At 35.6% G+C, this 57671-nt stretch carries 52 protein-coding genes, 1 riboswitch and 1 other annotated feature (2 of these 54 running past the window's edge); of the genes, 12 read left to right on the top strand and 40 right to left on the bottom strand.

All coding sequences use genetic code 11. The features are described from left to right. Window positions 1-160, bottom strand: partial view of a hypothetical protein gene (locus tag G7Y65_RS03665; protein ID WP_165206895.1) — the 5' end (the start) only. Its footprint begins 224 nt before the window's first position; only the first 160 of its 384 coding nucleotides appear in the window; it begins with the start codon at window positions 158-160; its stop codon lies off the left edge, out of view. Further along, complete coding sequence (locus G7Y65_RS03660; protein ID WP_165206915.1) at window positions 153-1481, bottom strand: Y-family DNA polymerase; 1329 nt, start codon at window positions 1479-1481, stop codon at window positions 153-155. Before G7Y65_RS03660 ends, G7Y65_RS03665 begins: the two co-directional genes overlap by 8 nt. Before the next feature lie 175 nt (window positions 1482-1656). Between G7Y65_RS03660 and G7Y65_RS03655 the strand changes: the two genes are divergently transcribed. Beyond that, window positions 1657-2208: a DNA-3-methyladenine glycosylase I gene (locus G7Y65_RS03655; RefSeq protein ID WP_042493982.1), complete on the top strand. Its 552-nt coding sequence runs from the start codon at window positions 1657-1659 to the stop codon at window positions 2206-2208. 73 nt (window positions 2209-2281) lie between these two features. On the opposite strand, the gene G7Y65_RS03650 is transcribed toward G7Y65_RS03655, so the two are convergent. Together G7Y65_RS03650 and G7Y65_RS03645 are read right to left on the bottom strand one after the other, a co-directional pair. After that, entirely contained in the window at window positions 2282-2443 is a 162-nt protein-coding gene (locus G7Y65_RS03650) for a hypothetical protein (RefSeq protein ID WP_165206913.1), read from the bottom strand. A gap of 21 nt (window positions 2444-2464) precedes the next feature. Beyond that, window positions 2465-3553 (bottom strand): glycerol dehydrogenase, encoded by a 1089-nt coding sequence (locus G7Y65_RS03645; RefSeq protein ID WP_165206977.1) that lies wholly within the window; start codon window positions 3551-3553, stop codon window positions 2465-2467. Between the two features lie 181 nt (window positions 3554-3734). On the opposite strand from G7Y65_RS03645, the gene G7Y65_RS03640 reads away from it, so the two are divergent. Then, window positions 3735-4322, top strand: a complete 588-nt coding sequence (locus G7Y65_RS03640; RefSeq protein ID WP_165314636.1) for a histidine phosphatase family protein — start codon at window positions 3735-3737, stop codon at window positions 4320-4322. 27 nt (window positions 4323-4349) lie between these two features. Next, the gene (gene yaaA, locus G7Y65_RS03635) at window positions 4350-5090 is read left to right on the top strand and encodes a peroxide stress protein YaaA (protein WP_141926748.1); all 741 of its coding nucleotides are present in this window, start codon (window positions 4350-4352) and stop codon (window positions 5088-5090) included. Between the two features lie 117 nt (window positions 5091-5207). Here yaaA and G7Y65_RS03630 read toward each other — a convergent pair whose 3' ends face one another. Continuing rightward, entirely contained in the window at window positions 5208-5939 is a 732-nt protein-coding gene (locus G7Y65_RS03630; protein WP_165314634.1) for a hypothetical protein, read from the bottom strand. 242 nt (window positions 5940-6181) lie between these two features. Here G7Y65_RS03630 and G7Y65_RS09295 point away from each other — a divergent pair, with 242 nt between their 5' ends. Together G7Y65_RS09295 and G7Y65_RS03625 are read left to right on the top strand one after the other, a co-directional pair. Then, complete coding sequence (locus G7Y65_RS09295) at window positions 6182-6334, top strand: hypothetical protein (protein WP_240006077.1); 153 nt, start codon at window positions 6182-6184, stop codon at window positions 6332-6334. Continuing rightward, window positions 6270-7043: a DUF975 family protein gene (locus G7Y65_RS03625; protein WP_240006076.1), complete on the top strand. Its 774-nt coding sequence runs from the start codon at window positions 6270-6272 to the stop codon at window positions 7041-7043. The genes G7Y65_RS09295 and G7Y65_RS03625 overlap by 65 nt, the downstream gene beginning before the upstream one ends. 98 nt (window positions 7044-7141) lie before the next feature. Here G7Y65_RS03625 and G7Y65_RS03620 read toward each other — a convergent pair whose 3' ends face one another. Further along, the gene (locus G7Y65_RS03620; protein WP_141926744.1) at window positions 7142-7774 is read right to left on the bottom strand and encodes an HAD-IIB family hydrolase; all 633 of its coding nucleotides are present in this window, start codon (window positions 7772-7774) and stop codon (window positions 7142-7144) included. Window positions 7775-7989: 215 nt separating this feature from the next. Here G7Y65_RS03620 and G7Y65_RS03615 point away from each other — a divergent pair, with 215 nt between their 5' ends. After that, a complete protein-coding gene (locus G7Y65_RS03615) occupies window positions 7990-8403 on the top strand; it encodes an Hsp20/alpha crystallin family protein (protein WP_141926743.1) in 414 nt (137 codons plus the stop codon). A 91-nt stretch (window positions 8404-8494) separates the two neighbouring features. Here G7Y65_RS03615 and G7Y65_RS03610 read toward each other — a convergent pair whose 3' ends face one another. The 3 genes from G7Y65_RS03610 to G7Y65_RS03600 form a co-directional block, all read right to left on the bottom strand. Continuing rightward, on the bottom strand, window positions 8495-10225 hold the full coding sequence (locus tag G7Y65_RS03610; RefSeq protein ID WP_141926742.1) for an ABC transporter permease/substrate binding protein: 1731 nt from the start codon (window positions 10223-10225) through the stop codon (window positions 8495-8497). A 161-nt stretch (window positions 10226-10386) separates the two neighbouring features. Continuing rightward, a complete protein-coding gene (locus G7Y65_RS03605; protein ID WP_137600539.1) occupies window positions 10387-11214 on the bottom strand; it encodes a MetQ/NlpA family ABC transporter substrate-binding protein in 828 nt (275 codons plus the stop codon). Between the two features lie 69 nt (window positions 11215-11283). After that, window positions 11284-11536 (bottom strand) — a binding site (T-box leader). A 96-nt stretch (window positions 11537-11632) separates the two neighbouring features. Continuing rightward, window positions 11633-12301 (bottom strand): 2,3-bisphosphoglycerate-dependent phosphoglycerate mutase, encoded by a 669-nt coding sequence (locus G7Y65_RS03600; protein ID WP_137600540.1) that lies wholly within the window; start codon window positions 12299-12301, stop codon window positions 11633-11635. Window positions 12302-12531: 230 nt separating this feature from the next. On the opposite strand from G7Y65_RS03600, the gene G7Y65_RS03595 reads away from it, so the two are divergent. Next, on the top strand, window positions 12532-14478 hold the full coding sequence (locus G7Y65_RS03595; RefSeq protein ID WP_165314631.1) for an alpha/beta hydrolase: 1947 nt from the start codon (window positions 12532-12534) through the stop codon (window positions 14476-14478). Between the two features lie 177 nt (window positions 14479-14655). Next, window positions 14656-15432, top strand: a complete 777-nt coding sequence (locus G7Y65_RS03590; protein WP_137600542.1) for a 2-keto-4-pentenoate hydratase — start codon at window positions 14656-14658, stop codon at window positions 15430-15432. 80 nt (window positions 15433-15512) lie between these two features. Here the strand turns inward: G7Y65_RS03590 and G7Y65_RS03585 are convergent, their stop codons facing one another. From G7Y65_RS03585 to G7Y65_RS03555, 7 genes are all read right to left on the bottom strand, one after another. Then, window positions 15513-16847 (bottom strand): threonine/serine exporter family protein, encoded by a 1335-nt coding sequence (locus tag G7Y65_RS03585; protein ID WP_165314630.1) that lies wholly within the window; start codon window positions 16845-16847, stop codon window positions 15513-15515. Between the two features lie 80 nt (window positions 16848-16927). After that, window positions 16928-17773, bottom strand: a complete 846-nt coding sequence (locus G7Y65_RS03580; RefSeq protein ID WP_165314628.1) for a metallophosphoesterase family protein — start codon at window positions 17771-17773, stop codon at window positions 16928-16930. Between the two features lie 16 nt (window positions 17774-17789). Further along, complete coding sequence (locus tag G7Y65_RS03575; RefSeq protein ID WP_165314627.1) at window positions 17790-19640, bottom strand: acyltransferase family protein; 1851 nt, start codon at window positions 19638-19640, stop codon at window positions 17790-17792. Then, window positions 19630-20004 (bottom strand): MORN repeat-containing protein, encoded by a 375-nt coding sequence (locus G7Y65_RS03570; protein WP_042493952.1) that lies wholly within the window; start codon window positions 20002-20004, stop codon window positions 19630-19632. Before G7Y65_RS03570 ends, G7Y65_RS03575 begins: the two co-directional genes overlap by 11 nt. A 192-nt stretch (window positions 20005-20196) precedes the next feature. Then, window positions 20197-21879, bottom strand: a complete 1683-nt coding sequence (gene dld / locus G7Y65_RS03565; protein ID WP_137600547.1) for a D-lactate dehydrogenase — start codon at window positions 21877-21879, stop codon at window positions 20197-20199. A gap of 176 nt (window positions 21880-22055) precedes the next feature. After that, a complete protein-coding gene (locus G7Y65_RS03560; RefSeq protein WP_042493948.1) occupies window positions 22056-23021 on the bottom strand; it encodes a D-2-hydroxyacid dehydrogenase in 966 nt (321 codons plus the stop codon). 137 nt (window positions 23022-23158) lie between these two features. After that, on the bottom strand, window positions 23159-24238 hold the full coding sequence (locus G7Y65_RS03555; RefSeq protein ID WP_150189795.1) for a YdcF family protein: 1080 nt from the start codon (window positions 24236-24238) through the stop codon (window positions 23159-23161). Between the two features lie 164 nt (window positions 24239-24402). Here G7Y65_RS03555 and G7Y65_RS03550 point away from each other — a divergent pair, with 164 nt between their 5' ends. Continuing rightward, window positions 24403-25053, top strand: coding sequence for a hypothetical protein (locus G7Y65_RS03550; RefSeq protein WP_052348442.1), 651 nt, complete (start codon window positions 24403-24405; stop codon window positions 25051-25053). 80 nt (window positions 25054-25133) lie between these two features. Here the strand turns inward: G7Y65_RS03550 and G7Y65_RS03545 are convergent, their stop codons facing one another. From G7Y65_RS03545 to G7Y65_RS03535, 3 genes are all read right to left on the bottom strand, one after another. Continuing rightward, entirely contained in the window at window positions 25134-26078 is a 945-nt protein-coding gene (locus tag G7Y65_RS03545; protein ID WP_042493946.1) for a Dyp-type peroxidase, read from the bottom strand. Window positions 26079-26182: 104 nt separating this feature from the next. Beyond that, entirely contained in the window at window positions 26183-28399 is a 2217-nt protein-coding gene (locus G7Y65_RS03540; protein ID WP_150189796.1) for an alpha-galactosidase, read from the bottom strand. Window positions 28400-28584: 185 nt separating this feature from the next. Further along, entirely contained in the window at window positions 28585-28854 is a 270-nt protein-coding gene (locus G7Y65_RS03535) for a hypothetical protein (RefSeq protein WP_042493942.1), read from the bottom strand. 255 nt (window positions 28855-29109) lie between these two features. Here G7Y65_RS03535 and lepA point away from each other — a divergent pair, with 255 nt between their 5' ends. Next, window positions 29110-30891, top strand: a complete 1782-nt coding sequence (gene lepA / locus G7Y65_RS03530; protein ID WP_150189797.1) for a translation elongation factor 4 — start codon at window positions 29110-29112, stop codon at window positions 30889-30891. A 55-nt stretch (window positions 30892-30946) separates the two neighbouring features. Here the strand turns inward: lepA and G7Y65_RS03525 are convergent, their stop codons facing one another. From G7Y65_RS03525 to G7Y65_RS03495, 7 genes are all read right to left on the bottom strand, one after another. Beyond that, a complete protein-coding gene (locus G7Y65_RS03525) occupies window positions 30947-31447 on the bottom strand; it encodes a QueT transporter family protein (RefSeq protein WP_150189798.1) in 501 nt (166 codons plus the stop codon). Between the two features lie 5 nt (window positions 31448-31452). After that, window positions 31453-31498: riboswitch (PreQ1 riboswitch) on the bottom strand. 155 nt (window positions 31499-31653) lie between these two features. Beyond that, window positions 31654-32985 carry a dihydrolipoyl dehydrogenase family protein gene (locus G7Y65_RS03520; protein WP_150189799.1) on the bottom strand — a complete coding sequence of 444 codons (1332 nt, stop codon included), beginning with the start codon at window positions 32983-32985 and terminating at the stop codon, window positions 31654-31656. A gap of 129 nt (window positions 32986-33114) precedes the next feature. Beyond that, the gene (locus G7Y65_RS03515) at window positions 33115-33687 is read right to left on the bottom strand and encodes a TetR/AcrR family transcriptional regulator (RefSeq protein ID WP_150189800.1); all 573 of its coding nucleotides are present in this window, start codon (window positions 33685-33687) and stop codon (window positions 33115-33117) included. 143 nt (window positions 33688-33830) lie between these two features. Beyond that, window positions 33831-35336: a UDP-glucose--hexose-1-phosphate uridylyltransferase gene (locus G7Y65_RS03510; RefSeq protein ID WP_042493932.1), complete on the bottom strand. Its 1506-nt coding sequence runs from the start codon at window positions 35334-35336 to the stop codon at window positions 33831-33833. 15 nt (window positions 35337-35351) lie between these two features. Further along, entirely contained in the window at window positions 35352-36518 is a 1167-nt protein-coding gene (locus G7Y65_RS03505; protein ID WP_042493929.1) for a galactokinase, read from the bottom strand. Window positions 36519-36542: 24 nt separating this feature from the next. After that, complete coding sequence (locus G7Y65_RS03500) at window positions 36543-37964, bottom strand: glycoside-pentoside-hexuronide (GPH):cation symporter (RefSeq protein ID WP_137600551.1); 1422 nt, start codon at window positions 37962-37964, stop codon at window positions 36543-36545. A gap of 143 nt (window positions 37965-38107) precedes the next feature. Beyond that, complete coding sequence (locus G7Y65_RS03495; RefSeq protein WP_042493927.1) at window positions 38108-38923, bottom strand: AraC family transcriptional regulator; 816 nt, start codon at window positions 38921-38923, stop codon at window positions 38108-38110. Between the two features lie 195 nt (window positions 38924-39118). Between G7Y65_RS03495 and G7Y65_RS03490 the strand changes: the two genes are divergently transcribed. After that, window positions 39119-39775, top strand: coding sequence for an NAD(P)H-binding protein (locus tag G7Y65_RS03490; RefSeq protein ID WP_042493925.1), 657 nt, complete (start codon window positions 39119-39121; stop codon window positions 39773-39775). A gap of 40 nt (window positions 39776-39815) precedes the next feature. Here G7Y65_RS03490 and G7Y65_RS03485 read toward each other — a convergent pair whose 3' ends face one another. Together G7Y65_RS03485 and G7Y65_RS03480 are read right to left on the bottom strand one after the other, a co-directional pair. Then, entirely contained in the window at window positions 39816-40925 is a 1110-nt protein-coding gene (locus tag G7Y65_RS03485) for an SLC13 family permease (protein WP_150189802.1), read from the bottom strand. 202 nt (window positions 40926-41127) lie between these two features. Beyond that, window positions 41128-44061, bottom strand: coding sequence for a lectin-like domain-containing protein (locus G7Y65_RS03480; RefSeq protein ID WP_165314626.1), 2934 nt, complete (start codon window positions 44059-44061; stop codon window positions 41128-41130). A gap of 310 nt (window positions 44062-44371) precedes the next feature. On the opposite strand from G7Y65_RS03480, the gene G7Y65_RS03475 reads away from it, so the two are divergent. Then, window positions 44372-45820 (top strand): helix-turn-helix domain-containing protein, encoded by a 1449-nt coding sequence (locus G7Y65_RS03475; protein ID WP_165314625.1) that lies wholly within the window; start codon window positions 44372-44374, stop codon window positions 45818-45820. Between the two features lie 65 nt (window positions 45821-45885). On the opposite strand, the gene G7Y65_RS03470 is transcribed toward G7Y65_RS03475, so the two are convergent. From G7Y65_RS03470 to G7Y65_RS03415, 12 genes are all read right to left on the bottom strand, one after another. Continuing rightward, on the bottom strand, window positions 45886-47085 hold the full coding sequence (locus tag G7Y65_RS03470; RefSeq protein ID WP_137600554.1) for an SAM-dependent methyltransferase: 1200 nt from the start codon (window positions 47083-47085) through the stop codon (window positions 45886-45888). A 136-nt stretch (window positions 47086-47221) separates the two neighbouring features. Then, the gene (rpsN, locus tag G7Y65_RS03465) at window positions 47222-47491 is read right to left on the bottom strand and encodes a 30S ribosomal protein S14 (protein ID WP_042493910.1); all 270 of its coding nucleotides are present in this window, start codon (window positions 47489-47491) and stop codon (window positions 47222-47224) included. Between the two features lie 2 nt (window positions 47492-47493). Then, the gene (gene rpmG, locus G7Y65_RS03460; RefSeq protein WP_002827335.1) at window positions 47494-47643 is read right to left on the bottom strand and encodes a 50S ribosomal protein L33; all 150 of its coding nucleotides are present in this window, start codon (window positions 47641-47643) and stop codon (window positions 47494-47496) included. 184 nt (window positions 47644-47827) lie between these two features. Further along, on the bottom strand, window positions 47828-48463 hold the full coding sequence (locus G7Y65_RS03455) for a hypothetical protein (protein WP_141926725.1): 636 nt from the start codon (window positions 48461-48463) through the stop codon (window positions 47828-47830). A 136-nt stretch (window positions 48464-48599) separates the two neighbouring features. Next, entirely contained in the window at window positions 48600-52037 is a 3438-nt protein-coding gene (locus G7Y65_RS03450) for a pyruvate carboxylase (RefSeq protein WP_165314623.1), read from the bottom strand. Between the two features lie 159 nt (window positions 52038-52196). Beyond that, window positions 52197-52370: a hypothetical protein gene (locus G7Y65_RS03445; RefSeq protein ID WP_165314621.1), complete on the bottom strand. Its 174-nt coding sequence runs from the start codon at window positions 52368-52370 to the stop codon at window positions 52197-52199. A gap of 63 nt (window positions 52371-52433) precedes the next feature. Continuing rightward, complete coding sequence (gene pepT, locus G7Y65_RS03440; protein ID WP_042493902.1) at window positions 52434-53666, bottom strand: peptidase T; 1233 nt, start codon at window positions 53664-53666, stop codon at window positions 52434-52436. A 15-nt stretch (window positions 53667-53681) separates the two neighbouring features. Then, window positions 53682-54479, bottom strand: coding sequence for a Nif3-like dinuclear metal center hexameric protein (locus G7Y65_RS03435; protein ID WP_165314619.1), 798 nt, complete (start codon window positions 54477-54479; stop codon window positions 53682-53684). Continuing rightward, on the bottom strand, window positions 54466-55167 hold the full coding sequence (locus G7Y65_RS03430; RefSeq protein WP_042493897.1) for a tRNA (adenine(22)-N(1))-methyltransferase: 702 nt from the start codon (window positions 55165-55167) through the stop codon (window positions 54466-54468). The genes G7Y65_RS03435 and G7Y65_RS03430 overlap by 14 nt, the downstream gene beginning before the upstream one ends. Window positions 55168-55314: 147 nt before the next feature. Beyond that, window positions 55315-56595 (bottom strand): tetratricopeptide repeat protein, encoded by a 1281-nt coding sequence (locus tag G7Y65_RS03425; protein ID WP_165314615.1) that lies wholly within the window; start codon window positions 56593-56595, stop codon window positions 55315-55317. A 25-nt stretch (window positions 56596-56620) separates the two neighbouring features. Then, window positions 56621-56761: a hypothetical protein gene (locus G7Y65_RS03420; protein ID WP_165207084.1), complete on the bottom strand. Its 141-nt coding sequence runs from the start codon at window positions 56759-56761 to the stop codon at window positions 56621-56623. Between the two features lie 21 nt (window positions 56762-56782). Beyond that, window positions 56783-57671 carry the 3' portion of a hypothetical protein gene (locus G7Y65_RS03415; RefSeq protein ID WP_042493893.1) on the bottom strand. The gene runs 815 nt beyond the window's last position, so the window shows 889 of its 1704 coding nt (coding positions 816-1704); its start codon lies beyond the right edge, outside the window — the gene reads right to left on this strand; its stop codon occupies window positions 56783-56785.

Genomic DNA, 57671 nt, shown 5'->3' with positions numbered 1-57671 from the left:
TCACGTTATCCAGCCGATTTTTAGAGTATTTACCAACGTCCTCTGTATGATCACTAAGAAAATAGCCTTGCCATTTAACCATACCTCTATCTTGGTAATCATTTTGAAAAAAATGAGCTGCATTTATCAACTGATAATTTAATTTATCTTGATTATCCATAGGTATTACCGCCATTATGACCACCAACTAAACCTGCACGTTGTATCATTGTACCGCCAGCGCTTAACGAAGACAGTTTGACTAAGCTTGTGACACCAAATTTTTTTCTAATATCATCAACGACCTGATCAATTTTAGCAGCATTAATTTGTTGTACAACTGGCGTTAATAAATCTAATTGCTCATAACCTGCTGGTTGTAATTTACCAACAGATACACCTAAGTTACGTACGTTGCCATCCGTATAATGTTCATCAAATAAATCAATTAAAGCGTTATGAATAACATGCGATAAATTTGATGGTTCAATTTTCATTTGGACATTAAAACCAGGCATCTGTTTTTGTTCACTTGTTGCATAAGCATAACCAACAAATAATGATACCGTACCAGCTGCTAATTGCTTGGCGCGTAATCGTGCAGCAACTTGTTCACCAATTTCACGAATAACAACTTTAATTTCAGGGATATCATTATAGTCACGTGGTAACACTTGACTATTAGAAATATTTCCTGCTTTAACTTTATGTTTACAACTAACAATGCTACGATCTACTCCCCAAGCTAAAGCAAACAGTTCTTCACCACGAACACCCATTTTTTGTTTAAGATAATATGGACTTGCCATAGCTAAATCATACATTGAAAAGATACCCAACCGATTTAACTTTTTGGCTGTTTTACTGCCAATACTCCAAACGGTATCTAACTTTGTAATGGGCCATAAATGTTCTGGTAAATTCTCAAAATGCCATTCTCCAATGAAATCACAATCGTGTTTCGCCTGAATATCTAAGGCAATTTTAGCCATTGTAAGTGTATCGCCAATACCAACTGTCAAATATAATCCTAGTTCTTTTTTTACTTTTAACTGAATAATATGTGCTAATTTCTTTAATGTTAAATCCTTACCATAAATAAATTTTAAATATTCCCAAGAATCTGTCACGTCAAGAATACTTTCATCAATGGAATATAAATGGAGATCCTCTTCAGCAACAAATTGACGAAAAATATCATTAACTTTTTTATTTACAGCAATATAACGATTCATTCGTGGCTGAATAATAATCAACCGAGAATCTTTTGGAACATCACGTTGACGCATGACATTTTTAATACCCAATTCTTTTTTTGCACGAGGGGAAACAGCTAATACAAGTCCCCCATTAGTGTTTGCCTGTTGACTCATAACTACTAATAATGAAGTTAAGGGGTTTAAGCCACGATCGGCACTTTCTACACTTGCGTAAAAGCTTTTTGAATCAATCACCATAACTTTTCTTCTCATTTCATGACAAGTTACGTCTGAAAAATTCATAACTCTCCTCCAATCCATTAAATAAGTTTAACTGTACAAAATTAGTTTAAACCTAACTAACGGATTAATCAATAAAATTTTACGGCTAGTATATTTATCGTTATTTGCGGTAAAATTTTAATAAGTACAAACACTTTCCCTTTAATTTCAGCACGATGATAAGGAGCAAACAATTATGAAACAACGCTGTAATTGGGCACAAAATGGTAATCAATTATTAAAAGATTATCATGATACTGAATGGGGTGTCCCAACAACAACAAGTCAACAACTTTTTGAGTTGTTGACCCTAGAAGCATTTCAAAGCGGTCTAAGCTGGCAACTTATTTTAAATAAACGAGAAAATTTTAAACAGGCATTTGATAACTTTGATTTTGAAAAAATAGCCCACTATGATAATGACAAAATCATAAGTTTAATGCACAATAGCGGTATTATTCGTAATAAACGTAAAATAATAGCCACCATTAATAATGCTAAAATTATGCAAACGAAATTCCCTAATAATCAATTTAGTGAATATGTTTGGTCCTTTACAGGTAATCATACAATCATCCATCACTATGCATCATCTGAATCAATTCCCAAATATGATCAACTAGCACTGATTGTAAGTAAGCAGCTAAAAAAAGCCGGCTTCGCCTATGCTGGTCCTGTTACCACTTACTCATTTCTTCAAGCAGCAGGTATTATAAACGATCATCAAATAAATTGCTTTAAAAAATAATCTGCCCATAATAAAAGACGTCCGACATACAAAGTGTTGGACGCCTTTTATTATGTTTAAAGGCAAATAAAGCTTACCATTCATCATGCTTAATCATCGCTGCTAAATCAGCTTGCGTTACTTTTTGCCTAGGCAATGATTTTGCAACTCTTTTAAATTCTCTATTTAATTTATCTCGTTCCGTTGAATTTTCATTAGACACTAATATTTCACGTTGCTTATTTGAATCAGTCATAACGTCTCCTTTTATAATTAATTATTTTCGAGACTTAACATAACTATCAACTGCTATAATAACATTTGCAACATCTTCAGCTGTGATTTCAAATGGCATTTGATGAATTGTCTCAGAAGGAATAGTGGCTTGCTTACCAACATTTAAGAAATCTTCATAAGTAGCATCTTCTAGATGTAAATCTGCCAAAGTAGTTGGCAAACCAAGTGATTGATTAAAATCAATATATTTATTCAATGTCTCAGTTGGTACATTGTTCAACATTAACTCACATAAATACCCATAAGCAACTTTCTCGCCGTGCATCATGGTTTCACTTTCACCAGACAATACTGTGAAGCCATTGTAAATCGCATGTGCAGCAGCCAGTCCAGAACTTTCAAAACCAATACCACTTAACAATGTATTGGCTTCAACAACTGTTTCCAAAGCCGGTGTCACAACATGTGCTTCAGCTGCTGCTACAGCCTCGTGAGCATGGGCAAACAAATTGTCTTCACATGTTTGTGCAATTGCTAATGAGGCTAAAGTTGGTGCTTGACCCAGCATTGATTTATTATGCCCCTTGGCAACATCTTGTGCTTCAATATTTGTTGCCATAGCATCTCCAATACCTGCAATTAGGTTTCTGACTGGGGCATTAGCAATAACTTTTGTATCGACCAACACGATGTCTGGATTTTTATCATAGAAAGCATAATTTGTAAATTGTCCTTCTGGTGTGTATAACACTGACAAAGCTGAACATGGCGCATCAGTCGATGCCACTGTTGGTAAAATAGCCACTGGCACTGCTAATTTATCAGCAATATTTTTTGCTGTATCGAGCGTCTTACCACCACCTAAACCAATAATAAAATCGTTATCGGCATGCTTACCAATTTCAACCACACGCATAATTTCTTCTTCAGAAGCTTCACCACCAAAATTAACATGCGTTACTATAAAATTACTTGATAATGTTTGATTTAATGTTTCACCCACAATTTCCCAGACAATATCATCACAAAGCAATAGCGGTTGCTTTCCTAAATTTTCAAAATATTCCTTTGGATGACTGAATACATCATTACCTTGTACATAATGTGCTGGACTTGAAAATGCTTTAATCATAATTTCCCCCAAATAACCATATTGTGAATCATTTCACTATATATAGTTTAACAATATCTGAATTAGATAGCTACTGATATGCTTACTAACATTTAGAATCAAAATACTCTTAAAATTGTGAATATTCAAATATTATTAGATAATAGATATGACATAATAAAGAGAGGAATAGCTTAATATGAAAGAACTTTATCTAATGCGCCACGGTCAAACATTATTCAACCAATTGCACCGTATTCAAGGAGCTAGTGACTCACCACTTACACCACAAGGTATCACAGATGCTCAAGAAGTTGGCCATTATTTTGAACAAATTAATCTAACTTTTGACCATGCTTATGCTTCGACACAAGAACGAGCAAGTGACACGCTCGAAAATATTACAGATCAACCTTATACAAGATTAAAAGGATTAAAAGAATGGCATTTTGGCGTTTTTGAAGGTCAAAGTGAACAACTTAATCCACAAAATGATCCAATTCGTCATTCTTATGGTGATTTTTTTGTCCCATTTGGTGGTGAATCGGATATTCAAGTGCAACAAAGAATGAATCAGACACTAACAGAAATAATGGAAAAACCCGATCATAAACGCGTTTTAGCCGTTAGTCATGGTGACGCTTGCTTTGTTTTTCTAAAAAAATGGTTGCCGTTTGAAGAAATCCAAAAACAAGTTCCTAATTTTCATAATTGCTGCATTTTAAAATTTGCCTATTCAAATAAAGAATTTAAGTTTATTGAAGCAATTAACGTAAAACAGATTTAATCCACTGATTAACGGAGATTAATTAACATGCAAATTATTATTTCACCTGCTAAAAAAATGACGATTGATCAAGACAATTTTACACCGATTAATACGCCATGTTACTTAGAACAATCCTTAATAATTCAACAAAAACTATTGTCACTTTCTTATGATGAGCTCAAAAAATTATGGCAAACTAGTGATAAATTAACAACTGAAAACTATAATCAACTTCATCACACAAATTCAAATACCGCATTAACACCTGCAATATTCAGTTATACTGGTATTCAGTATCAATATATGGCACCAAATGTTTTAAGTGAACAAGCATTATCTTATCTTCAAAATCATTTATGGATTTTATCTGCTTTTTACGGTGTATTACGCCCATTTGACGGTATTGTACCTTATCGTCTAGAGATGAAATCACGGTTAAAAATTAACGATAGTCGCAATCTTTATGAATTCTGGGGAGACACATTATACCAAATGATTCATAATCATGAACCGATTATTAATTTAGCATCTAAAGAATATGCACAATCGATACGCCCTTTTTTACAGCCTGAAGACGAATTTATTGATATTATATTTGCACACATTGTAGCCGGGAAACTAAAAGTTAAAGCTACTGATGCTAAAATGGCTCGTGGTGAAATGGTGCGTTTTATTGTTGAAAATCAACTGACAACGATTGATAAACTGAAACAATTTAAAACAGCCGTATATTCTTTTGATGCATCACAATCAACTGATCATAAATTAGTTTTTATCTATCATTAAAACTGATTAACTAAACAAAAGTCTAAGAACTCATTTAAGCAATAGTTCTTAGACTTTTTAATCTCTCACGGCTGATTCACCTATCAATAATAAAGTGCCACAATTACTTGTGATTCATTATTTAACAATAGCATACTCATCGATAGTCTTATTAGTGACGTCTTTTAATACCAGCCAGCTGTTAGTACCACCAAAATAAAGGAAAAGGCCAACTTCATTAACACTCTTTAAAATAATGTCTTCTGTCGTGGTAAATTTTTCGACTTTACTTGCTTGTTCTTGACGTAACTGTGTTCCCATACGAGCATCTAACCCAATAGAACCATCTTTATTTAGCGGATATTTTGTGCGTAAAGTAGCTCCTTTAACAATACGCATCTCGTTACGCTTCTGCCAGAAAATAGTTGCTTTGCTATCAAATGCATCCACCATAAAAGCAACATCAGCTATCGACTTTTTCCAACGATGTTGCGTTTTTTTAAAGGTTTTTGTTTTAGGAATTAATGGATACATAAATTGATCCAGAATCAACATGATTTCTTCTACATAACCAATGAGATTTTGATTATCACCAACTGGGGTAAGTTTCTTATTACTTATTATTTCCTGAATATTTTCTAATAACTCATTTTGATTAATATTTTTAGGTGGCAATAGTTGAATGATTGTCCCATGATCAGCAGGTTGTAAACTAGCAGACTGAAGCTTTCTGTTTTTAAAGTTTAGATAAAGCCCTGACACCGCTTGATTATATTTAAAATTGTGATGAATATAGAGTTCACCCTGTTTATTGTGAAATACTAGCTTAACAACATCTGTCGTAACCGTCATTTCAGCTTCAATTTGCATAAGATTCTCCTTACCGACTTAGCGAAGTGCCATATTATCCTTTTATTTAAAAATTTTTAACGCAGTAATTCTTATAATATGTTATAGCATACAGTATCTTGTCCCCATCCGCTACATTAAGCAATTATTACCAATTGTCTTTTGTATGAAATTTAAATATAAACCGTGTCAAATGCAATCATACTTTGTCTATGTTACCCTAGTAAGATAATGAAATTTATATTATTAAGGAGATAATCATTATGAATCAAGCTTACAATCGTAAAGCTGTACGAAAAAAAAATAAAGCAACAGGCCAAAAAATCTTTGCACAAAGATTTATGGGGAAACATTGGTTTAATGGTTCCCTGGATGATAATCATGTATATCATATTCATCTATTCTTATCTGACTGAAAGGCAAAAAGAGACCGCCGGGCAATCGCTTTTTGCTGCATTATTTAGTCTGATTTTCGCAATTATTACGGCTTACACCATTTATGTTGCTGAGTATCAAGCATTGAAACAAATGCGCAATGAAACCACTTCTGCGAAACCAATAGATTCATGGTTTAAAACATATTTTTCTAAAAAATGGCAAAAAACTATCTGGTTAAGTATCTGGATGACATTTCTATTCTTAGTTGGCTGGGCATTATTGGTAGGAATTGGTGAAATAGGTATTGAAGCATCTGGTCTTGCGATGCTTTTATCACTTGTCATTAATTCAAGTATTCCCACAATCCTTATAGTTATCTTCATAATTAGCTTTATTATGTTTATCTTATTTGGCATCATTTACATCATGAAGCAATATAAGTACATTTTCATTCCTTTCATTAGTTTAGATAATTCTTCAATGAAAGGCTTCAAACTAGTTGCCAAATCACGTGACTTAACAAAAGGTCACCGTTGGGAAATTTTTGTGATGCACCTTAGTTTCTTTTGGTGGTTTTTGTTAATCGTTATCACTTTAGGATTAGCTAGCTGCTATGTTATGCCTTATATCTATTTAACATTAGCTGGTTATTATGACTTGATAAATAAAGACGTACAAGCAGCAGAAATAACTCATAAACCTGAACCTATCCAGGCAGTTATCCTACAACCCCATTCAACATATTAGCTATGCAAAAGGGCCTCATAATCGTTAGCTTTTTATGTCTAACAATTATGGGGCCCTTTACAACCAAATATGGTAGATTGACGTTTTTTCTATATCATTTATTCTTTTTCAAAGACCAACTTTTGTAGTGCATTAGCAATACCATCTTCATCATTCGAATTAGTCACATAGTTAGCATGTTCTTTTGCTGCTGCCGATCCATTTCCCATGGCAACCGCATGCACGCCAGCTTCAGCTTGATCTAAGGTCGTTTTTTCACCAACAAACGCAGCTTTAACGATTGTAAAATCATTTGCTAATTCGTCAGGCTTTCTAATTAAAATACCAGCATCGTTTTCCCAAGCCTGAATAACTGCAATTCGACTAACGTCATGATTACTTGTATAAACTTCCCCATCCTGATCTAAGACATAGTACTGAATATGTTGTTTATTAGCATAAGCATCAATATGACGATATTCTTCATTAGATAACCCTTTTTGCGACAAAATATCCCCTGCTAATGATTCAATAACACTACCATTATATGTAATCGCATATTGATCAGATCCACCAATACCTAATTCGTCTAAAAATGATTGAATTCCTCTTAGTGGCCGTCCTGAACATAAAACCACCTTCACCCCGTTATTTAAGATGGTTTGTAATACATTCTTTGTGCTCGCTAAAATATGACCCTGTGAATTCAACAATGTGTCATCTACATCCAGTGCAACAAGCCTAATTGTCATTAAGTTTTCCCCCACTATATTTTACATTATCAACTAAATCGCTTAGGTAATTAGTATCAACAGCTACTATTATAACATGCCTTACTAAAATTTATCTTTTTTCAAAATACCCCTTGAAAATTTAAATTTTAGCTACTACAATAAAAATAGAGGTTAGGTTAAAGCTATCTAACCTTAACGTTTATAAAGATTAAACTAGTTTGGAGGTTATTATTATGGCAAATGAGTTATCAAATCAATTCAATGGTATGTTTCACGATTGGAACCATTTCTTCAATGATTTTAATCATTTAACACCATTTACTCAACAGTTAAAGAGTGATGTTGTGGCTTCAGACAAGCATTATAAAGTATCAGTTGATGTTCCTGGAATTAATAAAGATGATATTAATTTAAGCTATCAGGGTGATACGTTAACAATTTCTGCTACAAAACAGGCTTCTAAAACTGATACGGATGAAAATGGTAATATATTAACTCGTGAGCGTTCTGAAGGACACATTCAACGTAGCTACTACTTACCTGGCGTTGATTTCAATAAAATTAACGCTAAAATATCAGATGGTGTTTTGCAAGTAACCCTACCAAAATCTGAAACGTCGAATAATCATCGGATTTCAATTGATTAATTTAATTATTTAAACTCAGCATAACTTAAAAGCTCAAAAAGACCTGGTGGCTACTATTATCTCAGTAACGACCAGGTCTTTTTTATGCTAATTATTTAAACCAACTATCTACTTGTGATTGGTGATTCTTAATCCACTTGTTAGCAGCTTTTTTAGGTGACATACCATTATCCATATCAAGCATAACACTAGACATATCTTCCTTAGTCCAGTGGAATTTATCTAGTGCTTTATAGGCATCTGGTTTATCTTCCTTCAATCCTTGACGAGCAATTGTATTAATTGCTTCTTCACTACCCATCGTTTTCTTAGGATCCTTTAAATATTTCAAATCATATTTTTGGAACATCCAATGTGGCTGCCAACCAGTCACAATAATTTCTTGTTTAGCTTTAATTGCCTTTCCCAAAGCAACTGTCATTGCACCAGTTGATGATTCAGAAAGTTGCCATCCTTTTTTATCTAAACCATATGCTTTAATAGTATCCTTTGCCAGCTTTGAAATACCAGCTCCAGGTTCAATACCCGTAATTTGCTTACCTGCTTGGTCTTGCAAATCTTCGATACTATTAACATTAGTCATATACGTTGGTACAGTCAAACCATTTGTAGCACCCTTTAAATTAGGTCCTAACATATCTAATTGGTCTTTATACTTTTTGTATTGTGCTGCATGGGTGGTTGGTAACCAAGCCGAAACAGAGACATCTGATTCGCCATTCGCAACCGACTGCCATACAATCGCATTATCTAATGACGTCATCTCAACATCATAACCATGTTGGCGTAACGCTTGTGCCAAAACATTACTTGAAGCAACTTCAGAATCCCATTGCGTATACGCAATCTTGACCGTTTCCTTTTGCGAACTAGCTGACGTAAATGTCGTCACAAAACCAGTTCCCACCATAACAATAAGTGTTGCTAATATGGTCCAAAGTTTCCAATGATGTTTAGGTGTTGCTACTTTTGGTTTAGACGTTTGATTAATTTTTTGTGTTAATCGATCCATAATGATAGCTAAGACGACTAATGAAATACCATTAATAAATCCCTTACCAACATCTGCACCTTGCACGGCTGATAGAATACCACGTCCAAGACCAGGTGCTCCAATCATTGAAGCTACCACAACCATTGATAACGCAAGCATCAGCGTTTGATTAATACCAGAAAAAATAGTGCCCTTTGCTAGTGGTAATTCCAGTTTAAACAACTTTTGCCAACCTGTTGACCCAAACGATTCAGCTGCTTCTACTAAATCGGTTGGCACTTGCTTAATACCTAAACATGCCATACGAACTGTTGGTGGCAACGCAAAGATAACTGAAGCAAATACACCAGGTACAACACCAATACCAAAGAACGCTACTGCTGGTATCAAGTACACAAAGGCCGGCATTGTCTGCATAAAGTCCAAAATTGGTTGAATAATTTTATTAACTGTCTCATTCTTAGACATCCAAATTCCCAATGGGACCCCAATTATCACTGATAATAGGCTGGCCATAATAACCAACGTGAACGTATTCATCAAATCAGACCATAAACCTTGGTTTGCAATAATTAATAGTCCAATTAATGTAAACAAAGGAAAACCCCATTTTTTATGCGACAAGACGCTCACAATCAATGTCATCCCAACAATAAATAGCCAAATTGGAATTGCCGTTAATATATCTGTCATGTTATTCATAACGGCATTACCACTATTTTGAATAACATCAAAAAAACCACTCAAATGATTAGTTAACCAATTGACACCACTATCAACCCATGAGTCCAGGGGGATTTTGGTGAATAAATTTGCTAAAACAAACATTTTATATCTCCTCCTTAACTTGTTTGATTATCATATAATATTTATAATTTTTAAACTGACAACCCCATTATAAACATAAAGTTGTCAGTTAAGTCAAACGCTAATGATCTAGCCAAGCGTATAAAAAAGTCTTGTGCACTTAAAACACAAGACTTAAAACGTTATTTTAGATTCCAAGCTGCATATTGTGAATTATCAAATAATTCTTTGATATCTGCTTTAGTTTCTTTTGTTTGGTAAGCTTTCACAATTTGCTTATATACTTTTTTATTAGCTTTATCTTTTGGTGCCGCAATTAAGTTAATGTATGGCGCAATGTTCTTCTTCAGATTTTGTTCAACTAAAATATCTTTATCCTTTAAATTAGCATCATGAGCAAAATTTCCATTAATAACACCAGCGTCTGCCGTCTGCAATGCTGAAACTGCTTGACCAGCATCCACTTCTTTAATGTCTAATTTTTTGGGATTTGAAGTAATATCCTTAACGGTTGGATCAGTTACCTTCTTGTTATATTTAATTAATTTAGCTTGTACTAAAACATCTAATGCACGTGCTTCGTTAGTTGCATCGTTTGGCACAACAATGCTAGCACCTTGTTTAATATCATCGACTTTATCTACCTTTAGTGAATACATCCGCATTGGCACAACAACTGTTTTACCAATTGACTTTAATTTATTGCCTAATTTTTTATTCTGATCATCAAAAAATATTTTTGTTTGAAAGGCGTTTAAATCTAAACTACCGTCTGCCAATGCTTGATTTGGCTTAACATAATCGTTGAATTCCTTCAACTTAATTTTAATGCCATGCTCCTTTTGCGTCCGTTTACCAATGCGCTCCCATAATTCACGTGACGTATCACCAACAACCCCGACTGTAACAGTTTTAGTTGTAGCAGCATTAGCCGTTACAACTGGCAACCCTGCTGAAGTAACCAATAGTGCAATTGCTGATACTACCCCAAATTTAATCCCATTTTTCATAACGATTTCTCCTCTAATTATTATTAAATTGCTAAAAAAATCCCGTTGTATGACACTATACATGTCATACAACGGGACGATTAATTATCGTGTTACCACCCGAGTTCTGTTCAATAATTACCTGAACACTCAATTAAGTACGCGCAAAAATACGGTAATACTCTAGCGCAATAACGGGCGCACCCGGAAATAACTTATTTACATAAACTCGCTATTTCACTCACTCTAAGGCCATTTTCACCATCCCCATTGATTGCATTCCACCAAACCGCAATTCTCTGAACAATTAAAGATTGATTACTTACCTCGTCATCGTTGTTTATATTATATTTGCCGTTAAATGAAAAGTCAATAAGTTTATTAGAAAAAACTTATTTAATCACAAGTAACCAACAACCATGCAATAAAACACAATTTATTATAGTATTTGCTTATCTACTACTCGTAGTTGTTCATCTAGCGTATAAATAATGGGCTTACCATTTGGAATCTTAATTTGTTCAAGTTCATCATCAGGTACATGTTCTAAATATTTAATTAATACCCGAAGACTACTACCATGTGCAACAATAAACTCATTACGTCCAAGTTGAAGTTTAGGTGCTATGCTAGTATGCCAATATGGTAATAGGCGTTGTTGCGTCATCGCAAGACTCTCTGCTAATGGTATTGCAACTCCAATTCGATCATAAGCCTGTTGATGTTCTTGTTTGATTAAAGTTGGTGGTACATCCATAAATCCTCGACGCCAACGTTCAACTTGTTTACGGCCATATTGTTGTCGCGCCGCATCTTTATCTAAACCAGCTAATGCACCATAATGACGTTCGTTTAACCGCCATGTTTTAAAAATTGGTACCCAGTTGATATTTAAAACATCACAAACAATCAAGGCTGTCATAATCGTGCGCTTTAACATTGATGTATGAACATCATCAATTTGAATAGCCGTTTGCTTTAATGTTAGTCCGGCTTCATAGGCCTGCCTTTGTCCCTTATGTGTTAAAGGTGCATCTGTCCACCCCGTAAAAGTATTTTGCATATTAGCAGTACTTTCCCCATGACGCATTAAAATTAATTTAACCATTAGCACTCCTCCATCTATCTTTAACCATCCCCATATTTATATACCCTACAATAACAAACATTCGTGACTCAAATATATAATATTCGGTATCTTCACATAAAATATATTATTTTTTATAAAATTCTCCCAATATCCTTGTTAATTTAAGAATTTTTTTGAAAAATGCGTTATTTTAGTTAGATGACTTACTGTTAAGTAATAAAAAATTAAAGGAGACTCTAAAACCTTTTATGGTATCAACAGTTAAACAAACAAAAAATACTAGAATTCTTTGGGCTGACTATGCCAAGTGTTTCGGCATTATTGCCGTTGTTGCAGGTCATGCAATCAACGATGTTGCAGGCCAAGGTCTTGACATTGCCTATAATGCCATTTATTGGTGGCATATGCCACTATTTTTTATGATTGGTGGGTTTTTTCTTAAGAAAATAAATTTTAATATTAAAGGTTGGCGCTATTTATTAGGTCACAAAATCAAGCCCTTATTAATTGCTTATCTGTTAAATGGTTCAATCTTAATTATTCTGAGCCACTTTTTTAGACAACAATCTTGGGATTACACATTCGCTTATTTTGGACGTCTAATCTATGGTGGTAGTACTTTAAATAATTATTTGAGTGTCTTTTGGTATATGACAACCTATATGCTAGCCATTTTTATGACAACCATCTTGTTATCAGCAATTAAATCAATTTGGTGGCAATTTTTAATTGCGGGTGGTTTATTTATGTTAGGTATAGCTTTTCAAGATATCACATTCTTTGGGCATACTGATTTCCCGTGGAATGCTCAAATATCATTGTTAGCTGTCTTTTGGATGTTATTGGGACATTACCTCTTCAAAGTCTTTCCAAAAATAAAGTGGTCTTATAAAATCACCTATGCCATTGTTGCAAGTCTCTTTTTTATTGGCCTTATCTACCTATATGCGCAAGATAAACTTAATTTTGTGCTCTGGTTGAAATCTTCTAATATTCAAAGTGGTTTCCAAGCACTCATTATTCCACCAATCTTATGTTTACTTGTTTTTATTATCTGTGAAGGACTTGAACATCTAGGAGAATTTGCTCCCTTAATATTTATTGGTAAGCATACTGATACTATCATGTTCTATCATCGTGCTGCTTTTGATATAACAACTTTAATGGTTTTTACAAATAATTGGTATTTTAGAATCATTATTGGATTAGCTGCCCCAATTTTATTAGCCCTAATTTTACAAAAGATTAAAGGCACCCCCAATTATATGAAGTTGCAACAATATCTAAGTATTCACCAACAACAATATCTAAAGATAGGTATGCCAATAGTAGCTAGTTTAATGTTAATTAGTTTAGCAGGCGTGGTTTACCTTTATCATCAAACAAATCAAATTGTTAAGCATTACACAATATCAAGCACCCCAACTATCTATATGCATGGTTGGGCAAGTAGTATTCGTTCTGAACAGGGATTAGTGAAAACAGCAACTGAACAACAAATTGCGACTGAAGAAATGATTATTCATGTTGATCATCATAATCAACTTCAAATACAAGGTCACTTAACTGGTCAAAAAAATAACCCCATTATTTTAGTCCAATTTGATAATAATCAAGTTGGTGAGGTTCGTTATGCACAAGGACTATATCGTATTGTAAAATACTTACAACAAAAATATAATATTACTGAATTTAATGCCGTTGGTCATTCAATGGGTGCTTATGCTTGGGTTTATTATGGGATGCATTGGGGAGCTAACCTACAGCTACCACAAGTCAATAAGATGGCACTTCTTGCCGGTCCTTATAATGGTATTTTAAATAAAGGGCACCGTAACCAACCAACAAGTGGTAGATTAGCTAAACTCTGGACTGATCAATCACATCAGAATCAACTTCAAGAAGATGGGCGTCCTAAAATTATCCACGATGAGTATCAAGCATTATTGAAATATAAAAATGATTTTCCAACTAATACACGCGTATTAAATATCTACGGTAATTTAAAAGATGGTAGCCAATCAGACGGTCTGGTCACCATACAATCTGTTAAATCCTTACGATACTTAGTTTCAAATAATGCTAAATCATATCAAGAATTTGTTGTTAATGGTAATACTGGTCAGCATAGTCGTTTGCACACGGATAATCCAACCGTTAGCCATGAATTAAACAATTATTTATGGCATCATTAATAGCTACTCAATAAGCACAGAACAAGCTGTTTTGTGCTTATTATAATGCCACAAATTTAGTGAAAATAAATCATAAGTCTGCTATTTGATAGTGTTATAATGATTAAAAATGGATGAGCTTTTAATTCATTGTTTTTTAACTAAATTGCTAGAATTTATTAAAAAGAGGTGCCAATTATGAATAATCAAGAATTTGCGCAAATGCTATATAATGCTGATACGAAACGACAAGCCTTGTCACAAAGCGATTATGTTACGCAATTAGATAACGAGTCAGATGCATATGATGTTCAACACGCTTTAATGGCTTTAAAAGCAGAAGAAATTGGTGGCTATAAAGTTTCTCTAACAAGCAAAGAAACACAAAATATGTTTGATTCAACCACGCCACTTTATGGTGCTCAGGTTGTGAGCCATTTCAAACAAGCTCCAACAACGTTATCTACTAATCAAGTACTTGATCCCTTAGCTGAAGTTGAATTAATGTTTACTGCCAAAGAAGACTTGTTTCCTGAAGACTCCCTAACCGACTTAATGAACAAAACATTAATTGCACCAGCCATTGAAGTACCTGACTCACGCTTTTTGAATTGGTTCCCTAGCCTTTCAAAATACCTGGTTATTGCTGATGCAGCAGTGGGTGGATTTATCGTGTATGGTCAACAGGTGGAAACGATGGACTATTTTAAAACACCTGATGAATTAGCAGCAGTTGCTACCGTTTTATATCACAATGGTAAAGAAATTAAAACGGGTAATGCTACTGAAGTTTTAGGTAATCCATTATTGTCTTTGCAGTGGTTAGTCGCAAAATTAGCGAGTCAAAACCGACAATTAATCGCTGGTCAGCATATTTCAAGTGGTACTTTCCTCTTACCAGAACATTTAACCACTGGTACCTGGCAAGCATCTTTCAGTCATCATTTAAGTGATGTTGTGTTGAACATAGAATAATACATAAAAAATCATCAATCTAGCCAAAAAAATGGTCAAATTGATGATTTTTTATTGCTAATGGTATTTTTTTTATTAGGTTATCTTGCATGTCGCCAATCAGAATCCATCAGTATTCGTGCAACAATTAAGCCTAATGGTAAGAATAATACAATCATCATTGCAGCGATAAACCATTGACCACCTGTTGCAATCTGACCAATACCAAGATAGTACATTGCTCTGTACATGTACAATCCTGGCACCATAATCACAATTGCTGGTACTGTTAATGAAATACGTGGGTAGCCCATTCGTCTATGGAACAACGATGCTAAAATACCAGCTGTCAACGTCCCAATAAACGCTGCTGCTGGTGCTGGCAATGAGGTTAAATCAACTAGTTCCAAGCGCAATGTATTGGCAATTGCGCCGATTAATCCTGCCGTTGTTGCCATTTTAACAGGACTATTAAACATAATGGAAAAGCCAAAAACCCCACAAAAACTAGCAGGAACCCGCAATAAGCCTATGAATAGCGGTGACAAACCCACTGGTAAAAAGCTGTCAGGCTTTAAGTCACTAACTAGCGCAACCAACCAACCAACTAGTGTTGCAATAATAATGATTGATAATGCATGAATCAAACGTTCAATACCTGAACGCATATCAGATTTCGCTATATCCAAACCACTTGTAATAAATGGAAAACCGGGGATAGCAAAAAGCATTGCACCAATATAACCAGCTTCGTGAGCAACATTAATATTAAATAAAACTTCCAAACTACGAGACACTACAAGGTAAGTTAAACAAGCAACTGCAACCCCTGTTGCCAAACCAGCAAATAATGTCAATTGTTTACCATTCATTTTAGCCCGAGTATAATTACCAAGCCCTGCACCAAAGAAAGTACAGAGCATTTCAATGGGGCCACCACCTAACAAAAAGACGAAAGAACAGCAAGCTAATGCAGCAGCAAGCCCTAGTAAGAGGGGCGTATAATTACCTCGTTTACCATTAATTTCATCTAACTGCTGATGAATTGTTTTAACCTCTAATAACGCACCTTCATCTTCAAACATCTGAACAAAATGTTCCATATCTGTTAACTTATCAGTATTAACACCCGTTGCTTTTAAAGATAACGATTCTGTGTAACTGTTTTCAGCATCAAAACAAGTATATGAAATGGTCGTTAATCCAATATCTGCTGAACAATAAATATTTAAGACTCGTGAAATGGCATTCATGGTAGCTCGAACACGCCAAGCACCAGTCCCACATGAAAGCATGATTAGTCCAGTCCGCCCAACAATCATTGTCTTTTCACGCAAAGAAGCATTAATTGCTAATAAATGGGATCTTTTATCTGCCAACTCTCCCCATGGAATTTGCATATGATTTGTCAACAAACCATCGTTATATTCTGCCATTTTAAACCCTTCTTCAATTATTCTTATTATATGATTTATTTTATCATAGATATTTAATTCCTATTCTTTTACAGAAACTCTTACGATTGTGTCATTAATCGCTGTAATTGATTCACATAATCAAATTTTTTATTTACTTTTGCTAATAACTCATCATCATGTGTATGTGCAACACCATCAAACAAAATTTCTCGATATAGATTAGTATAGGGTATGCCTGCCTGCTTAGCTCGTGTTAATTCTTCGTTTAAATCATAAGCAACTTTTTGAAAAGTAACCTTTGCTAAACCCTGATTATCAATTTCTAAAATAGCATATTGTGCACGACGATCCTGATTCAAACGCGCCTGTTTAAAAAAAGGTTGTCCCACAGAACCTGGATTAATAATGAGTTGATCATGATTGCTATAACGTAACATTTGATGATGAACATGTCCATAAACGGCAATATCAATCTGCTTATCTAAAAATAAGGCATCAAAATGATCCGTATCAGCTTCTGCTAATAAAGCCGGTCCAGAATTCAAATCATTTAGATTATGTGATAAATTAATTGATAAGCCATTAACATTTTTGATCATATGGATTGGCAACGAGCGCAATATCCGTTCATTTTCTTGTTTTATCTGTTTTGCCACATAGTGACCAAGCATGCCAATATACACATCAGATGGATCATCTAAATGGTTACCAACAATATGATCTTTAACATTTAGAAAACAATCATCCCAATTACCACGAAGATATACTGAAGTATTTAATTGTTCAAGTTTATCAAATAACAAATTCGTTGCTGGTCCGGGCATTACCAGATCACCTAAAAACCAGCAGTCACTAATTTCTTGGTTTTTCATATCATCAGCAACAGCATTTAAGGCTGTTAAATTACCATGAATATCTGACAAAATTGCAATCCTTTTTTTCATTATATAACTATCCTTTCTACTTTTTTACAGGTGTTTTTGCTCCTTGCTTTAAACCTTCATTAACCGTCTGTGCATAAATAACATCACCCTCATGACGACCAGCAAAATGAACCCCATCCGTACCTGCAAAGACCTCCGGATGCTTTTGTGCCATTTTTTGCCAATCAGCAATCGTGATAAAATTATACTTTTTTGGTAACGTTCGTTCAAATTGAGCTAACTTAAACGAATTCCACGTTGCATCAGCGCGCCCATCATATGGTGTTACCAAAATAAGTCGGTGACCTGGTTTCAAATCATTAATTAATTTCTCCAATTGTTCATTACTACCTGGCAATGCATTTGTCCCAATGCTGAGAACAACATTTTCACGTAATAAATGATTTGCTTGCGCTCGCATCATCACATCATAAGCCAACTGCATCGTACGTTCACCAGCTGCATCAACCGTACTATCAGCAACATTCTGCTGCAAATACTCACGCGTACCAGCGGTCACACTATCTCCAATAATCGAAACACCTTTTGGAATTGTTACCGCCTGCTTATGTTTATCTTTGGCTGCTTGCTGTTGCTTAACATCTGCCTGAATAACTGTCTTACTAGTTGTCATGTTATCCCTGGCTTGATATAAACTACTAATCCATAATTTTTGGTCTAACTGCGTTAAGCCAGGTGCAGTTTTAATAACAGTAGCTGCAATAATTAATAGCAATAGGCCACCTGCAGCAAGTCCTAACTTAATTGGTTTTAATAATGTTGTCTTCTTGATATCTCGTGGTTGTTTACCAGCCAAAAGTGGCTCAATAATATAGTATGACAAGGCTGAAAAAGGGACACCAATGACAATTGTCATTATCACTGCGCTAATTGTATTCATACGTTGTGAAAAAATGACAAATAATGGCCAATGATACAAATACATACTATAACTAATATCAGCAATAAAAGTTGCCCATTTAGGTTCAATCATATTAGGTGTTAAGTTATGTAAAGTTCTTGCTTTAACGATGGCAAAAGCTGTTACCAGACTAGCAATTAAAATACCGCCTAAGTAAGTTTTTTGGCTATCAAAATGCATCACAAATCCCAACATAGCTAAGAATACAAAAGCCAAAACTAAGCTAATGACGGTTGGCATTAATCTAGCCTGATTCAATGTCTGCTGAAAACGTTTCGGTACCATTGTAATTCCCGTGAACGAAGCCGTTAGCGCACCAATAAAGAATGGAAAACAGTGTGTCAAACTAGAAAAATAAACTGCTGAATAGTCTGTTAGATTAAAGCTGCGCAATCCCATCAATATGACGCTCACAGCAGCAAAAACTAATGAGGTGAACGCAATCATTGACCGAAAAGAAACAACCATTTCTTTTTGATTACTATTAGATTTATGCATCCATTGCACTAATCCAGCAATAATTAGTCCCCATAGAATGTAAAAATGAACTTCAACTGCCAATGACCAAGTATGCACAAATAAATGTGGAATAAATTTACTTTCATAGCTACCACCGGTTGCGATTTCAAAATAATTGGTAGTAAAACCCATTGCTGCAGCAATTTGTTTACCAATCCCCGTAACATAATCGGGACTCACTAAATATGTAAATGGTAATACGACTAAGATTGCTAATAATAGTGGTGGTACAATCCGATTAAACCGGCGCTGATAAAATTTAACTAACTTAAATTGACGCGTTTTTGCAAACTCATCAATCATTAAAGCAGTAATTAGAAATCCTGAAAAAGTAAAGAAAATATCAACGCCAATAAAGCCACCAGGATAACTATTTTGAAAAAAATGGTAAGTCAATACCGACAACAGACCTGCAATTCTGATAAAACTAAACCATTTAATGCGCATGGATTAATTCTCCCTTCTTAAAGGTAACCTGATATTTCTGTTTATCGATTGACAGCGTCCCCTTACCATTTGGTAAATTATTCTGAAATTGCCCTTGATATTGCCAATTTTCATGAGAAATAAATTTTCCTTGTCCATCAAATTTACCATCAATAAAATGTCCGCGATAATAATCCTTATTTTTAAATTTAATCGTGCCCAAACCATTAAATTTTTCCTTAAAAACATCGCCATGATACGCAATCTTGCCATTATCTAAGGTAAGTTGTTGTTGTGCCTGATGTTGTTCTGGTAGTAAGCTATAGATTGCTGCGATAATTAAAATGATTACAACTAAGCTCTGGAGTATATTTTTAATTTTCATACTCTAACTCCTCAAATTAATAATAAACTAAATTAACCTAATGTTACCATATCGACGCATTCTTGTACTTATTCACACCATGGTCTTAATATTACCTAAACAATATACGAAAGGCCGCCAAATTCATAAAAAATTTGGCGGCCTTTAAATACTATTTCGTTTTAATGTTTCAACTTATCATATGTTAATTAATTAGTACTCTTCCCACCACTTACGCTTAGAAGTCTTACCAATTCCTGGGTTGAAACTATTAGTAGGATCATTCTTCTTATAATGCTCAACCAATGCTGGTGCAGCTTTATACAAGTGACCAACGTTGTGCTCAGCTGGGTAAATTGCCCCACGCTTATCAAACAACTTTAGCATTTCTTGCTTCAACTCATGTGCGTCAACACCAGGCTTCAAAATATAGTCTTGATGCATAACGTGATCCAAGAAGTGTCCGTAGTATAACTTATATTCAATCTTGTCATCGATTTCCTTTGGTAATGTTTCAAACCAATCATCATCGTTACGACGTAGTGCCACATCAATTGGTAAGATATCAATCTTATCCTGGTGCAATTCTTGGTAACGAATAGGAACAGATGCCGTGACATAACGGTGCAATGAAGCCTTGTTTGTCTCATCAGCATTAGCCTCAAAGAACTCACCTTCTTCTTCTTTGAAGAATTCAGTCAAGTAAGCACGAGCTTCAGCAATTCCATCACCAGACATCTTCAATTGCAAGTAGTGTTGGAAACGATTTGCATAGTCTTCCATCCGCTTTGGCAATTGGTTAGGGAAAATATTACCTGCGCGTTGCAAGAAACGGTCTGGGAAATATGGCTTAAACGTTGGCAAATGACTTAACATACGTTCTGCCGTAGCCTTCCAACCAAACATTGTTGGTAGGTACTCAGTGCCCACCTTATCCAAAACCATCAAAGAATCTTTACCATAAAGTTTAGCTAATTCATATGCTTCTTTGTGCATATACTCCCCTGAAACAGGCAAATTCTTAAATTCAGACAAAATGTGACGACGCATTTTTTCCAATACAGCTGGTGAATTCGTTCCAATGTAGAATACTTGTGATTCACCTTCTGAAACGTAAGTATCTAGACGAACGGCGAAGGTAGCAACTTTTCCAGCAGCTCCTGATGCTTCATACAGGCCCTTTGGATCAGCGTTATAACGTGTTGGCATATCTGAATCGACATCACGCACACGTTTTTCATAATCACGGTTATGACCAACACGCTCTTCTGAATTTGGCACATTATTAACGTCAAACCGCCGGTTAGCTAAATTGTCCAAAATTTCTTCTGGTGTATCACCAAGATCAATACCCAAGTGATTTACCAAATGCAATTCATTATTTTCATCAATACGAGCATATAATGCTAATTCAGTATAAGCTGGCCCACGTTGAATCAAAGCGCCACCAGAATTGTTGTTAATTCCACCAATAACTGAAGCGCCAAGATTTGATGATCCAATAACTGAATGTGGCTCACGGTTCAAAGGCTTCAAAGTTTGCTCTAACTTATTCAAAGTTGTTCCTGGGAACGCCAAAATTTGCTTACCTTGATTGATCAATTGCAAATCCTTGATACGACTTCCCTTAACAATAACAACATCACGATCATAACCATCTGATGGTGTTGAACCTTCAGTCAAACTAGTATTTGAAGCTTGCATCAAAATAATAATATTATCACGATGTAACACCTTCAAAACCTGCCACATTTCTAAAAGAGTGCCCGGCATAACTACTGCTAATGCATCCCCTTTTCCTGAACGGTATCCTTTACGATATCGCAATGACTTGGCGGCTGACGTCACAATATGGTGACTTCCCACAATTGCCGTTAAATCTTTAATTGTCGACATAAACTTAACCTACCTCCTAATGTACAATATACTTCTAATATACCACTTTTCTTAAGAAAATGAACATAAACTTTTTATCACAAAACCTTAATTGTACTATTTTTCACAATACTTGGTCAAGTAAAAACAAAATTATTTGTCACTATCACATTTAACAATTGTGAATTTTATCATTATTAACCATTCACAACATTAACTGGCTTTCCAGCTAAATAACTTTCGATATTATCAACAACAATATTTAACAAACGTTCACGTGTTTCTTGTGGCGCCCATGCAATATGTGGTGTCAGATAACAATTTTTTGCCGTCAACAATGGATTATCATTATTAATTGGTTCTTGCGATGCAACATCCAAAGCAGCATAAGCAATTTGACCATCATTTAGAGCTGCTGTTAGGTCTGCTTCATTAATTAACTTACCACGGGCTGTGTTAATCAAAACAGCCGTATTTTTCATTTTGTGCAAGACATCTGTATTAATAAATTCAGACATTTCTACTGTATAAGGAATGTGCAAGCTAATAAAATCCGCTTGAGCATATAATGTTTCTAAGTCTACTTGTTCAATCGCATCATCAAAAACTTCTTTTGGTCGGTGATTATAAAAAATAACCTTCATGTTAAATGCTAAAGCAATTTTTGCGACCGCTTGAGCAATTTTTCCAAAGCCAACCAAACCAAGTGTCTTATCCTTTAATTCAATTAATGGTGAATCCCAAAATGAAAAGCGGCCGGCTTGCTGCCACGCACCCGCATGTACAAGATCATCATGTTGTTTAACGCGACTTGTCACTGCCAAAATCAAGGCAAATGTAAATTGTGCAACGGCGTCCGTCCCATAAGTTGGTACGTTCATAACTGCAATGCCTTTTTCTTTAGCATAAGCCACATCCACATTATCATAACCTGTAGCACTTTCAGCAATCACTTTTAAATCAGGTGCAGCATCCATGACGTCTTTGGTCATGGGTACTTTGTTAACTAAGACTACTTCTGCACCCGCTAAACGATTAATAATTTCATCATGATCATCATATGGTGTTTTATCGTAGACAACGACTTCACCTAAATGATCTAATACATGCCAATCAATATCACCTGGATTTAATGCTAATCCATCTAAAACAACAATTTTCATCTTTTATCCCCCATACTTTGCTCTTAATAATCATTATTAATTATAACATGTATGCGCTTAACTCAAGGTACAATACTTACTATAATATAAAAAAACAACAGTTTTATTATTGATAAAACTGTTGTTAAATATTAATTTTATAAAAAGATACCATTACCGACCACAAAACTAATAATTGATACTAACAAAATTAGTGTCAAACAGATTGCATGGAATACCTTATGATTGGCCAGCAATGCAATATACTCCCTAATAAAGGCATTTGGAATAAAGAAACGACTTGTTTTGGCACCTAATCCATCAATGTTTAAGCCCACCAACCGCGCATAACCGGCTGCACGAAATGTATGATAATCACTTGTTGCAAATAGGCCCTTAGTCAAGTCGATATTTTGTTTTGTCAGTATTCCCTTAGAAAACAGCATGTTTTCATATGTCGTTTTGGATTGATTTTCAATTAGAATCCGATTCAATTTAGCACCATGTGCTTTGGCATATGTGGCCATTGCTTCACCTTCAGCAAGTACCTCATCTCCACCTTGACCACCAGAGAAAACCAGCCAAGGATATCTTTTTGTTTTATCAAATTGCTTTTGTGCAAAATCTAAAGCAACTTGGATACGTGAAGCCAAAAGTGGCGACACATCCTTACCATTTAACAATCCTGCCCCTAAGACAATAACATAATCTTTATTATATTTTGGTCGATATAACCGCGTTATAATAAACGAGGTAATAAATGCCAAAAACCAAAATCCTAAGTAGAAAATAACAGGGTTAATCAACGTAACGTATAAGCCAACTGTTTGATGGCTAAAAAACCGGTTATCAATTAATTGCATAATTGGTAAGACAACAACAATTAATAGACCAATTACCAGTGTCAACATATTTCCTAACGTATGACTCTCGCGTCGCCACACCGTAAAGGCATTCCAAAGTAACAACACACCTAATAATGAATAAATAATAGCCATTGGCACTAATATAATGATTAGTATGATGTAGAACACAGTCGATAGCCAATAAATATTAAGTAATTCAACTGTAACTATCAATGTTATCCCACCAAAGATAACTGAAAAATTAGCTAATATCCCATTTAATAATCGAAATTTATTTTGCCGAAGACTAATAATCAATAAGCCAGCACAAATGATTGTTAAAATAGCCAATATATACAACAACCAATAACTTGTATTATTTGCAGTAGACATATTTCCAACACCCTTCCTTAATAATAATTAAACATATCCAAATTATACCTAACCTTGCAACTAATAACCACATCATTAAATGTTTAATCTGGCAAAGTACCACGCTTCACTTTAATGATATACTTAATAAGTATTATTAAAATAACATAGAAAGATAAACTATTATGAAAAAGAAAATCACAACTATTCTACTTGGTATCATTGCAATTATTTTAATTGTAACTGTATCAGTCCATTTTCAAAACACATCGACATCGTCACAAACACATATCAGTTCAAACAAGTGGACCAAAAAGTCTTTTGACGACTTAAAAATTGGCGATTTTAACAAGGCCGGCAAGGATGGTGCAACCTATGAACAAGTTGTTGCAAAATACGGTCGTCCTAATAAAAAAAATAAATCCAAATCTGGCGACCATATTTTAACGGTTGTTTCGTGGCGAAACATTGCTGGTGATTACACTGGTGTCACGCTTACTTTTATGAGCCAAGAAAAAAATACTGCAACTGCCCGTCTGACATCTAAGACATTATTAGATAGTAAAACAATTAATCTTGCTAAAAAATGGACGATGACCACATATAATGCTATTCGCTTAGAAAATTCTGAAACTAACGAACACGATGGTGACTCATTAGCTAGTCTTACAAAACAATATGGGCATCCTGCTGTCTTAACATTGGCTAACATTGATGGTAAGGTGCAAACAAATGCTGTTTGGCATAATACAAACGGAGGCGCTAATGGTAGCGTTTCAGTTGATTTTTCAGAATATAATACTGCCTTAAATAAAAAACAAGACAAGTTACGTTAAACATCATTAATTAAAATACCACTTTGAACAAATACGGTTAACTGAACCGTTGTTCAAAGTGGTATTTTTTATCACATTAATTATTCAAAAAATTTGCCATCAGCAATATCAGCTAACGTATCTCGTGATGGAATAAAAAATAATTGGCCACTTAAAATAGTCGAGAATGTCAGCAAAAAATCAGATTGATCTAACATCTGCTGCAACATTAATTTAGTAACCTCAAAATGACGTGCATAGCCAATAAAATATGTGCCCGTATAATCCATAGCTGGGTCTGAAAATGGAACATTCATCCGTATAATTTTTTTCTCATCCCCATCTATTTCAATTTTTGAAGCAACATTATGAGCATTTACCATCTTGTCATCGTCATCTAATTCCATATCATCATATTTATGACGACCGACAGCTTTTTCTTGCATCTCAATGGTTAATTTTTCCCAAAAAGCCATATCATGTTGCCACTTTTGAGCAAAAGCATATGAACCATTAGCAAATTCTGAATCTTCATCCCCAATAATGGCATATTCAGCAGCATCTTCTAAGGCCGGTGCCTCTGTCCCATCAATAAAGCCAATAATGGCACGTCCCTCTAAATAACGGAAACCTTTTGTTTCATCGATAACCGTTGTTACCGGACTCAACAGTTTCATAAATTGTCGGACAATTTCGTACACAACGCCTTCATCATTAGCTCTAACATGTAAGAAGATATCCCCATCACTAGCAGGCATACTGTACTCAGGTCCTGTTAATGTTTTATACGTTTCCAATTCATGTGGTTTATTAGCGTTTGGAAATAAGTATTCCCATGCATGATTGCTAAAACCTATTGCAACCTGCAAATCAGATTGTGGATTACGAATCCGCATTGATCGAATAATGGCTTGAGACATATCGGAAAATGTAGCGATATGTTCCTGCTCATCCACCAAATCTTGCTGATTTAACTGCAATACAATAAATGAAACGTTATTACCAGGATCTTTCCAAACATCTTGTGCTAATTTTGCATTAAGCATTTTAATCGTTCCTCCCAAAAAAATACTATTCAATACATATTAAGTATACGTCATTTACACCAGAAAAGGTGGTATTTTTTTGAGCATTTAAAGATTTTTGTTAGCTAGTCTAAATAGTAGCTGCGAACTTGCGAGACATAATCACCCGCTTGTGTTGGATCATCATACCGGCCAACATACATTAATTCATCACCAGTAAATCGTTCACCCGTTGCTTGGTCAACATAAACACCATCTGGTATTAGGTTGACCAATTTTGTAATGGTAAACGGTTGCTGACCTGAAGCAAGCATTCTAAAATGATAAACTAATACATCACTACCATCAGGACTGACAAATTCCCAGGCAGCTTCATTACTAGTAAACGGATTCTTTAGACGATAAAAATCACCAAATTGAATTAGGTGGCGATGCTTTTTATAAAAGGCTATCTGTTCTTTAACTAAATCTTTCTCGCCCTGCGTAAGTTCTTGAACATTTAACTCATAACCAAAGACCCCAGAACTAGCGACATCCCCACGCGTTTTTAGTGAAATATGCCGTTGTGTCTGTGGATTAGGTACCGCTGCAACATGTGCTGTCATGTTCGATACTGGGTACCCAAAAGTTGTGCCATATTGAATTTTGATGCGTTCAGCGGCATCAGTACTATCGGATGTCCACGTCTGTGGGAAATAATATAACATACCTGCATCAAAACGCCCACCACCGCTTGAACATCCTTCCATCAAAATTTCGGGATAACGTGTCGTCAAACGTTCGACTAAATTATAAACGCCTAATATATAACGATGAGAAACTTCGCCTTGCTGATCGGCTGACAATATGGCCGAATGTACTTCTGTCATATGGCGATTCATATCCCATTTAATGTAGTCAATCGGTACACGATCCAGAATTGCTGTCATTTGTTGATAAATATTCTCTACAACTTCTGGTCGTGAAAAATCTAATACGTATTGATCTCTTGACAAAGACATTGGTCGATTAGGTATTTGTAACGCATAATCCGGATGTTGCTGATATAAATCAGAATTTTTTGAAATCATTTCTGGTTCAAACCAAAGTCCAAATTTCATATTTTTGGCATGCACTTTTTCTGACAATCCTCGTAAACCACCACCGTCAGCTAACTTACTCGTATACTCATACCAGTCACCTAGTGAACGCTCATCATCATCACGTTGACCAAACCAGCCATCATCAAGGACAAACATTTCAATACCTAATGGCGCTGCCTCATCTAAAATACCTTCAATTTTTTGAGCATTAAAATCAAAATAAGTTGCTTCCCAATTATTAATAACAATTGGCCGATCTTGATATTGGTATTGACCGCGTGCCACACGCTCCCGTAATAAATGATGATACGTTTGTGACATGCCATTTAGACCTGCATCAGAATAAACTAAAATGGCTTCTGGTGATTGAAAATGATCATTTGGCTTTAATTGCCAACTAAAGCCATCTTCATTAATACCAGATACTAAACGAATTTGATCAATATAGTCCTTTTCAAATGTAAATTGATGGTTTCCCGAATAAACTAATTGAATACCATATGCTTCGCCACTTTGTTCAGAGGTAGTCGCATCAACTGCAATTACAAAAGGATTCATGTGGTGCGAACTAGCACCCCGACGACTGCCAAATTCTGTAATACCTTGTCGCAGTTTTTGACGTTCAATTTGCCGTTCATGAAATTGTGAGCCTGGAAATGAAATCACATCCATATCCCTTTTAGGCATATCTAATTGCAAGGATGCTACTTTTTCAATATAAAAAATATTTTCACTATTATTAATAACTTGTGTTGAGCGGGTAATAACTGCTCTTTCAGCGTAAATGGTGTAGTAAAGAATAACACTTGCTTGCAACGTCTTATCTTTTAATGTAATTGCTAGCGTTTGCGCCTCATTAGTATCCTTAACGTATGCTTGTGGTAAACCAACCAATTCTGGTTTACCAGCAAAAACTTTCCATGAATCATAACGAAAATCAGTTGCTAATGCGCCATCAGCGGCCTTAATAATAATAGCCGGACTTCTAAAATCACCTGTTTGGTTACCCGCAAACTCTTGTGGTAACACATCTTTTGAATAGTGACGATCAACTTGTCCTGGTGTCCCTGCTAAATTAGGTGACAATCCTCGCTCATAGCGCAGATAGTCTCGGGTACCATGATAACCTGATATACGTCGACCAAAATATAAATGTGTTAATATCTCACCCTCTGAAATGCCCATAATGTATGAAATTTTTTCATTTCTTAGGTGGAATATTTGTTGCGCTTGATCAAATATGATATCTGCTTTTGCCATGTTTGCCTCCAAAATATGTCATTTTAATATTATTATTGCTTTATTATATTGTAACCGCTTACTTAAATAGTGTAAAAGACTTTTCATTTTTAATGAAAGCATCAAAAAAGATTGCTAACTAGCTAAACTGATTGTTTAGACAAATTAGCAATCTTCAAATAAAGTGCAATTTATAAAAATGATGTTTAACGTACTTTAGCTGAGCGCAACCGACTATTTGTCACAACTTCAATTTGACGTAACGTTGCAGCATCTATGTGTAAACCACTAGCAATTTGGCCAAATGTCCATGTTGGATGGCGTTCACACAAGTCATGAAAGTGCGCAATCAACTTATCATTAACTTGTGGTTGTCTATTTGTTTGTGTCCCCTCAACAATAACGTTAGCAACATTAGATTTTTCAAAACTATAATGCAAACGACTTGGTCCCATTTCACCAGTTGCGAAATCCATTGTTCTTTTCCTCCCCATCAGTAGGCTAAAAATATCAACAACAACTCCTATAAACACATATTAACATTTTTGTTAGTTAAAATAAAGCAAACTTTTATTGTTATCTATATTTTTTTATTCGTTTTTTAATAAGCAACAATGTTTTTAAGCAGATAGGTCAATTTATTATTCGGATATTGCCCAAAATAAAATTAGAAATCAATGCCATTTAATGAAAATGGTATAATATGAACACAACACATTTAAGGAGTTAAAATGTCTACACGTCAAAAATATATTCGCAATTTTGCAATTGTCGCTCACATCGATCATGGTAAATCAACCCTTGCTGACCGTATTATGGAGATGACTAATACAATTTCCAAACGCGAAGCACAAGATCAATTACTTGATGATTTAAGTGTTGAAAAAGCACACGGGGTTACCGTTAAATCTCGTACGGTTCGTAATTATTACGTAGACGAGCATGGGGATGAATATCAATATAATTTAATTGATACTCCTGGTCACGTTGACTTTAATTATGAAGTTTCACGTAGTTTATCAGCAACCGATGGTGTATTACTATTAGTTGATGCAACCAAGGGTGTGCAAGCCCAAACTGTTGCCAATTATCGTTTGGCAAAAGAAGCTAATCTAGTAATGATTCCAATTGTTAATAAAATTGATACAGCTGCAGCTGAAGTTGAAAATACCATCACACAATTAGGTGATTTAGATGAAGCATTTACACCTGATCGTATTTTAAAAATATCAGCTAAAAGTGGTTTAAACGTTTCAGAAGTTTTAACGGCAATTCGTGATCAAATCCCTGCACCAACTGGTGATGCACAAGCAAATCTACAGGCATTAGTATTTGATTCAAAATTTGATCCTTACAAAGGTGTTATCGTCCAAGCCCGGTTAGTTGATGGCACATTAAAAAATAACGATCAAATATTATTCATGGCAAATCAAGTTAAGTCCGGAATTAAAGAAATGGGTGTTTTTGCGCCATTAATGACACCTATTAAAGAACTTAAAGCTGGCGATGTTGGTTTCATTGTCACTGGTATTAAAAATCCAGAGGCTGTTAAAGTTGGTGATACTATTACATTGGCTAAGCACCCAGTAACTGAAGCTTTACCTGGTTATCAAGATGTTGAACCAATGGTTTATGCTGGTTTGTATCCTCGTGGTAGTGAATTTAAAGATTTAAAGGTCGGCATTGAGAAATTAGCTCTAAATGATGCGGCTTTTCAATATGAACCTGAGCAATCTGAAGCATTAGGCATGGGCTTTCGTGGTGGCTTTTTAGGTATTTTTCACTTACAAATCATTCGCGAACGTCTACAACAAGAATTTGGATTAGATGTTTTAACAACTATGCCTAATTCTACCTACCGTGTAACAGTTAAAAACCAAGATGAACCTGTCTACGTTGAAAATCCAATACAATTCCCTGATTACGGACAAATTATTGAAGTTCAAGAACCTTACATGTTAGCTAAAATGACCATGCCAAATGAAATGTTGAACGACGTGATGCGGCTAGCGGAAAGCCGACGTGGTGAATTAGTTGATTTAGAAACAATTGGTGCTATGTTGTTAGTTACTTATCGCATGCCCATTTCTGAAATTGCCTATGACTTCTTTAATGAACTTAAATCTGTTTCACATGGTTTTGCAACCCTTTCAACAACTTTTGATCAATACCAATTCTCCGATTTAGTACGAATTGATATTGCTATTGATTATGCCAAGATTGATGCATTGACATTTGTCACGCATCGTTTAAAGGCAACGCGTATGGGAATTGAATTAGTGGATAAACTAAAGGACTTGATTCCACGTAAATTACAAGCTATGCCCGTACAAGCAATTATCGAAGGTCGTGCCGTTGCCCGTGCTGATGTACCACCATTACGTAAGGCACAAGCATCTGGTACCAAGGTCTCTAAAAAGCAGCAACAAATGCGCCGTCAAGGTCTTAAAAAGAGTGATATTGAATTACCTCAGTCAGTGTTTGACGCCATTTTAGAAATGAATAGCAATTAAATATACACAAAAACACGCTAGGAAAAGTATTTGTTACTCCTAGCGTGTTTTTAATTTATTTTTCTAAGTTAACAGTACGACTAATTAGGTAAACAATGATGGCACCAATAACTAATGCTGCAAATTCGCCTAAAGCCGTCCAGGCATAAGTTGCCCAGAATGGTACTTTAGCCATATAGTATAGCTCTGCTGCGATAATCCACATCATCAATGAATCAACAATGGTACTAATTGCCAATCGCGCAATAATACTGTTAACACGCTTAGCTAGTACATAAGAAATCGATAACATTAAAAACGTTTGCAATGTCCCGACAATCATATCGACAATACCATATGGTGACCAAATATTAGCAATAAAGACACCTAATGTAATTGCTAAGATATAACGTTTATTAAACACTGCTAAATGATTAAATGCTTCAGAAAATCTTAATTGGACAGGACCATATGATGCAAATGGTAATGCAACCGTTGCAACAACATATAAAGCAGCAATTACGGCTGTAACTGCAATATTTCTAGCCGAACTAAATTGAGAATTTTTAGAATTCATGTATCTTACTCCTAGTTTTTTATGAGTGGGATGGTTACGAACCACTGATTCTAAAAATATCACTATCTGCTAGTAAAATCAACAACTACTCAATTTTCAACTGCTAATAATCGCAATATTAGGCACAAAAAGCAACCAAATCCATCAAGAATTTAGTTGCTTTTTTGGCTATTCAAATTAATAATTCTATTATCAAGATTTAAATTTTACAATTGACCCCAAGCTTGTGAAGCGATTGATGGGAATAAGTAAACCATCCGTTCAAGTTCAGTTGCACCAAACTTAAATTCAATAGCTGGTAACAAAGCATTGATAACATCTTCAGCCTTATTTGAAACTTCAGTTGCACCGACTAATTTATGATCTTGATCAAAAATCAATGTGTTCTTACCAATAGTTTCCTTATCAACTTGACGATACCAATCACCTGACAAATCATTTTCAACTACTGTATACTTATCTGGATTAGCCTGAGCTTCAGCAACTGTAACGCCTGCCTTTGCAACACGTGGTGATGTAAAGACAACTGATGGAATAACTGGATAGTCAATTGCATCAGTCGTTTCACCAGCAAAAGTATGCATCAAGTAAGTTGACTCAAAGATAGCAGTTGGTGTCAACTTTGGTTGTGTCTTATCGATAACATCACCAGATGCATAAATATTTGATACTGATGTACGTAAGTGATCATCAACCTCAATACCTTTTTCGTTATACTTAACACCGACTTCTTCCAAACCTAAGTCAGCAACATTAGGGTTACGACCAGTAGCGTCAAGTACCCAATCAGTATCCACATTTAGATCAGCACCACGAACGACTAAGCCGTTGGCACCACCAACAATTGCTTCTACTTCAACGCCACGAACAAATTTAACACCCTTTGATTCTAATTCACTAATAATCAATTCAACATAAGGTTGGTGGTATGCACGCAAGGCTTGATCACCATGTGTGATAACCGTTACTTCAGAACCAGCTGCACTAGCCATTGTAGCAAATTCCATAGCAATGTAACCTGCACCAATAACAGTAACGCGAGCAGGCATTTCACTCAAATTCATAAATTCTTCTGAATCATGAGCCAAATCAGAACCAGGAATATCTAGGCGGTTTGATTGCAAACCAGTTGAAATCACAATGTTTTCAGCAGTCTTTTCTTCACCGTTTACTTTAACAGTGTGGTTGTCTACTAATGTCCCACGTCCGAATAAAATATCTACGTTAGATGAATCTAGCAAACCTTGAATAAAATCAGGCAAACCAGCAATAACCTCATGCTTGTGTTCCTGGTTAGCTGCCCAGTTAATTGCAACATCTCCAGTAACAATTCCATGTACTTCTTCTAAATGACGCTTTAGCGCAACTGGTGAATCCAAAACAATTTTAGCGTTACATCCGCGATTAGGGCAAGTACCACCAATTAAGTCTTGTTCAACAACAGCTACTTTCTTCCCCTTAGCTGCTAATGGAATGGCACCATCAAAAGTACCATGACCACTACCGATATATAATACATCATAATCAAATGCTGTCATTTTTTGTCTTCCTCCCGTGGAATTGTACGAAAATTCTCAATCTGTTGGTATCTCTTATATCAACAACTACATCTAGTATATAAGAAAAATACTAACAATGCATATATTTTAACTTAAATTTATTATTATTTACTTAAAGATAGCACGCTTTGCCATCATAATAAATTCAGTTACCTCTTCTTCTGAGATAGTTAATTTGTTTTGAATCCGTGACTGCAATAACCATTGCATTGGTTGAATCGTTTGGGCAACAATCAAATCAATACTACCTGTGACTAATTTATGTTGTCGATACGCCTGTGTAATAATCGTCAGTAATTCACTGTTAAGTAACGAACCACTATTTTGTAGTTCCGCTGGTAAAAATTGTGGATTAGCTAACATTGCTCCTAAAAATTCAACCTCCCTAACATTATTTCTAAAACGATCCGCATACTGTTGTAATACCTGTGCAAACTGTTCCTCAAGTGATAAACTTTCATCTGGCATCACCATATCATTAATTAATAAATTTTGAACTTGCTGAAATAGTTTCCCCAATAAATCAGCTTTATTATCATAATAGACATAAGCAGTTGCAACAGATACACCGGCTCGTTTTGCCATTTTATTAATACTTAAATTAACAATACCTTGTTCTGCGACTAAATCTAAAGCAGCATTTGATAATGCTGTTATTTTGTTTTCATCTCGTTGTCTCATACACTCATTCTAGCTTGTTTTGATGAAAAAAATAAGAGTAAATATTAAAATTAACACTTCCCTTATTTTTTACGACAATTAAAAAACTCGTAAAACTGACATAGGTGCCAATCTCACGAGTTATTTATTAAAAAAATTTTTAATTATTTAGTACTAGTTAAAAAATCAATAAATCGATTTAGTCCCGCTTGACCAGCTGCATCGGTTTTATAAACACCTGCATCTTCAAGAACACGAACAAATACTTTACCAACTTCTTCTTGTACAATTTCGGTAACATTAGCCGGACTTGCTTGACGAGTATGCTTAATGTCTTGTGCCCATTCACGGTGACTCTCAGCCACTTCTTCTATCGTTGCACGATCAACTAAGAATTTCTCTACTTGTTGCAATTCCATTAATAAACGAGCTGGCAAAATTGCCAATCCCATTACCTCAATCAAACCGATATTTTCTTGCTTAATATGTTGCACATCAGCGTGGGGATGAAAAATTCCCATTGGATATTCATCTGACGTACCATTATCTCGCAAAACTAAATATAACTCATATTGATCATCTTTAAATTGTGCAATTGGTGTCACTGTATGTTGACGTTCACCCTTAGCACTTGTCGCATTAATCATCAATGATTCGTCTGAATAATTTTCCCAAGCACGACGCAAATATTCACCAGCAGTAACAACATCAGCTGCATGCTTTGCAGAAACCTTAAACGCTGTCATTGGCCAATTTAGAACTGACACTGTGACATCTTCATAATCAGGCAACTTAATTGTTTGCTTAATTTCAGCCTTCATCATCGGAAATTCATGGCGACCTGCTTGATAATGCTCTTGTGACAAAATTGAACCACCAACAATTGGCAAATCAGCATTCGAACCAACCATGTACATTGGATAACGCGTAACAATTTGCATTAAGCGCGTAAACGTCCGTTGCCCCATTTCCATTGCTTGACGCTTGAAATTAACAAAGATAGCATGTTCTTCAAAGTATGCATATGGTGAATAATGCCAACCCCAAGTCTCACCACTAAAGTCATCACGAATAAATCGGTGCGTTAATCTTGGTGCTGCCGTTACGCTACCGACATAACCTTCGTTAGTATAGTCCAATGCTGTTGGTGGATAACTCGACTTTGGTGCACTTGCAGCTGCTTTAATTTCTGCAGTCGTTTTTTCAGGTTTTGATAAATTGATTGTTATTTCGATATCCCCATATTTTGAATTATGAGTAAATGCAATATTACGGGCTATATCTTTAACTTTAACGTTCTCAACCGACTCACTAATAAAATAATAATATTTAACAGCTTGTTCAGGATCAACAGCGTACAACCGTTCAAATTCAGCAGCTAACACATCAGGTGTTGGTGTCACAATGTTTAATAATTGTGTCCGATTAATAGCTTCTTGCCATCCCATGTCAAATGAAACATCTTGAATAGCAATTAGTTTATCAGCTAGCACACTTAAACTTGTATCCGTATTACCCACTAAACCTTGTTCAAGACTGGCAGCACCAATCTGAGCTAATACTAAATTAGTTCGATATACCAATTCTTTTTTTGAATAAGCGTGCATGTCCAAGCCCCATGCAACAAAATCTACGACTACTTGGCTTTGTTCTTCATTCAATGACTTCATATGCTATTATGCCTCCTACAAGGCGTGGGTACCATCTACAATGTCAGCAACCAAGAATGATGCTTGGTAGCCAATTTTTTCATTATAGATTTTATCAACTGCAGCCACAAAGTTTTCTGATTCTGACTTTGCAACTAAGGCCAAAGCACTACCACCAAAACCAGCACCCGTCATACGCGCTCCTAGTACACCAGGTTGTGCTAACGCGGCATCAACCAATGTATCTAATTCAATCCCCGTCACTTCATAATCATCACGTAATGAAATGTGTGATGCAGTTAATAATTCACCAAAGCGCACCATATCGTGATCTGACAAAGCAGCCTTAGCCAAAACCGTTCGCTCATTTTCAGTAACAGCATGACGTGCACGACGTTGATTTACAGGACTACTAATATGATCAACAATCTTCTCAAATTCTTCAGAAGTTAACTCACCTAGCGCATTAATATCCACAATTTTTTGTAGTTCTTCTAAAGCAGTTTGCGTCTCGGCACGACGTTCGTTGTATTTTGAATCAACTAGCTCACGCTTTTTGTTGGTCGTCATTATAACAAGATCATAATCACCGAAGTCAGCAGGTACCATTTCATATGCCATTGAGTTAGTATCTAAGAAAATGGCTTGCTTTTCTTGACCAAAAGCAATTGCAAATTGATCCATAATACCAGTTTGAAGACCCAAATAATCATTTTCAACAGCCTGACCAAGTTTTACTAATGATAATGTATCCATACCATAGTCAAATAAGTCATTTAACATAACCCCAATTAATAACTCTAATGAGGCTGATGATGACAAACCTGACGCAGTGGGCATATCACCAACAATTGCTAAGTCAAATCCACGAGGAACTTCGTGACCTAATTTTCCTAGTTCACTAATAACCCCACGTACAAACTTAACCCAACTGTCATATGCACGTAATTCTAAATCATCTTTCGCAAAACTTACAACCCCTGCATCTTTAAAGTTTGCTGAAAACGCATGAATTTCATCATCATCACGTAATGAAACAGCTGCATAAGTTCCAACACTAATAGCCGCTGGAAATACGTGACCACCATTGTAATCAGTGTGCTCACCAATTAAATTAACACGTCCTGGTGAGAAAAAGAAATGTTCTGCTGCATAACCAAAACGACGTTGGAATGATTCGCCTAGTTCTTTTGTAAGTGTCATAATTTTAAACTCCTAATTCTTTAATTAATTTTTGTTTGCCTCTTCTTCATGTAAACGCTTTTCAAGTTCAATAACAATTTGTGCATGCTTCTTTTCTGTCAAAGTTACTTTAAACCAGTAAATAATAACAGAAATAACAATCAAAATAATTGGAATATAGAACATAAACAAGTTAAATGATTGCATCCCAGCTGATGTAATATCTTCTGGTTTTGCAGCTCCAGTCATACCAGCAGCGACAGCAGCTATACCAACGATACCATTAGCAAAAGCACCTGCTAACTTATCAATCAATGGACGTAGTGACAACGTAACTGATTCGTTACGGATACCTAACTTCCATTGTCCATATTCCACTGAGTCAGTGATTGTCATCAAAACAACCAAGAACAGAATAGGATATGGTGAGAAGAACAAAGTAATGGCTAGCAATACCAATGGTAAACTATTTGCTGAGAACAAGAATAATGCATATCCGACTAACATAATAATTGCGCCAGATAAGAAAATGGTACGACGTGACAAATACTTTGAAATAGTTGGGAAAATTGCGACGGCAATAATTCCTTCAATGGCTGTGAAAATACCCACTAAGTAGAATTTATCACCTGCACCCATAACGTACTTGAAATAGTACAATAACATTGAATTTGTTGAGACGTATGCTAGTGCAAACAAGAAGTATGACAAAGCTTGCCACATTAATTGATCATTTTTAGCAACGGCTGTAAAAATTTCTTTAATACCAGACTTTTCCGTATTTCGGCGAACAATATTGTCTTCTTCTTTAGTTCCCCAAACAGTTAATAATGTTCCTACGTAAGCAACAACAGCAATCACAATTGCAAACCAGAACCAACCAGTCTTTGTTTCAGCATGTGAGCCTACAAAAGCTAATGAGAACAATGTTACTAATGGAATAACAACAATTTGTACACCTTGCTGTCCTAGCGTTGAACCAAAACGAGCGATTGTTCCAAATTTTTCACGCTTACGACTATCCAATGATAAAGCTGGTAGCATTGACCAGAAGGCAACGTCTTTAAATGAATAAAAAGCATCCAACGTAATAAAGACAATTCCAAATAGCACGATATACAATACTGGGTGACTAACGTTTAAACCACCAAAATCTGTAAAAATCACAACCAATAAGATTGAACTAATCAAACCAGCAACTACCAACCATGGCTTAAATTTTCCCCAACGGGTACGTGTATTATCCACGATTCCCCCAATAACAGGATCAAAAATAATTTCCACAATTCGTAACGTAACAATCAATCCTGTTACCCAACCAATCATCTTATCATTAAAGCCAGTATCCGACGTATTAAATAATTGACTCGTTACGAACATCATAAAATAAGTACTTAATGTTGCGTAAAACGCATCATGACCAAAAGCTCCTGCCGCATAAGACAAGTACTGTTTTGTCTGTTTCATAAAAAAATTCCTCCAAGCACATATATGTGCATTTCTTACATTAATAATGATAAAGCGCTTTCAAGTTTATATTTGTTCTATTTTAACCAAAAAAAAGGACAAAGTGAAACTTTGTTTAATAGATTAACCAATATTTACGTCCATTATGTCTGCCATTTCCTAAAATTTAGTGGTGTTACCCCTGTTTTTCTTTTGAAGACACGACTAAAATAAGCGGCATCTCGAAAACCACTTTCATTGGCAACTGCCACAACACGCAAATGCTTTTGTGAGACAAGTAATTTTTTAGCATGATTAATTCTAATTTGTAATAAATATTCTTTAGGACTTAGATTAATAATTTTTTGAAACAATCTATCTAAATATTGAGGTGTCACATTAACATGTTTAGCAACCGCCGTAATTGTTAAGTGATCTGTAAAATTTTCTGAAATATAATTCATGGCAGGCTTTACATATCGTTTGAAATCAGGGTGATTAACGTCGACATGATACATTTCTTCATGACCTAATGATAATAGTAAATAATATGATAAGGCTGATACCCATTCATTATCAACGGGCTGTTGATCTAAATTTTCTATAATTTTCTCAACTTGTTGCGTAAATTTTGCGCCTCTTTCAGGAGCAATGTAAACATATTCACGATTCATTATTTGCTGATTAAAATCTTCAGCAAATTTACCTTGAAATGTAACAAAAATAACTTCCCAACCTTCATTTTGATTTACTGGTTCATATCGATGTGGAATACCCGGCGAAACTAAGACGCCTGCATTAGGTGGTAAAACTAAATGTTTATTACCTATCCAAAAGTTACCAGATCCATGTTGTGTTTGTAACCAATGAAAATGGGGAAATCCTTGATATCTAATAATTTGATCTTGTTGCCATTCTGCTCCAATATGTTCAACAGTTACCGGAAACTCTTGGGCATCTAAATTGAAATATGCTCGCATATTTTTCTCATTTCTTCTTTAATTTTTAACGTATTTTCATCATTATGAAATTTTAAAATACAATTGCTAGCTACATATATATCATTTTATTCTTTTAGCTATGGTTTGCCTAATATTTTTTTAGAACATTGCTTTTTCAACGATTTACTTATAAAATGTAATTAAATAAATTAAGTATCTACAGGAGGTTTTTTTATGACCAAAGTTGGTATTATTGGCGCAACCGGTATGGCTGGTGCAGCAACATTCAAAGCTGCCCTTACTGCAGGCTTAGACGTTACGGCTATCGTTCGTAGCGCAGACAAAGCTAAAGAACTACTTGGTGCAGATATCAAAGTAATTGAAAAGGACGCTTTTGATTTAACAAAGGTTGATTTAGAACAATTTGATGTGGTCGTAAATGCTTTTGCAACAGCACCTCAACAAGCATATCTTCACACAGATTTAGCGGCACACCTAATTGCTGAATTACGTGAAACTAATGCACCACGTATTATCTTTATCTTAGGTGCTGGTAGCACTTTTGTTGGTACTGGTGATGACCGTCATTACGCTTATGATGACATCAAATCTGATCCTGAAAATGCTGCATGGCAAAGTATTCCAGAAAATCAATTATATGAATTTAACTTCCTTAAAGATGTTAAAAATGTTAACTGGGTTGGTGTGTCACCTGGTCAATTATTTGTTCCTGGTGAACTTTCTGATAATATTCTTTATGGTGAAGATGATATGCTATTTGACGATAATGGTAATTCGCAAACAACTAGCGATACCATGGCAAAAGCAATTATTGATGAAATTACTACACCAAGCCACAAGCAATCACGTTTCATTGTTACAAACGGTTAATTAAAATATCCCCCGCACAGTTGTGCGGGGGATATTTTAATTAATCACCAATCATTAATAAACCAACTCCAACTAGAACAAAGATGACTAAAAAGCATAGATTAACAACCATTAACTTAAGTGGAAACGCTAATGATTGATGATCTGTTTGTTGCTGGTATTGACGCCAGGCTAATAAATTTGCCAATGAAGCAATTATCGTTCCCAATCCACCAATAGATACACCCAAATAAACGGCATACATATGATCAGTAAAAGCACTCAACAACACTGCTGCTGGCACATTACTAATCACCTGACTTAATCCAACACCCGAAGTAAAAGCACCTATTTCAGTCATCGTTAATTTTTTAAATAGCGATACAATTATTGGTACACGACTTAAACCACCCACAATTAAAAATAGTTCCATGAATAAAATAATAATGCCATAGTCAACAGTTACAAAATTTTTATAATCAATAACAATTGTTAATATGATACTTGTCAACAATGATATGCTAATTGGCACTAAATGCAACAACCCTGCGAGTACAATAACGCTACCTATTAATAACAATATTGTCTGTTTAATCCGAATATTCGGTATTGTTAAAGTTAAATCATCTAATGGTTCTGATTTAAATAAATAACTACTCAATAATAAGCTAATCAAACTAATAATACCTAATGGCAACGACATTTTAAAGAATGCCCCTGCATTCAAATGATAATAATTTGCTAGAAAAATATTTTGTGGATTACCAAAAGGTGTTATTGAACTTCCAAGATTCGCAAATATTGTTAGCAAGATAATTGGTAATACCGGTTTAATATTAATTTTTTGAGCAATAACGATAAATATCGGAATAAACGTTAGAATAGCAACATCATTTGTTAAAAGCATGGCACCAAAGAAAACCAACAAAAAGACTGTTAATTGTACTTGCCTGGTTGTTTGACATTTTTTTATAATGATTATTGCAATATATTTTAACAAATCTTCTTTTTCAAATAATCCGATTAAAATCATTAATGATAATAATGCACTAATTGTTTGAAAATCTATATCTTGAATCTTGACTGATCCAAAAACTAACATAAGAACCAATAAAAATGATGTTATCCATAAAGTACGATCATTTATAATCTTCGAAATAAATACTGGCATTTGACATTTCCCTATTTCATTTTCTAGATAATATAGTTAATATTTATTAACTTTTAAATTTCAGTATAACAAACCCTATATAACATAGTATACGCCTAACTTACTTTTTAAAAAAATAAGCAGCAACTTATCATATCATTCGTGATAAGTTGCTGCTTCAAATTTATACGCAACGACGTTAATAATTATTTATTGACTTATTTTAATCATCAAAGTTTTTCTTACTACCTAAACCAACTAAGCTTAACAAAATGGCTAATATAGACAATATCGATACACCAATTTTCTTAGTATTATATTGGCTATCATGGACACCAGTTTGAGGCAAGTCTGGTTTATCTGTCCTTTTATTCTCACCCGCTATTGTCGTCTGTGATTTTTCTTGAAGCGACTGATCAAATATTGTTTGACTTGTTGCTTGGCCAAATACTGAGGTTGTTTCATCTAGAACATTGGGTTCATTTAGTGTTTCAGATGAATTTGATTCAGAATTTGGTTTAATGACATCTTTTGGATTATTTGGCTTATCTGGTTTTATCGATATGCCTGGTTCCTGGTTCATTGTATAGATAATCGTTTGTTCATTATCTTGACTATCATAAGTTAAGCCATCAATGACTGCACTGTTGGCTTGACTTGACGTGTAACCCGCAATGACAGGTGATTCCTTACTATCGAAGTTATCCTTGCCATCAACTGCTTGCCAACCATCGTCTTGCACGATTTCACCAGTCACTTTATCCACCTGGATTTGGTGCGTAAAGTGAACGGCATCAGTCTTATCAGCGGCTGCCATTGTCCCATCAGCGTATTGGTAATGAATTGTTTGGTGCACATCAGCTGTCAAGGATGTCTTATCGGTCCCATCAGGCCACTTTGGTCCATCCGGATCTTCTGGATTAATTGGTGTGCCAGGTTCTTGGGGGTTGTCCGGATTAACCGGTGTCACACCATGCACGAAGTGCACTTCATATTGCTTAACCCCACCAGCTTGATCGTAAACCACACCATCAGTTGGATAGTTATCGGAAACCAATTCATAACCTTGATTCTCATAGCCTGTAATCTTATCCACTGTTCGGTAATCATCAGTTGTCCCGTAAGCACCGCTTAATTGATCCGCACTAATCACGTCACCCGTCGTGTCATCAATATAACTAACTTGGGCTTTTTCTTCATTGGCCGTGTAGATAATCGTTTGTTCATTATCTTGACTATCATAAGTTAAGCCATCAACTGCCTCACTGTTGGCTTGACTTGGCGTGTAACCCGCAATGACAGGTGATTCCTTACTATCGAAGTTATCCTTGCCATCAACTGCTTGCCAACCATCATCTTGCACAATTTCACCAGTCACCTTATCCACCTGGATTTGGTGCGTAAAGTGAACAGCATCAGTCTTATCAGCGGCTGCCATTGTCCCATCAGCGTATTGGTAATGAATTGTTTGGTTCACATCAGCTGTCAAGGACGTCTGATCACTGCCGTCTGGCCACTTTGGCCCATCGGGATTTTCTGGATTGATCGGTGTGCCGGGTTCTTGGGGGTTGTCCGGATTAACCGGTGTCACACCATGCACGAAATAAACAGCATAATTTTGATCAACACTAATATCATTATCAAATACTGATCCTGGTGTAAATTCATCACTGTCCAGAATATACCCTTTATTTTCATAATTATCTATTTCATTACTAGTAGTGTATTCAATGGTACTCCCAGATTGTCCCGTTACTTCATCAACAGATAATTCCTCTCCTGTTGTCTTATCAAAATAATGCACATATGCTGTTTGTCCTGCTACATAATTAAATTCATCAATTCTAAATTGTTGTAAATTAGTTGCCCCACCAGTAGAACCTGACATCATAAATGCAGCTAACTTATTATTAAAATTATTAACATCTACTTCTTGTTCCCAAACGAGAAAATTATTTCTTTGTTTTAAAGTAATCGTCATTCTGTGTGAATTTCCATTATAATCAATTAAAAAATCATGAAAATCACCATCATAAATATTGCGATCTAATATTTGATAACCGTTTTTCCCTTTTTGTTGCTCAGTCTCTGCCCACCATACATTATCTCTACCACCTTGTGGTTTCTTATACGTTGTTGTCACAAAACTACCAAAAGGACCACGGACAGGATCCTTATCCCAACCAAACTTATTTGATTCAGTTGTAGCGTTTGAATTTGGTCGAGTTGCACTGTTATACCAAGAATCTAATTTAAATCCAAAAGCGTTTTCCAGCCCAGCAATCCCTAAGTTACCACCTGAAATACCGACATCACTGGTTTTACCATCATGGAAAGCAATACCAATACCATCAGCACCAGAAGCATTAGCACCTAAATTAACAGACCCTGACAAAGTAAAGTCATAATCTAAATTAATCTTATTTTTAAGCGTAAAATTTCCAACTTGATCTTGTCTATTTTTTGTTAAAGTGACAATACCGTTTTTCTTATCATAGCTAGCATCTTTATTCAGAACAAAAAAATCTAAGAAGTTATCTTTTGTAATTTTTGTATAGTCTTGATTAATATCTGCCAATTGATTAATTGCATCCTTGTAAGAAAGTTGAACAATACTATCTCTGTCATGATTTTGCGTTACCAATCCAGCTTCTGGTGTTGCTAATCCAGTTACAGCAGCCGCGCTTTTTTCTGCAGGTTCTTCTGTTGCTGCTACTTCACTTTCTGGTACAACTTCTTCCGTTGTTGCCGCTTCACTTTCTGGTACAACTTCTTCCGTTGTTGCCGCTTCACTTTCTGGTACAGCTTCTTCCGTTGCTGCTGCTTCACTTTCTGGTACAACTTCTTCCGTTGTTGCCGCTTCACTTTCTGGTACAGCTTCTTCCGTTGCCGCTGCTTCACTTTCTGGTACAGCTTCTTCCGTTGCCGCTGCTTCACTTTCTGGTACAACTTCTTCCGTTGTTGCCGCTTCTGATGTCAAACTTTTGCCATCAATGTTTCCGAACTGCTTAGTCCCAACCGTAGTAATATCCTGATCAGCATAAACATTAATATCCATGCTAGTCAATCCAATGCTGATTATCGTAACAGCTAAACCTGTAAATACCCACTTTTTACCATCTTTATACATTTTATAATGAATTTTATTTTGACCCATTATCAAATCCCTCATCTCATTTCAAAATTCCCCAATTAATAATTTAACTGAGCACAAACTAGTTAAATATTATTCATTAGGAAAGCCTTTTCATAAAAAAAGGAATCGATAATAAAATATCAACTTTTTATGAATTTAAAAAAATAAGATAATTTTTGTTACTTTTTATTAGTATAAAAAACGCAAAAATGATGTATAACAGTATTACTAAACAACACATATTAAAGTACTGTTAATTAATAGTTACTATTTGAAAAAAATCTTCAAATATAATATGATTCGTTTATTAAAATTTTAGGGGATTATTTTTATGCTTCCATACTATGCACACTTCATTGATGATGACCAATATCAGGTTATTCGCTTTTTTGAATTATTTTTTAACACACGAAAGCATACCTATTCAATTGAACAACTACAAAAAAACCTTGGACTAAGTCGATATAAAATTAAAGATATTATTGCCAATGGTACGATTCTTAAAGAAGAAATTTCTAATTTAAAACTATCTGTTGATCAAAATATTGTTACTTGTGAAGATATTGATCAATCTATACTAAGAGAAATCATCACGCAATCAGCTAAAAAATCTATAAAGTTTCTAATATTCTTACACATTGTTTTAAATCCTAAACAATTATCAGATAATGAATTCCAATCTGAGATTGGGATTAGTTCAGCAACTTATTTCAGATTAAAAAAACAATTAAAAAGTGATATTGGTAGTAAAAACATCAATTACCTTAAGGAACACGAATCCCAGTTGAGATACATTAGTTTTCGTATTCTTGAATATTTTGATTTTTTTGCCAATCCTTTACTACAAAACACTTTACCTGAAGATTTTATAACCAAAGTAAACAACAGTATTACGTATTCAGCCATATTATTAGGCAATACACCTAATAATAGTCAACGACAACAAACATTACATTTTGCAATTGTTAATTTTTTCCGTTCAATCCAAAATAAGCATAGTTTGGATGAAAATGATAATCAATCTTTATTAAAATTAAATCCAAGTCATAAGCTCGACTTATTTAATAACCATCTAAGAGAAACTTGGCGTATTCCTCAAGGAGAACATCTTTTACAAACAAGATTGTTTATTACTTTTCTGATTTCAGTACAACAAATACCTCTGGAAAATCTAATTGTGTTAGCCCATCATCAAAATATTATTAATTTAACTGATAGTCAAACTAAGTTAACTAAAAAAATTATTGATACTGAGGTAGATATTGACAAATTTAAAAATTTTTACAAACAGCTTATTGAAATTAATGCAAAATCAATATCGCCATTTCTGATTATTGACTTATTAACCCAACACAATTGGTTTCCAGAAGAAATTGATAATAATGCCAATATTAAAAAATTAAGACATGCCTTGATCAAGACATATATGAAAGATACTAACTTTGGCAGTGATAAAGTACCATTAAATTATATTTATACGCAATACACACTAAATATTGCTAATGAACTTTTCCCTCATTATTATGAAAGTCCTATTTACATAGCTGTCGATTTTTCACAACAATTACGTGAAAATTACGTTATTAACCGTTTAGAAAATTCAAAACGGTTAAATATTCATATCGAAAAAAGCACCTCTAATAAAACTGATATTTTAATATCAGATACGCATGATCCAAATTTTGAAAATGAATTTATTTGGAAAGACGATCCTGACATTATTGACTGGATTAACCTAGACGAATTCATTCAATCGCAACATGAAGAAAATAACATTTAATTATTTTTTATTCCAAATAAAAAGCCGAGCAGAACCCCAACAGGTGCTACTCGGCTTTATTTATTTTATTTATTATTATCACGAGCTGTCATATAAGCGCGATTCATTGGCAAATCATGGCCTGCAGGTCCTTTAGTAATTAAGAATTGCATGACATCAATATTACCTGCTTCAAATGAAGCTGCACATGCTTGTAAATACAAGTCCCACATACGAGCAAATTGTTCACCGTACTCTTTAACGGTCTCATCATATACTTTATGATAATTTGCTGTCCAGTGTTCCAATGTCTTTTGGTAATGACGACGTAATGGTTCAAGATCATCTAATTGCAAACCAGCATCCATAATGTGCGTCATATTTTCAACGACGTTTGGAATATAGCCACCAGGGAAAATATACTTTTCGATAAATGGATCAACTCCTGCACCATAATGTTGCCCTGTAATACCGTGAATTAAAGCACGACCATTAGGCACAAGATATTTTGCAACATCTGCAAAATATTCTGCCAAGTTATCCTTACCAACATGTTCAAACATTCCTACAGATGTAATGTAATCGAATTGTTGTTCAATATCACGATAATCTTTTAACATAACGTGAACTTTATCTTCCAAGCCTAATTCTTTAACACGTTGGATCGTGTAATTATATTGTTCTTCAGAAAGTGTTACACCATATGTTTCAAGATCATAATCTTGTGCAGCTGTAATAATCAAAGTTCCCCAACCTGAACCAATATCTAGCAGTTTCTTGCCTGGTTGACTGTTTAATTTATCTAAAATATGGTGGACTTTAGCAATTTGGGCTTCTTCTAATGTCATATCATCACGTGCCCAATAAGCACAAGAATATGTCATTGTGTCATCCAACCATTTTTGATAAAAATCATTTCCAATATCATAATGACTTTGAATATCTTCTTTAGACGTTTCTTTATCGTGGGAAGACGTAAATTTTGACAGTAATGCACCAGTAAAGCCACTTTGATCCGTCAAAAAACTATCTGATTGATTATATGCTGCTTTAACAAGTTCTTGAATACTACCATCAATTTCAATATCTCGTCTCATGTACGCTTCGGCTAATTCTAGTGTTGGTACTTTTGCCATGCGCTTTAAATCAAGCTTTTTGTTAAAAGTAACATGAATATCAGATTGACCTTGACCATATTCTTCAGTCTTGCCGTCCCAATAGGTTACCTTAACAGGTACATTAAACGCACTTGCTAATAGCTTATTTAAAACTTTCTTTTGTAACATACTTTTTAAACCTCACAAACAATAAAATATATATACCTCTATTGTACGCCTCTGTGTCAAGGACATATAAAACACAAATAAAAAAAAGAACCGCCACATTAATGTGGAGGTTCTTTAATGCTTTATGGTAAAAATTTTACCATGAAGCCTTCTTAACACCAGGAATTTGACCCTTGTGTGCCAATTCACGGAAGTTCAAACGTGACATACCAAACTCACGCATGTATGCACGTGGACGACCATCAATCTTATCACGACGGTGGATACGAACAGGTGAAGCGTTGCGAGGCAACTTTGACAAACCAACGTAATCCCCAGCAGCCTTTAGTTCAGCACGCTTTGCAGCGTACTTCTCTACAGTTGCTTCAATCTTCTTTTCCTTAGCGATCTTTGACTTTTTAGCCATGATTACTTTACCTCCTTGAACACTGTAACACGACGCAACTTTGGAGAATATTTCTTAAGCTCCAAACGGTCTGGCGTGTTACGACGGTTCTTAGAAGTCAAGTAGATACGCTCACCGGTTTCGGCGGCTTCTAATAAAATGTTAATGCGCATTAACATAACTCCTTGAATTTATTTGCGGGGTGCCCCCCGCCACTAATTTGAACGACAGGATCAGCTGCATTAAACTAACCCCCAAGCTTGCGCCGTTACAATATAGCTAGTAAATTACAAATACTTATATTACACATGTTTTAGCGAAATAGCAAGACTTTTGCTTGAAAAAATAAATATTATTTTATGATTCAGCTAAACGCATAAAATACCAACTAACAAATCCCATTGCAACAGCTATAACGTCATTAGCTATAACATCTAGAAAACCATTCACCGGCCAGCCCAGTAGTGTGACGACATATGTTAGAAAATTAAACAAGATATACAAAATACCTAATAAGGTTACTGCATTGCTTAGTGACTCAAACTGATTTTCTTGAGCTGAACGTCCTAATTGTATCAAGCTAACGCCCAATCCAATAATCACCAGACCAAACACAACATCTCTAACAGAAATCGGCGTCACTGTAATCGCAACGTCTAATGTAATTGGCCACACAAATTGTAAAACCATCCAAATCAACCAAATTAGTGACAACCAACGTAGATCACGGTTGAATTTATTCTTTTTGGTTGCAATGGCATATTTAATTAATGAAATTAGTGTTACTAAAATAAGCATCCCCGCAATCAATTGCAACATTCTAAAGCCCAATTCAAAGGGGGTTCCTTTAGCAGTCAACATAGCTACTGGATACGGACCAATTTTATAAGTTGGCCATGCCAACGTTCCAAGGACACTTTGTAGTATCAATAACAGACTTCCTACCATTCCTGCCCCAATAATAATTTTTTTCTGCCACCACAGTTGCATCATTTTCTCCTCAATTGTATAAAATAAAAAAGAGCAAAAGCCCTATCACCAATATAACGAAAATTTTTTTGAACAGCAAGCTCATAAAATTAACTTTATCAGATGAAGTATCTTTACGCTCTTTATCATCACTAATAATTTAATTAGATTCTATCTCTAATAATAAATCACCACCGTCAACGACATCACCATCAGCAACATGAATTTGCTTAACAATACCGTTAAATGGTGCTTGAATGGTTGTTTCCATCTTCATTGCCTCGGTAACCAACAACGTATCACCTTGCTTAAACGTCTGGCCATCAACCACATCAACTGACAAGACACTGCCCGCCATAGTGGCACCAATCTCATTTTCATTAGTTGGCTCGGCTTTACGTCTTACTATTGTTGTTGTTTGAACACTTGCATCTTGTACATCAACTTCTAATGGTGTTCCGTTAACATCAAAGTAAAGCGTCCGAATACCTTTAGCACTTGGTTCACCAATTTCATCAAGTTGGAAAATAGCTGTTTTGCCAGTGCCTAATTGGACATCTACTCGTTCACCTATACGCATTCCTTGGAAAAAAGTTGGTGTATCAAGCAATGTCATTGGACCGAAGTTATCAAATTTAGCAACATAATCCAAGAAAACCTTTGGATACAAAATATAAGAAATTACTTCTTCTGGCGTTGGCTGACGCTTTAACTTACGTGCCAGAGTTGCTTCTTGTTGCGCAAAGTCTACGGGTTCACTTAAAGCACCTGGACGTACAGTAATGGGTTTGCGTCCCTTCAAAACAACTGATTGTAGCTCCTTAGGGAAACCACCAACAGGTTGTCCCAAATCGCCGGCAAAGAAATCAACGACTGATTGTGGGAAATCAATTGTTTGCCCTTCAGCAAGAACCTTTTCAGGCGTCAAATCATTTTGAATCATGAACAAAGTCATATCCCCAACAACCTTAGATGATGGTGTCACCTTAATAATATCGCCGAACATTTTATTAACTGTAACGTACATCTTCTTAATATCAGACCAGCGATCTCCTAAGCGTAACGCTTGTGCTTGTTGTTGTAAGTTAGAATACTGACCACCAGGCATTTCAACTTTGAAAATATCCGTTTGTGTACTGCTTGTTGCACTCGCAAAGTCACGATAATAAGGGCGCACACTCGTCCAATAATCATTAATTTTATTTGCAGCATCAACATTTACTTCAGGTTGACGCTTATTACCACTTAATGAATAATAAACTGCCCCCATTGAAGGTTGTGACGTTGCACCAGAGAAAGCGGACATTGCCACATCAATAATATCAACACCCGCATCAACCGCGCGTGCATAGGTGTACACACCATTACCAGTCGTATCATGTGTGTGTAGATGAATTGGCACATCGACTGTATCTTTCAATGCACTAACTAATTGATAAGCAGCCTCTGGCTTTAATAGTCCAGCCATATCCTTAATCGCAATAATGTGTGCACCAGCATCAACTAATTCTTGTGCAAAATCAGTGTAATACTTCAAATTATACTTTGTACGACTTGTATCTAAGATATCACCTGTATATGCCATGGCAACTTCAGCAAGTTTATTATTATCACGAACATATTGAATTGACTTTTCCATCTGTGGTAACCAGTTCAAACTATCAAAGATACGGAATACGTCCATCCCATTAGTTGCTGCTAATTTAATGAATTCTTGCAATACATTATCTGGATAATTTTGATAACCAACAGCGTTAGAACCTCTAAACAACATTTGTGTCAATGTACGTGGCATCTTCTCACGTAGGATACGCAAACGTTCCCAAGGATTTTCTCCCAAGAAACGATAAGCTGTGTCAAAAGTAGCACCTCCCCACATCTCACTTGAGAATAAATTAGGCAATGCATTTTGTACATCTGTTGCAATAGCTGCCATATCTTTTGTACGCAAGCGTGTTGCAAACAACGATTGATGGGCATCTCGCATTGTAGTATCTGTTAGCAATACCTTATCTTGTTGTTTCAACCAATCAACCACACCCTGTGGACCTTTACTATCTAAAACATCCTTAGCAGTTACCAAATCACTTGGCAAAACAATGTCTTTAGCTGGTTCAATAGTGTTTGCGGTATAAATTCTTGGTCGGTTATGATCCAAACCTGGGAACCCGTTAACAGTCGTCTCGGCAACATAGCGTAATACCTTACGTTCAGGATCCTTGTCTGGCAAAATTTCAAATAATTCAGTGTGCTTATCAACAAAAGTTGTTGGTGCTGAAGCACTTCTAAATGTTGGATGCGCAAAAACATTCTTCAAGAATGGAATATTTGTTTTCACGCCACGAATAACAAACTCATCCAATGCGCGCTGCATTTTATCAACAGCCGCTGTAAAATCAGATCCGCGTGTCACTAACTTAACTAATAGTGAATCAAAATATGGTGTAACCGTTGCGCCTGCAAATACATTACCTGCATCTAAACGGACACCAGTTCCACCTGGTGAACGATACCACTCAATTTTACCTGTATCAGGCATGAAATCATTAGCTGGATCTTCTGTTGTAATACGTGATTGAATTGCAACACCATTAGCTGTTAATTGGTCTTGCATCGGGATATTCAATGGAGCTTCATGTAGACGATAGCCCTGAGCAATTAAAAGTTGTGATTTAACGATATCGACACCCGTCACCTCTTCTGTAACGGTATGTTCAACCTGAACACGTGGGTTAACTTCAATGAAATAAAAATTATCACCCTCTACTAAAAATTCAACCGTACCGGCATTTTGATAGTCAACACTACGCATTAAACGTAGTGCAGCATCTTGAATACGTTGTCGCATATTAACAGATACTGAAACCGCCGGTGCAAATTCAATAATTTTTTGATGGCGACGTTGAACGGATGAGTCACGCTCGAATAGATGCATAACCTCCCCATGTTCATCAGCTAAAATTTGGATTTCAACGTGTTGTGGATCCTTTAGATATTTCTCTAAATAAATATCAGGCTTACCAAAACTTTGTTGTGCTTCCGAAGCAGCACGTTCAAACGCTTCTTTAAGTTCTTCAGCATGCTCAACAACTCGCATACCACGGCCACCACCACCAGCAGCTGACTTAACAAACAATGGATACCCATGCGTTTCACCAAAAGCTAATGCCTCAGCGACATCCGCAACGGGATGATCTGTACCAGGAACTGTTGGTACATCAGCCTTTATAGCTGTTTGCTTAGCAACAATTTTGTCACCAAATATTTTTAAATGTTCAACTTTTGGACCGACAAATTTAATACCAGCTGCTTCAACTGCAGCTGCAAAATCAGCGTTCTCTGATAGAAAACCATAACCTGGATGAATTGCATCGGCACCGGCTTGCTTTGCAATACGGATAATATCATCAATATCCAAATATGCAGCAATTGGGGCTTTGCCTGCACCAACTTGATATGCTTCATCAGCCTTAAAACGATGAACGGCAAATTCATCTTCTTTTGCAAAGATTGCTACCGTTTTTATTCCGAGTTCCTTAGCTGCTCGAATTAAGCGAACAGCAATTTCACCTCGGTTTGCAATCAACAACTTTTTCATTTAGTTGAATCCCCCGTGTCTTTGTATGCCTACCTTATTTTCACATTTTATGATAAACATCTAATTTATTTTACCAAAAAAAAGCGCTATACACTACCATAAAATAGTATATAGCGCAAATATTACGGTTTTTAAGTGGCTTAAACCGATAAAAGCAATTTAATGTTTGTTTTTGACTTCTTCAAACTCTCCGTCAAAAACATCAGCACCCGGTTGAAAATTATGCCTAGCATTTGCTGCATTTATATTGCGAGCTATCATTTTTTTAGTACGTCGTAAGCGGACACTCCAGCCAATCCAAACAGCTAATATAACAATTAATAATAAAAACATTTAAATTCTCCCAACTTTAGTCTAACTACAGTACCTAGGATAACTTAAAATATACTTAGTTAATTATTCAGCGTTTAGTGTTGCAATTTTAACAACTGTATCAGCCGCTTGTTGCATAACTGTCGTTGAAACATACTCATAGCGACCATGCATATTTTCACCACCAGCAAACAAGTTAGGTGTTGGTAATCCTAGGAATGTAATCTTTGAGCCATCAGTACCACCACGAACTGGTTCAATAATTGGTTCAATATCCAACTGACGCATCGCTTCAGCTGCTAAATCAACAGATGTCATATCATCCTTTAGCACTTCACCCATGTTGTAATATTGATCTTTCAAAGTCAACTTAATACGATCAACACCCAATTCTTTATTCAAACGATCAACAATTTCAGTCATCAAAGTCTTACGAGCTTCGAATTGTTGACGATCATGGTCACGGATAATGTAATCCATGCGCGCATCTTCAGGAGTTCCTGTCAAACTCAACAAATGGAAGAAACCTTCACGACCTTCTGTCAATTCTGGTCGGTCACCTGCCGGCAATGCATTATGTACATCAATGGCTACCTGTAATGCATTAACCATTGTATCCTTAGCTGTTCCTGGGTGTACGTTACGTCCTTGGATTTCAATTACTGCTGAAGCAGCCGAGAATGTTTCCCATTCAAGTTCACCCAATGGGCCACCATCAACTGTGTAAGCAAAGTCTGCGCCAAATTCAGCAACGTGGAAATTATCAGCACCAATACCGATTTCTTCATCAGGTCCAAAAGCAAAGACCAACTTACCATGCTTAGCTTCTGGGTGCGCGATTAGATATTCAGCAGCTGAAATAATTTCAGCAACACCGGCTTTATCATCGGCACCTAACAATGTTGTACCATCAGTTGTAATTAATGTATGACCTTCATATTTCTTTAATGAAGGAAAATCTTCCACTGTTAATGAATATTCATCATTTAATTTAATCTCCGATTCACCATCATAATCAGTGACAAACTGTGGTTGTACATTTTCAGCAGTAAAGTCAGCTGTGTCAACGTGTGAAATAAAGCCAATTGTTGGTACTTCTTTATCAGTATTAGCAGCTAATTCTGCAAATACATAACCGTCAGCCATGGTACGAACATTTTCTAAACCGATTTCTTCTAATTCAGCTGCCAAATCTTTCAGAAAAGCAACTTCTTTAGGATCTGAAGGAACTGTCTGTGAATCCTCATTTGATTGTGTATTAACCTTCACGTAATCAATAAAGCGATTAATTAAATTAGGATATTTTTCTTCTGTCATGTTAAATCTCTTTCTTTAAATATAAGTATATGGATCTGTATTAATTGTTGATGAAAATACATCATCGATGTCCCAATGATTTTCTTGTTGCCATTTTTTAATCAGACTAACCATCTTATCTTTAGCAATAGCTTCCATATGATGATCAGGATCAATGACCACAAAATCATCTGCCAAAACATCATGCGCAGTATGATAATAAAAATCAGCCGTAACATAGGCATCAGCACCAGCAGCTAAAGCAGCTGGATACTCATCCCCACCGTCACCACCAAGCACTGCAATTCGTTGAATAGGACGTTTTAAATCTTTTGCAATCACGCGCACTGCCTTAACCTGGAATAGGTCGCGAATAAACGCTGCATATTCGGCTACAGTTTGTGGTTGTACCAATGTTCCAATTCGGCCCAATCCAGTCTGACCATCTGCATTTGGAATCAATGGCGTGACATTTTGAAGTTTTAGCGCCTCAGATAGCCAATCATTCATCCCACCTTTAGCAGCATCTAAATTGGTATGTGCTGCATAAACCACAATATTGTGTTTAATCAAATCGGCATACATCTTGTTTTGTGGAACGCTTAAGTCTAAATTCTTAGCTGGTTTAAAAATCATGGGATGATGTGCAAAGATAAAATCAACATCTTTATCAATAGCTTCTTGCACCACTTCTGGACGAACGTCTAAAGTCGTCATAATACGATGAATTTCTTGTTTAGCATCCCCAAGTTGTAAGCCAATTGGATCTTTTTCCCACGCCAATTCTTTCGGTGCGTATGCTGCAATTTGCGCAATAAGCTTATCGGCTTGCATAAACTAACGCCTCCATAATGGTTTGTAATTCATGTTGATAAGATTGATATGCTTCCGTATCGGTTTTATCAGCAGTTTCCAGATTCTTCATAATACTTTCAATTCTGTTAGCTTCACGTTGCCATTTTTCCGTCCAAGCTGCTGACGGTTCTGTTAGATGATAAGGACCAAATTGTAATTCACGCGCTGAGTAAGTTACATTTCCCGGTTCAGCTACCAAAATTTCATAATAATGTCCTTCGTCAGCAACAACTGCTTCATCTACTAAACGATAACCATTTTCTGATAACCAAGTACGTACTAAATCAACATCAATGTTAGGTTGTAAAACCAAACGGTGATAGCGCTTAGTCTCTAATTGGCCATCAGTCAAAATTTGACAAATCAAGCGTCCGCCCATGCCGGCAATGACAACTGTATCAATTAAATCGTTGGTTTCGATGGCAGCCAAGCCATCAGCTAAACGTGGTATTAAACGATCGCCTAATCGATGACGCTGTACTTCAGATTTCACGTTAGCAAGCGGTCCAGGTGCCACTTCACCTGCAATCGCAAACGATATTTGATTATTTAATAATAAATTAGCTGGTAAATAAGCATGATCTGACCCAATATCAGCCAAACGGGCTCCATCAGGTACAAAATTGGCTACTGCCGCTAAACGTTTTGACAAATGCCAAGCGTCCATTATTCATCCTCGTTTCTGTATCTTATTATTTTCTAATATTCACATTATACATTTTTAAACACACTGTGACAAACTGCCTAATAACAATAAAAAACGTCCTATACCAGGAGAACATAAGCTTGTTTTCCTAATATAGGACTCTTTTATTTATAATTCTTGATCAACTTCATTTTGCAAAGCCGAAACCATATCAAAATCATCTGGTACCAACTGAACATAAGCTTGTAAGGCACGTAATGCCAGCTCACGCTCCCCTTCATTTCTGAAGTAATAGTAAGCCGGCTTCAAGAATTCAGCTGTATCCATAAATGATGGTAACGCTGCTTCCCAATACTTCGTTGCCATGTCAAAGTCTTCCAAAGCTGTATAACTTTGTGCCAAGTTCCAATACAATTGCGGATTAATATCCGTATCATCATTAGAGAAGTATTCGTTCAGCAAGTTAATGTTACCAACATGATCATCATTTTGAACTAAAAAGTCTGAATAACTTGTAATAAGTATTGCATCATCCGGAACATTCTCTAATCCTTCTTGATACAATGACTTAGCTTGTTCTTCTTCCCCTAGCTCCGCTGCAATCTTAGCACCTTCTTGGTAGAACTTAACATTAAACGGATCAACTGCAATACCTTCTTGATATGTTACCAAGGCCTTATCTGGTTCATGCGTGTCCATATAAAGTTGTGCTAATGGTTCATACACACCAGCATAAGATGCATCTAAATCACGCAATTGCGTAAACGTCTTGATCGCTTTTTGCCAATTTTCAGGATTTGTTGCATAAGTCAATCCCAATTGGAAGCGAACATCTGGTGTCATATCAGCTTCTTTAATTTGTTCTAAGTAACCCAATGCATTATCAAAATTGCCAACAAGTGCATACGCAACACCAATGCGCGATACAATATCTAATCCTGAGAAATAACGTTCACCCGCTTTAATCAATTGACGATAATTTGGAATCGCTGTTTGATATTTACCAGTAGCAAAGTAAAACTCAGCTAACGCAAATTGAATAATTGGCTCTTGATTATCTAATTGATAAGCTGTTAACAATTTATCTTCAGCCGCCTCAGTAAGACCTTCTGATTGGTATAAATCAGCAGCAACTAACAATGACTCTAGATAAGCTGTCGAATCCGTAGAAATTTCTGAAAGGTACATCAATGCCTTATCAGTATCATCGTCATCAATGGCAATATCAGCCAAAGCTGTCCGTAGTTGGTCTTCATCTGGATACTTATCCAATAATTTTTGATAGGCCCGTTTGGCTTGGTTTGAAAATCCTAAACCATATAATTCTTCTGCTAATGAATAAATTGTATCATCATCGTCATAACGTAGTGATGATGCAAATGATTTTTTAGCAGCATCTAATTGTCCACTTGATAATTCATCAAGCATACGTTCTGCAAAACTAGCCATTAGAGCGTCCTTTCATAATACGATGTTATTTTTTATTTTGTTGTGCTTTTTGCTTAGCTTTCTCTAATAAAGCTTGACGGGTAGCTTTTTTCTGTTCGACCGTGGTTTTTCCTTGTTTAGCAGCACCACGTGCAAAGTCATTTGATTTAATTGTTCCTTGTCCCATTTTATCTAACCTGTTTATTATTTACTTTAAAGATTTGTTAGTCAAAGTCACGACATTAGCAACCGACGCACCAGCAATGGCTTTAACCTTTAGTTCTACTTGATCATTTTCTTGCAATAACAATGCATCCTGCTTTTGTGATGGATCCAAGGTGTATAGCGTGTCATCATCAACTAATTTAAACACTACCACCTGCTTACCATTTAAGGTTGCATTGGTGTTAACACGACCAACTTTACCAGTAATCTTTTTAATTTTAACTTTTTGATCACTAGCAGCGGCTGACTGGGCACTGCCAGCTAAAGCATTGCGGTATGATGCCAATGCATCTGAGGCATTAGCACCTTCACCAATAACGTTTTGATCAGCACCTTTAATATAAGCATATTCACGGAAACGTTCATTATTGTCCATCATTGAAACAACCCAAGTTGGTGTTCCATCAATATTCATAATAACCGGATTTGACCCGTGCCACTTATTTTGTGGATGCAATTGCTTAGCAACCTTCATAGCACCCTCAGAATCCATAATACCGACATTCTTACCAGTATAGAAACGTAACTTACCAGAACGCGTATCAATTAATGAATAACCTTTATCAGAATCAGCATTTGATCTAACTGTTGTGAAATCATCAAAGTATGCCAATGATCCATTCACATTAAACATTGGTGTGACACCACTTTCTGAACCGTTCTCAGTTGGCTTGATTTGGTTCTTATGACGGAAATTAAATGCATATGGATTACCATATGTACGATTCATCAAAGTTGCTGCTTCAGGAGAAACACCCACATCAACCCACTTAGGCAAATCCTTAGTCTTGTAAACTTCAGTCTTACCCGTATTAGCATTTGTGATTGCGACATGAATGTTATTAAACATCACTTGACCAGCCCAACGTACA

The organism is Weissella sagaensis, assembly GCF_010306265.1.
Classification (GTDB): domain Bacteria; phylum Bacillota; class Bacilli; order Lactobacillales; family Lactobacillaceae; genus Weissella; species Weissella sagaensis.
The sequence above is the reverse complement of the archived record's forward strand: the minus strand, read 5'-3'. Positions and strand labels throughout refer to the sequence as shown.

What these genes read in the sequence shown, in the direction of transcription:
- G7Y65_RS03660 (WP_165206915.1), bottom strand. Translation starts at nt 1,481, where the DNA reads ATGAATTTTTCAGACGTAACTTGTCATGAAATGAGAAGAAAAGTTATG.
- G7Y65_RS03655 (WP_042493982.1), top strand. Translation starts at nt 1,657, where the DNA reads ATGAAACAACGCTGTAATTGGGCACAAAATGGTAATCAATTATTAAAA.
- G7Y65_RS03650 (WP_165206913.1), bottom strand. Translation starts at nt 2,443, where the DNA reads ATGACTGATTCAAATAAGCAACGTGAAATATTAGTGTCTAATGAAAAT.
- G7Y65_RS03640 (WP_165314636.1), top strand. Translation starts at nt 3,735, where the DNA reads ATGAAAGAACTTTATCTAATGCGCCACGGTCAAACATTATTCAACCAA.
- yaaA (WP_141926748.1), top strand. Translation starts at nt 4,350, where the DNA reads ATGCAAATTATTATTTCACCTGCTAAAAAAATGACGATTGATCAAGAC.
- G7Y65_RS03630 (WP_165314634.1), bottom strand. Translation starts at nt 5,939, where the DNA reads ATGCAAATTGAAGCTGAAATGACGGTTACGACAGATGTTGTTAAGCTA.
- G7Y65_RS09295 (WP_240006077.1), top strand. Translation starts at nt 6,182, where the DNA reads ATGAATCAAGCTTACAATCGTAAAGCTGTACGAAAAAAAAATAAAGCA.
- G7Y65_RS03620 (WP_141926744.1), bottom strand. Translation starts at nt 7,774, where the DNA reads ATGACAATTAGGCTTGTTGCACTGGATGTAGATGACACATTGTTGAAT.
- G7Y65_RS03615 (WP_141926743.1), top strand. Translation starts at nt 7,990, where the DNA reads ATGGCAAATGAGTTATCAAATCAATTCAATGGTATGTTTCACGATTGG.
- G7Y65_RS03610 (WP_141926742.1), bottom strand. Translation starts at nt 10,225, where the DNA reads ATGTTTGTTTTAGCAAATTTATTCACCAAAATCCCCCTGGACTCATGG.
- G7Y65_RS03605 (WP_137600539.1), bottom strand. Translation starts at nt 11,214, where the DNA reads ATGAAAAATGGGATTAAATTTGGGGTAGTATCAGCAATTGCACTATTG.
- G7Y65_RS03600 (WP_137600540.1), bottom strand. Translation starts at nt 12,301, where the DNA reads ATGGTTAAATTAATTTTAATGCGTCATGGGGAAAGTACTGCTAATATG.
- G7Y65_RS03595 (WP_165314631.1), top strand. Translation starts at nt 12,532, where the DNA reads ATGGTATCAACAGTTAAACAAACAAAAAATACTAGAATTCTTTGGGCT.
- G7Y65_RS03590 (WP_137600542.1), top strand. Translation starts at nt 14,656, where the DNA reads ATGAATAATCAAGAATTTGCGCAAATGCTATATAATGCTGATACGAAA.
- G7Y65_RS03585 (WP_165314630.1), bottom strand. Translation starts at nt 16,847, where the DNA reads ATGGCAGAATATAACGATGGTTTGTTGACAAATCATATGCAAATTCCA.
- G7Y65_RS03580 (WP_165314628.1), bottom strand. Translation starts at nt 17,773, where the DNA reads ATGAAAAAAAGGATTGCAATTTTGTCAGATATTCATGGTAATTTAACA.
- G7Y65_RS03575 (WP_165314627.1), bottom strand. Translation starts at nt 19,640, where the DNA reads ATGCGCATTAAATGGTTTAGTTTTATCAGAATTGCAGGTCTGTTGTCG.
- G7Y65_RS03570 (WP_042493952.1), bottom strand. Translation starts at nt 20,004, where the DNA reads ATGAAAATTAAAAATATACTCCAGAGCTTAGTTGTAATCATTTTAATT.
- dld (WP_137600547.1), bottom strand. Translation starts at nt 21,879, where the DNA reads ATGTCGACAATTAAAGATTTAACGGCAATTGTGGGAAGTCACCATATT.
- G7Y65_RS03560 (WP_042493948.1), bottom strand. Translation starts at nt 23,021, where the DNA reads ATGAAAATTGTTGTTTTAGATGGATTAGCATTAAATCCAGGTGATATT.
- G7Y65_RS03555 (WP_150189795.1), bottom strand. Translation starts at nt 24,238, where the DNA reads ATGTCTACTGCAAATAATACAAGTTATTGGTTGTTGTATATATTGGCT.
- G7Y65_RS03550 (WP_052348442.1), top strand. Translation starts at nt 24,403, where the DNA reads ATGAAAAAGAAAATCACAACTATTCTACTTGGTATCATTGCAATTATT.
- G7Y65_RS03545 (WP_042493946.1), bottom strand. Translation starts at nt 26,078, where the DNA reads ATGCTTAATGCAAAATTAGCACAAGATGTTTGGAAAGATCCTGGTAAT.
- G7Y65_RS03540 (WP_150189796.1), bottom strand. Translation starts at nt 28,399, where the DNA reads ATGGCAAAAGCAGATATCATATTTGATCAAGCGCAACAAATATTCCAC.
- G7Y65_RS03535 (WP_042493942.1), bottom strand. Translation starts at nt 28,854, where the DNA reads ATGGATTTCGCAACTGGTGAAATGGGACCAAGTCGTTTGCATTATAGT.
- lepA (WP_150189797.1), top strand. Translation starts at nt 29,110, where the DNA reads ATGTCTACACGTCAAAAATATATTCGCAATTTTGCAATTGTCGCTCAC.
- G7Y65_RS03525 (WP_150189798.1), bottom strand. Translation starts at nt 31,447, where the DNA reads ATGAATTCTAAAAATTCTCAATTTAGTTCGGCTAGAAATATTGCAGTT.
- G7Y65_RS03520 (WP_150189799.1), bottom strand. Translation starts at nt 32,985, where the DNA reads ATGACAGCATTTGATTATGATGTATTATATATCGGTAGTGGTCATGGT.
- G7Y65_RS03515 (WP_150189800.1), bottom strand. Translation starts at nt 33,687, where the DNA reads ATGAGACAACGAGATGAAAACAAAATAACAGCATTATCAAATGCTGCT.
- G7Y65_RS03510 (WP_042493932.1), bottom strand. Translation starts at nt 35,336, where the DNA reads ATGAAGTCATTGAATGAAGAACAAAGCCAAGTAGTCGTAGATTTTGTT.
- G7Y65_RS03505 (WP_042493929.1), bottom strand. Translation starts at nt 36,518, where the DNA reads ATGACACTTACAAAAGAACTAGGCGAATCATTCCAACGTCGTTTTGGT.
- G7Y65_RS03500 (WP_137600551.1), bottom strand. Translation starts at nt 37,964, where the DNA reads ATGAAACAGACAAAACAGTACTTGTCTTATGCGGCAGGAGCTTTTGGT.
- G7Y65_RS03495 (WP_042493927.1), bottom strand. Translation starts at nt 38,923, where the DNA reads ATGCGAGCATATTTCAATTTAGATGCCCAAGAGTTTCCGGTAACTGTT.
- G7Y65_RS03490 (WP_042493925.1), top strand. Translation starts at nt 39,119, where the DNA reads ATGACCAAAGTTGGTATTATTGGCGCAACCGGTATGGCTGGTGCAGCA.
- G7Y65_RS03485 (WP_150189802.1), bottom strand. Translation starts at nt 40,925, where the DNA reads ATGCCAGTATTTATTTCGAAGATTATAAATGATCGTACTTTATGGATA.
- G7Y65_RS03480 (WP_165314626.1), bottom strand. Translation starts at nt 44,061, where the DNA reads ATGGGTCAAAATAAAATTCATTATAAAATGTATAAAGATGGTAAAAAG.
- G7Y65_RS03475 (WP_165314625.1), top strand. Translation starts at nt 44,372, where the DNA reads ATGCTTCCATACTATGCACACTTCATTGATGATGACCAATATCAGGTT.
- G7Y65_RS03470 (WP_137600554.1), bottom strand. Translation starts at nt 47,085, where the DNA reads ATGTTACAAAAGAAAGTTTTAAATAAGCTATTAGCAAGTGCGTTTAAT.
- rpsN (WP_042493910.1), bottom strand. Translation starts at nt 47,491, where the DNA reads ATGGCTAAAAAGTCAAAGATCGCTAAGGAAAAGAAGATTGAAGCAACT.
- rpmG (WP_002827335.1), bottom strand. Translation starts at nt 47,643, where the DNA reads ATGCGCATTAACATTTTATTAGAAGCCGCCGAAACCGGTGAGCGTATC.
- G7Y65_RS03455 (WP_141926725.1), bottom strand. Translation starts at nt 48,463, where the DNA reads ATGATGCAACTGTGGTGGCAGAAAAAAATTATTATTGGGGCAGGAATG.
- G7Y65_RS03450 (WP_165314623.1), bottom strand. Translation starts at nt 52,037, where the DNA reads ATGAAAAAGTTGTTGATTGCAAACCGAGGTGAAATTGCTGTTCGCTTA.
- G7Y65_RS03445 (WP_165314621.1), bottom strand. Translation starts at nt 52,370, where the DNA reads ATGTTTTTATTATTAATTGTTATATTAGCTGTTTGGATTGGCTGGAGT.
- pepT (WP_042493902.1), bottom strand. Translation starts at nt 53,666, where the DNA reads ATGACAGAAGAAAAATATCCTAATTTAATTAATCGCTTTATTGATTAC.
- G7Y65_RS03435 (WP_165314619.1), bottom strand. Translation starts at nt 54,479, where the DNA reads ATGCAAGCCGATAAGCTTATTGCGCAAATTGCAGCATACGCACCGAAA.
- G7Y65_RS03430 (WP_042493897.1), bottom strand. Translation starts at nt 55,167, where the DNA reads ATGGACGCTTGGCATTTGTCAAAACGTTTAGCGGCAGTAGCCAATTTT.
- G7Y65_RS03425 (WP_165314615.1), bottom strand. Translation starts at nt 56,595, where the DNA reads ATGGCTAGTTTTGCAGAACGTATGCTTGATGAATTATCAAGTGGACAA.
- G7Y65_RS03420 (WP_165207084.1), bottom strand. Translation starts at nt 56,761, where the DNA reads ATGGGACAAGGAACAATTAAATCAAATGACTTTGCACGTGGTGCTGCT.